At 65.4% G+C, this 41,455-nt stretch carries 41 protein-coding genes, 2 tRNA genes and 1 pseudogene; 22 read left to right on the forward strand and 22 right to left on the reverse strand.

Annotated elements, in window-relative coordinates; all coding sequences use genetic code 11:
- Window positions 1–270: 270 nt before the first annotated feature.
- Window positions 271–1,443, reverse strand: a complete 1,173-nt coding sequence (locus tag WBG82_RS07375) for an acyl-CoA dehydrogenase family protein (protein WP_424423196.1) — start codon at window positions 1,441–1,443, stop codon at window positions 271–273.
- A gap of 282 nt (window positions 1,444–1,725) precedes the next feature.
- Between WBG82_RS07375 and WBG82_RS07380 the strand changes: the two genes are divergently transcribed.
- The gene (locus WBG82_RS07380) at window positions 1,726–2,154 is read left to right on the forward strand and encodes an Hsp20 family protein (RefSeq protein WP_424423198.1); all 429 of its coding nucleotides are present in this window, start codon (window positions 1,726–1,728) and stop codon (window positions 2,152–2,154) included.
- 41 nt (window positions 2,155–2,195) lie between these two features.
- Window positions 2,196–2,495 (forward strand): DUF1150 domain-containing protein, encoded by a 300-nt coding sequence (locus WBG82_RS07385; RefSeq protein ID WP_324299611.1) that lies wholly within the window; start codon window positions 2,196–2,198, stop codon window positions 2,493–2,495.
- 58 nt (window positions 2,496–2,553) lie between these two features.
- Here WBG82_RS07385 and WBG82_RS07390 read toward each other — a convergent pair whose 3' ends face one another.
- The 9 genes from WBG82_RS07390 to WBG82_RS07430 all read right to left on the reverse strand — a co-directional run bounded on the left by WBG82_RS07390 (window position 2,554) and on the right by WBG82_RS07430 (window position 9,139).
- Window positions 2,554–2,934, reverse strand: coding sequence for a YbaN family protein (locus WBG82_RS07390; RefSeq protein ID WP_424423201.1), 381 nt, complete (start codon window positions 2,932–2,934; stop codon window positions 2,554–2,556).
- A 34-nt stretch (window positions 2,935–2,968) separates the two neighbouring features.
- A complete protein-coding gene (gene ptsN / locus WBG82_RS07395) occupies window positions 2,969–3,433 on the reverse strand; it encodes a PTS IIA-like nitrogen regulatory protein PtsN (protein ID WP_324299607.1) in 465 nt (154 codons plus the stop codon).
- Between the two features lie 69 nt (window positions 3,434–3,502).
- Window positions 3,503–4,081 (reverse strand): ribosome hibernation-promoting factor, HPF/YfiA family, encoded by a 579-nt coding sequence (gene hpf / locus WBG82_RS07400; protein WP_424423204.1) that lies wholly within the window; start codon window positions 4,079–4,081, stop codon window positions 3,503–3,505.
- A 286-nt stretch (window positions 4,082–4,367) separates the two neighbouring features.
- Window positions 4,368–5,912: an RNA polymerase factor sigma-54 gene (gene rpoN / locus WBG82_RS07405; RefSeq protein WP_424423206.1), complete on the reverse strand. Its 1,545-nt coding sequence runs from the start codon at window positions 5,910–5,912 to the stop codon at window positions 4,368–4,370.
- A 28-nt stretch (window positions 5,913–5,940) separates the two neighbouring features.
- A complete protein-coding gene (lptB, locus tag WBG82_RS07410; RefSeq protein ID WP_424423288.1) occupies window positions 5,941–6,696 on the reverse strand; it encodes an LPS export ABC transporter ATP-binding protein in 756 nt (251 codons plus the stop codon).
- Between the two features lie 117 nt (window positions 6,697–6,813).
- A complete protein-coding gene (lptA, locus tag WBG82_RS07415) occupies window positions 6,814–7,440 on the reverse strand; it encodes a lipopolysaccharide transport periplasmic protein LptA (protein WP_424423208.1) in 627 nt (208 codons plus the stop codon).
- Window positions 7,440–8,117, reverse strand: coding sequence for an LPS export ABC transporter periplasmic protein LptC (gene lptC, locus WBG82_RS07420; RefSeq protein ID WP_424423210.1), 678 nt, complete (start codon window positions 8,115–8,117; stop codon window positions 7,440–7,442). Before lptC ends, lptA begins: the two co-directional genes overlap by 1 nt.
- Window positions 8,118–8,356: 239 nt before the next feature.
- Window positions 8,357–8,968 carry a ribonuclease D gene (locus WBG82_RS07425; RefSeq protein WP_424423212.1) on the reverse strand — a complete coding sequence of 204 codons (612 nt, stop codon included), beginning with the start codon at window positions 8,966–8,968 and terminating at the stop codon, window positions 8,357–8,359.
- 84 nt (window positions 8,969–9,052) lie between these two features.
- Window positions 9,053–9,139 (reverse strand) — tRNA-Leu (locus WBG82_RS07430).
- A 155-nt stretch (window positions 9,140–9,294) separates the two neighbouring features.
- On the opposite strand from WBG82_RS07430, the gene WBG82_RS07435 reads away from it, so the two are divergent.
- The 4 genes from WBG82_RS07435 (at window position 9,295) to queG (ending at window position 12,621) form a co-directional block, all read left to right on the forward strand.
- Window positions 9,295–10,293, forward strand: a complete 999-nt coding sequence (locus tag WBG82_RS07435) for a complex I NDUFA9 subunit family protein (protein ID WP_424423214.1) — start codon at window positions 9,295–9,297, stop codon at window positions 10,291–10,293.
- Between the two features lie 41 nt (window positions 10,294–10,334).
- Window positions 10,335–10,742 (forward strand): Cu(I)-responsive transcriptional regulator, encoded by a 408-nt coding sequence (gene cueR, locus WBG82_RS07440; protein WP_424423217.1) that lies wholly within the window; start codon window positions 10,335–10,337, stop codon window positions 10,740–10,742.
- Between the two features lie 72 nt (window positions 10,743–10,814).
- Window positions 10,815–11,495, forward strand: coding sequence for a glutathione S-transferase family protein (locus tag WBG82_RS07445; RefSeq protein ID WP_424423219.1), 681 nt, complete (start codon window positions 10,815–10,817; stop codon window positions 11,493–11,495).
- Window positions 11,476–12,621 carry a tRNA epoxyqueuosine(34) reductase QueG gene (gene queG, locus WBG82_RS07450; protein WP_424423222.1) on the forward strand — a complete coding sequence of 382 codons (1,146 nt, stop codon included), beginning with the start codon at window positions 11,476–11,478 and terminating at the stop codon, window positions 12,619–12,621. Before WBG82_RS07445 ends, queG begins: the two co-directional genes overlap by 20 nt.
- Before the next feature lie 17 nt (window positions 12,622–12,638).
- Here queG and WBG82_RS07455 read toward each other — a convergent pair whose 3' ends face one another.
- Both WBG82_RS07455 and WBG82_RS07460 read right to left on the reverse strand, forming a co-directional pair.
- Window positions 12,639–13,415: a hypothetical protein gene (locus WBG82_RS07455; protein WP_424423225.1), complete on the reverse strand. Its 777-nt coding sequence runs from the start codon at window positions 13,413–13,415 to the stop codon at window positions 12,639–12,641.
- Window positions 13,416–13,462: 47 nt separating this feature from the next.
- Window positions 13,463–14,188 carry a hypothetical protein gene (locus tag WBG82_RS07460; RefSeq protein ID WP_424423227.1) on the reverse strand — a complete coding sequence of 242 codons (726 nt, stop codon included), beginning with the start codon at window positions 14,186–14,188 and terminating at the stop codon, window positions 13,463–13,465.
- A gap of 110 nt (window positions 14,189–14,298) precedes the next feature.
- On the opposite strand from WBG82_RS07460, the gene WBG82_RS07465 reads away from it, so the two are divergent.
- Window positions 14,299–15,189, forward strand: coding sequence for an SDR family oxidoreductase (locus WBG82_RS07465; RefSeq protein WP_424423229.1), 891 nt, complete (start codon window positions 14,299–14,301; stop codon window positions 15,187–15,189).
- A 37-nt stretch (window positions 15,190–15,226) separates the two neighbouring features.
- Here the strand turns inward: WBG82_RS07465 and WBG82_RS07470 are convergent, their stop codons facing one another.
- Window positions 15,227–16,009, reverse strand: coding sequence for an alpha/beta hydrolase (locus WBG82_RS07470; protein WP_424423233.1), 783 nt, complete (start codon window positions 16,007–16,009; stop codon window positions 15,227–15,229).
- Between the two features lie 62 nt (window positions 16,010–16,071).
- Here WBG82_RS07470 and WBG82_RS07475 point away from each other — a divergent pair, with 62 nt between their 5' ends.
- From WBG82_RS07475 to infC, 3 genes are all read left to right on the forward strand, one after another.
- Entirely contained in the window at window positions 16,072–17,286 is a 1,215-nt protein-coding gene (locus WBG82_RS07475; RefSeq protein WP_424423242.1) for a glycosyltransferase family 4 protein, read from the forward strand.
- Window positions 17,279–17,632, forward strand: coding sequence for a hypothetical protein (locus WBG82_RS07480; protein WP_424423245.1), 354 nt, complete (start codon window positions 17,279–17,281; stop codon window positions 17,630–17,632). Before WBG82_RS07475 ends, WBG82_RS07480 begins: the two co-directional genes overlap by 8 nt.
- Before the next feature lie 173 nt (window positions 17,633–17,805).
- On the forward strand, window positions 17,806–18,327 hold the full coding sequence (infC, locus tag WBG82_RS07485; protein WP_424423290.1) for a translation initiation factor IF-3: 522 nt from the start codon (window positions 17,806–17,808) through the stop codon (window positions 18,325–18,327).
- A gap of 69 nt (window positions 18,328–18,396) precedes the next feature.
- Here infC and WBG82_RS07490 read toward each other — a convergent pair whose 3' ends face one another.
- Window positions 18,397–19,353 (reverse strand): glycerophosphodiester phosphodiesterase family protein, encoded by a 957-nt coding sequence (locus WBG82_RS07490; RefSeq protein ID WP_424423248.1) that lies wholly within the window; start codon window positions 19,351–19,353, stop codon window positions 18,397–18,399.
- Window positions 19,354–19,619: 266 nt separating this feature from the next.
- Between WBG82_RS07490 and WBG82_RS07495 the strand changes: the two genes are divergently transcribed.
- From WBG82_RS07495 to WBG82_RS07510, 4 genes are all read left to right on the forward strand, one after another.
- On the forward strand, window positions 19,620–19,871 hold the full coding sequence (locus WBG82_RS07495) for a hypothetical protein (protein ID WP_424423250.1): 252 nt from the start codon (window positions 19,620–19,622) through the stop codon (window positions 19,869–19,871).
- Between the two features lie 117 nt (window positions 19,872–19,988).
- Window positions 19,989–21,236 carry an LLM class flavin-dependent oxidoreductase gene (locus WBG82_RS07500; protein ID WP_424423252.1) on the forward strand — a complete coding sequence of 416 codons (1,248 nt, stop codon included), beginning with the start codon at window positions 19,989–19,991 and terminating at the stop codon, window positions 21,234–21,236.
- 253 nt (window positions 21,237–21,489) lie between these two features.
- Window positions 21,490–21,657 carry a hypothetical protein gene (locus WBG82_RS07505; protein WP_424423255.1) on the forward strand — a complete coding sequence of 56 codons (168 nt, stop codon included), beginning with the start codon at window positions 21,490–21,492 and terminating at the stop codon, window positions 21,655–21,657.
- A 17-nt stretch (window positions 21,658–21,674) separates the two neighbouring features.
- Window positions 21,675–21,944, forward strand: coding sequence for a hypothetical protein (locus tag WBG82_RS07510; RefSeq protein WP_424423257.1), 270 nt, complete (start codon window positions 21,675–21,677; stop codon window positions 21,942–21,944).
- 12 nt (window positions 21,945–21,956) lie between these two features.
- Here the strand turns inward: WBG82_RS07510 and WBG82_RS07515 are convergent, their stop codons facing one another.
- Window positions 21,957–23,429, reverse strand: a complete 1,473-nt coding sequence (locus tag WBG82_RS07515) for an AMP nucleosidase (protein ID WP_424423260.1) — start codon at window positions 23,427–23,429, stop codon at window positions 21,957–21,959.
- A gap of 238 nt (window positions 23,430–23,667) precedes the next feature.
- On the opposite strand from WBG82_RS07515, the gene rpmI reads away from it, so the two are divergent.
- The 7 genes from rpmI (at window position 23,668) to lepA (ending at window position 31,625) form a co-directional block, all read left to right on the forward strand.
- Window positions 23,668–23,868, forward strand: coding sequence for a 50S ribosomal protein L35 (gene rpmI, locus WBG82_RS07520; protein WP_324299562.1), 201 nt, complete (start codon window positions 23,668–23,670; stop codon window positions 23,866–23,868).
- A 32-nt stretch (window positions 23,869–23,900) separates the two neighbouring features.
- On the forward strand, window positions 23,901–24,257 hold the full coding sequence (rplT, locus tag WBG82_RS07525) for a 50S ribosomal protein L20 (RefSeq protein WP_324299560.1): 357 nt from the start codon (window positions 23,901–23,903) through the stop codon (window positions 24,255–24,257).
- Between the two features lie 164 nt (window positions 24,258–24,421).
- Window positions 24,422–25,516, forward strand: coding sequence for a phenylalanine--tRNA ligase subunit alpha (gene pheS / locus WBG82_RS07530; protein WP_424423263.1), 1,095 nt, complete (start codon window positions 24,422–24,424; stop codon window positions 25,514–25,516).
- A complete protein-coding gene (pheT, locus tag WBG82_RS07535) occupies window positions 25,513–27,951 on the forward strand; it encodes a phenylalanine--tRNA ligase subunit beta (protein WP_424423265.1) in 2,439 nt (812 codons plus the stop codon). The genes pheS and pheT overlap by 4 nt, the downstream gene beginning before the upstream one ends.
- 41 nt (window positions 27,952–27,992) lie before the next feature.
- Window positions 27,993–28,790, forward strand: a complete 798-nt coding sequence (locus WBG82_RS07540) for an alpha/beta fold hydrolase (protein WP_424423268.1) — start codon at window positions 27,993–27,995, stop codon at window positions 28,788–28,790.
- Between the two features lie 60 nt (window positions 28,791–28,850).
- Entirely contained in the window at window positions 28,851–29,675 is an 825-nt protein-coding gene (locus WBG82_RS07545) for an enoyl-CoA hydratase-related protein (protein WP_424423270.1), read from the forward strand.
- Between the two features lie 147 nt (window positions 29,676–29,822).
- On the forward strand, window positions 29,823–31,625 hold the full coding sequence (lepA, locus tag WBG82_RS07550; protein ID WP_424423273.1) for a translation elongation factor 4: 1,803 nt from the start codon (window positions 29,823–29,825) through the stop codon (window positions 31,623–31,625).
- A 70-nt stretch (window positions 31,626–31,695) separates the two neighbouring features.
- Here the strand turns inward: lepA and WBG82_RS07555 are convergent, their stop codons facing one another.
- Window positions 31,696–31,983, reverse strand: coding sequence for a hypothetical protein (locus WBG82_RS07555; RefSeq protein WP_424423276.1), 288 nt, complete (start codon window positions 31,981–31,983; stop codon window positions 31,696–31,698).
- A gap of 180 nt (window positions 31,984–32,163) precedes the next feature.
- Here WBG82_RS07555 and WBG82_RS07560 point away from each other — a divergent pair.
- Window positions 32,164–32,253: transfer RNA gene (locus tag WBG82_RS07560), tRNA-Ser, on the forward strand.
- 263 nt (window positions 32,254–32,516) lie between these two features.
- Here WBG82_RS07560 and WBG82_RS07565 read toward each other — a convergent pair.
- The 6 genes and pseudogenes from WBG82_RS07565 to WBG82_RS07590 form a co-directional block, all read right to left on the reverse strand.
- The gene (locus WBG82_RS07565) at window positions 32,517–33,536 is read right to left on the reverse strand and encodes a DUF4236 domain-containing protein (RefSeq protein WP_027444202.1); all 1,020 of its coding nucleotides are present in this window, start codon (window positions 33,534–33,536) and stop codon (window positions 32,517–32,519) included.
- A 25-nt stretch (window positions 33,537–33,561) separates the two neighbouring features.
- A complete protein-coding gene (locus tag WBG82_RS07570; RefSeq protein WP_424423279.1) occupies window positions 33,562–35,646 on the reverse strand; it encodes a 3'-5' exonuclease in 2,085 nt (694 codons plus the stop codon).
- 2 nt (window positions 35,647–35,648) lie between these two features.
- Window positions 35,649–36,035: a hypothetical protein gene (locus WBG82_RS07575; protein ID WP_424423281.1), complete on the reverse strand. Its 387-nt coding sequence runs from the start codon at window positions 36,033–36,035 to the stop codon at window positions 35,649–35,651.
- Window positions 36,036–36,135: 100 nt separating this feature from the next.
- Window positions 36,136–39,021 (reverse strand): site-specific DNA-methyltransferase, encoded by a 2,886-nt coding sequence (locus WBG82_RS07580; RefSeq protein ID WP_424423284.1) that lies wholly within the window; start codon window positions 39,019–39,021, stop codon window positions 36,136–36,138.
- The gene (locus WBG82_RS07585) at window positions 39,021–40,943 is read right to left on the reverse strand and encodes a GmrSD restriction endonuclease domain-containing protein (protein ID WP_424423286.1); all 1,923 of its coding nucleotides are present in this window, start codon (window positions 40,941–40,943) and stop codon (window positions 39,021–39,023) included. Before WBG82_RS07585 ends, WBG82_RS07580 begins: the two co-directional genes overlap by 1 nt.
- Window positions 40,944–40,945: 2 nt before the next feature.
- Window positions 40,946–41,455: pseudogene (locus WBG82_RS07590) on the reverse strand (restriction endonuclease); the annotation flags it as partial.

Below are 41,455 nucleotides of genomic sequence, written 5' to 3' on the forward strand. Positions count from 1 at the left end.
GCCATGTCGAGATCGGGAAAATCCCGGATCACTTTCCTCAGCATCTCGCCCGGTATGAAATCGCGCACGACGAAATGCGGATAGGGGTCCGGTTCGACCTTTGCAGCCTTGAGAGCTTCGTAATCGATCATGTCTCGCACCCTTCGCCGGACATATGTGCGGCACGCGGCCGATCGCTGCGATGCTAGTGTCGAGGCTTTCAGGCGAACAATGTGTCACTTTGTCAATCGCCGCGACCGGCGGTCGCATGCGCGATTGATTATCAGTGTCTCACTGTCTCAGGGGCTCGCGCGGAGCGGCGATGGAGCGGGCGATGATGTTGCGGTGGGTTTCGTTCGTACCCGAATAAATGCTCGCCGCGCGCGTGCTGAAATATTTGTGTGCCGCATGGGCGGCCTCTCCGGCGAAGGCGGGGCTGTTGCCGTTGAGCGCGCCCGCCACGGCGGCATAGGGGCCGGCCAGATCGAGCGCGACTTCGGTGATGCGCTGGTGAAGCTCGCTGGCCATGCATTTCATGAGCGAGGATGAGACTTCGTCGTCGCCCGCAAGCCGCCCCTCCGACATCAGGCGAAGCTCGAAATTCTCGAAGGCGCGAAGCTCGATCCCGATGTTGGCAAGGCGGGCGGGGAAACCGGCATCGGCTTTGGGGCCCGCCGCCAGCAGTCGCTCAAGCGCGCGGTAAGCGCGCCGCAACAATCCGCTCGTGGTGTTGTTCGAGCGCGCGAAGCGCATGAGATGCTTTGCGACCGCCCAGCCCTCGCCCTCGGCGCCCACGCGATTGGCGACGGGCACGCGCACATCGTCGAAGAAGACCTGATTGAATTCGTGATCGCCGTCGAAGGAAAGGATGGGTTCGACCCTGAGGCCCGGCGTCGCCATGTCGATCAGAAGAAAGGTGATTCCTTCCTGTGGCCGCGCGCCCCGCGCGCTGCGCACCAGCGCGAACATGCGGTTCGCATGGTGGGCCCCGGTCGTCCAGATCTTCGCGCCGTTGACGATGTAAGCATCGCCGTCGCGCACCGCGCGTGTTCCAAGCGCCGCGAGATCGGAGCCCGCTCCCGCTTCCGAGAAGCCCTGGCACCAGAGATCGTCGCCGGTCAGGATGGGCGCGAGATAGCGTTCGCGCTGCTCGGGCGTGCCCATGGAAATGAGGAGAGGCCCGATGCTCCTGATCCCTCCGGCAAACAGGATGGGCGCGTCGTTGAGCGCGCATTCCCGCTCGAAGAGAAAGCGCTGCCTCGCCGTCCAGCCCGTGCCTCCATGCGCGAGAGGCCAGGCGGGCGCGATCCAGCCCCGCTCGTAAAGGCGCCGATGCCAGATGCGGCAGGCTTCGATGTCGGAATGCGTGCCCGTGGTGCGCCGTCCCGCCGCCCTGAGGTCCGGCGTGAGGCTTTCCGAAAGGAAGGAGCCCACTTCGTCGAGAAAGGCCTGATCGTTCTCCATTGCGCGGGCACCCGTTGCGATGCGTTGCCTTGAGCCTGAACCCCGCGCGGCCTGCGAGGAACGCGGCATGTAGCCGCGTCGGCCCGGCAGGGGGCGGACGCCGCGTTTCCGGCGCGGGCTCGCGGCCTGCCGGCGGAAAGAGGAGAATTTGTTTAAAAACAACGATTTGGCGATGGGTGTGATGCGGCTTGCATGGGGCGCTGGCAATCCCCACATTGATGCCAAGCGGTGCCGCTTAAGGGCCGCGAATGAACCGGGTCGCTTTTGCGAAGGACTTTGGGAATGACGCGCATGATGCAGTTCAACAGCCCGTTCCTGCTTGGCTTCGACGATATGGAACAGCTGCTTGAGCGCGTCGCGAAGGGATCGGACGGCTATCCTCCCTACAATGTGGAGGAGGTGATTGCGGGAAGCGGCGACACGCAGAAGCGGGCGCTTCGCATCACGCTTGCCGTCGCCGGATTTTCCCGCGACGAGCTTTCGGTCACGCTTGAGGATAATCAGCTTGTCATTCGTGGCCGCCAGCGCGACGGGAGCGAGCGTGTCTTTCTCCACCGCGGAATTGCGGCTCGCCAGTTTCAGCGGGCATTCGTTCTCGCGGATGGAATGGACGCCGTGGGTGCGAGCCTCGAGAACGGCCTTCTTTCGATAGATCTCGTAAGGCCGGAGCCCTCGAAACTGGTGAAGACGATCGAGATCAGCGGCCAGTGACGCGCGTCGCCTCGAAAGGGACCGCGTGAAAGGAGCGTAAAATGCGGAACGACAACGACGAATTCGATACCGGGACGAAGACGGGATGGGGCGCGGAGGATCTGCGCCACCTGACGCCGGAGCTTTTCGCCAATATCGGCATGCCGAACATCGTCTATGTGCGTGAGATTCTGGCCGGGGAGCTTGCCGGCGAGCTTGGCTCGGAAATCGACGTGCCGGCGGATACGCGGCTTTATGCGGTTCACGCCGCGAACGGCCAGCGCATGGCGGTGCTCGACAACCGCGCCGCCGCCTTTGCGGGCGCGCGCCAGTACGACCTCGAGCCCGTGAGCGTGCACTGATCCGGCTGCCGGACTTATCGGTGCCGGACTTGTCAGTGTCGGACTCGCGAAAGAGCCGTCAGGGCTGGCAGTCGCTGCTGCTTGGCCGGGTGAGAAGGAAAACGGCGACGCCGCCGCACACCACGCCCTGAACGGCCAGCACGGCCGTATGGAAATCCATCCAGACGCTGAAGGCGATGGACCAGGCGAGCAGCAGCAGCGCCAGGACCTTCGCCCGAAGCGGAATGACGCCGTAGCGTTCCCAGTTCACGATGATGGGGCCGAGCATGGAATGGTTGAGAAGCCAGCCATGCAGCGATGGCGAGCTGCGCGCGAAGAGATAGGCGGCCAGCAGCAGGAAGGGCGTGGTCGGCAGCAGCGGCAGGAACGCGCCCGCGATGCCCAAGCCGACCGAGACGAGCCCGCCCGCGATCAGGAGGATTCTTCCGATCGGTTTCATTGCCGTTCCGTCCCGGCGGCCGGCATTTTCACGCTCAGACGGCGCTGGTTGCCGCCGGCTCGGTGAGAATCGCGAAGAGCGCCGCCGGATCGTCGCTCGCCCTCAGCTTTTCGACCACGGCCTGATTGCGCAGGAGCCGCGAAATGCGGGCCAGCGCCTTCAGATGGTCGGCGCCGGCCGATTCGGGCGCGAGCAGCAGGAAGATGAGATCGACCGGCTGGTCGTCCACGGAATCGAAATCGACCGGCGTGTCGAGCCTCGCAAAAAGGCCATGGAGCCGCGTCAGCTGCGAAAGCTTGCCATGCGGAATGGCGATGCCCTGGCCCACGCCCGTCGAGCCGAGGCGCTCGCGCTCGAGCAGCGTCTCGAACACCGTGCGCTCGGAAACGCCGGTGAGCGCGGCGGCGCGCTGGGCAAGCTCCTGCAGTGCCTGCTTCTTGCTGGTGACTTTAAGGTGAGCGATCACCCCCTCGGGCGACACCAGATCTTCAAGCTCCATGGTCCGCGTCCTGTCCTGCTCGTCAGCCGTCCGCCGAGGCGGCGAACGGCTCTGGCCTTGTGTTTCTGGTTATTGTGCTTTGTCGCGACCGGCGTCGATCCAGCCGATATGTCCGTCGTCACGGCGATAGACGACGTTGAGCCCGTCATTCGCCCCGCTGCGGAAGACGAAGAAGGGGGCATCGATCAGATCCATCTGCATGACGGCATCGCCGACGCTGAGATGCGGGATGGAGGTCGTCTCTTCGGCGATGATGACGGGCTGGCCGTCGATCTCCGCCTCTTCCTGCTCGTTACCCGCCTCGATGATGAAGGAAGGCACGGACTGGGCGGGCAGCACCGTCCTTGCGCCATTGCTGTGGCTCTTGAGGCGGCGCTTGTAACGGCGCAGCCGCTTGTCGAGCTTCTCGATCGCCGCGTCGAAGGAGGCATAGGGATCGCCCGCGCGGCCCTGCGTCTGGACGCGCATGCCGGAATTGAGATGCACCGAGCAATCTGCACGGAACTCGTGCCCGTCCTTCGAGAAAATGACATGGCCGACGATCGACTTGTCGAAATACTTTCCGACGCTCAGCTCGAGGCGCTCCGTGACATGGGTGCGGAGCGCATCTCCGACGTCGAGATGATGGCCGCTGACCTGAACCTGCATGAGAGACCTTTCCGGGTCACATTCGCGTCAAAACGCCGGCAATCGAATGGCCGTCAGACCACCTTCGGCCCCGTTGCCCCCAGCCGGACGCTGCGTTCGCGCCTAGCGCCGCGCCGCACGCCCGTTTTGCTCATCGCTGCGTTCCCTCTGGGGGGGGGGCTTGAGCGCGTGGCAAACTAGTGGCCCGCTCCGGGGGTGTCAACATGGCTCGGCCTTTCGGCAAAAACCCGTTTTATCTCAATTATATAGGCTCGAATTACCGGCTTTGAAGGGGGACCTGTCTCCCTCAGGCATAGGCTTTCTTGTCCCGCCGCCGCTGGACGGAGGAGGGAATGTTCAACGCTTCCCGATACTTGGCGACCGTGCGCCTCGCGATGTCGATGCCCGAGCGTTTCAGGATGTCGACGATATTGTCGTCCGAGAGCACGGCGTCCGGCAGCTCGGCGTCGATCAGTTCCTTGATGCGATGGCGGACCGCTTCGGCCGAATGCGCCTCGCCGCCCTCGCTGGAGGCGATGGCCGAGGTGAAGAAATACTTCATCTCGAATATGCCGCGCGGCGTCGCGATGTATTTGTTCGAGGTGACGCGGCTCACCGTCGATTCATGCATGGAGATCGCGTCGGCGACGGTCTTCAGATTGAGCGGCCGCAGATGCTGGATGCCATGGACGAGGAAGGCGTCCTGCTGGCGCACGATCTCGGATGCGACCTTGAGAATGGTGCGCGCGCGCTGGTCGAGGCTCTTGACGAGCCAGTTCGCATTGTTGAGGCATTCGGAAAGATAGGCCTTCGCCTTCGGATCGCCGGAAAGCCTGCTCACCTCGGAATAATATTGCTGGTTCACGAGCACGCGGGGCAGCGTTTCCGAATTGAGTTCGACGCTCCATCCGCCATCGGGGCGCGCGCGCACGAAGACGTCGGGGATCACCGGCACGGTCGGTTCGCCGCCAAAGGCGAGGCCCGGCTTCGGATTGCAGCCGCGAATATCCTCGATCATGCTCGCAATGTCCTCGCGGTCGGCGCCGCAGAGTTTCATCAGGAGATCGAAATCGCGCCGCGCGAAAAGTTCCAGATGGTCGAGAAAGACCTGCATGGCCGGGTCGAGCCGGTCGCGGTCCCTGAGCTGGATCGCGAGGCACTCCTTGAGATTGCGCGCGCAGATGCCGGAAGGATCGAAGGTCTGGAGCACACCCAGCACGCGCTCGATTTCCTCCGGCGCCGCGCCGAGCCGTCCGGCGACCTCGTCGAGATCGGCGGTGATGTAGCCCGCCTCGTTCACGAGATCTATGAGATTGACGCCGATGAGCCGCTGACGCTCGTCCTTAAGCGCCATGTTGAGCTGCACCGTGAGGTGCTCGGCGAGCGTGGCTTCATGTGCGAGCGTGGCTTCGAGGCTGAACTCGCCATCGCCGCCGCCCGCGCCGCTGCCCGGTTTGAGGTTCTGCCAGTCCGAGCCCGTGGGGCCGGGCGCTTCGGCGGCCGCGTCGTTCGCCGCGTCGCTGCGGCTTTCGTCGGCATAGATGTTGTCGTAGTCGGTGTCGAGATCGCCCTCGCGCGAGGGGAGCGGCCCGTCCTCGCTGAGCGTGAGCCCCGCATCGGCGACAGGCGCCGGCTCGAATTCGCCTTCCTCCGCGCGCTGATCGGCGGTGCGCTCGGCGATCTCGGGCTCGGCCGTCGTCGCTTCGAGCAGGGGATTGCGCTCGAGCTCCTGCTCGACATATTCGGCGAGCTCGATATTCGACAATTGCAGCAGTTTGATCGCCTGCTGCAATTGTGGCGTCATGACCAGGGCCTGCCCCTGGCGGAGTTCGAGCCGCGGTGTTAGCGCCATGTCTGCTGCGGCCTCATCCCGGGCGCCATCAGAGCGAGAAACGCTCGCCGAGATAGAGCCGGCGCACGTCCTCGTTACCCACGATTTCGGAGGGATCGCCCTCCATGAGCACATGGCCGTCATGAATGATGACGGCCCGGTCGATCAGCTCCAGCGTCTCGCGCACATTGTGATCGGTGATGAGCACGCCGATGCCGCGATCCTTCAGATGCGAGACGAGATCGCGAATATCGCCGATGGCGATCGGATCGATACCCGCGAAAGGCTCGTCGAGCAGCATGAAGGAGGGCTGCGTCGCAAGCGCGCGCGCGATCTCGACGCGCCGCCGCTCGCCGCCCGACAGCGCCACCGAGGGCGTGCGCCGCAGATGCGTGATCGAAAATTCGGCAAGCAGGTCGTCGAGCGCCGCTTCCCGCCTGTCGCGGTCGCTTTCGACGACTTCGAGCACCGCGCGGATGTTCTGCTCGACGGTGAGGCCGCGAAAGATCGAGGCTTCCTGCGGCAGATAGCCGATACCGAGCCGCGCCCGGCGGTACATGGGCAGCGTGGTTATGTCGTGGCCGTCGAGCGCGATGGAGCCATAGTCCGGCGTCACGAGCCCGGTGATCATGTAGAAAACGGTTGTTTTGCCCGCGCCGTTCGGGCCGAGCAGCCCGACCGCCTCGCCGCGCCGCACATCGAAGCTTACGCCGCGCACCACCGGCCTGCGCCGGAAGCTCTTGCCGACGCGGTCGACGGCGAGGCCCGGATTGCTGGCGACGAGGCGCGGTCCCTCATGGGACATGGCCTCGGAATGCGCGCTGGCGCGGATGGACATGGAGCGGCCCTCTTTCATTCGCCATCATCAGACGGCACTTGGCATTAAAATTGTATGAAACGGGGCCGTTAACCAAGCCTTCTTTCACTTTTTCTCTTTGGCGGGAGGCTGAAAAAGCGCCTTAACACGGCCGCTTGCGCCTTCTTTCGGCGATCCGGCTTCAGCGCCGCCGACGATTCGACTCTTGCCGCTGTTAAGGTCAATAAAGAGTTTCGTGCCCCGGATGACGTTCTTGCCCTGGCGCAGCACGACCTTGTCCCCCATGACGATCTTCCGGTCGGCGACGGTGTAGCGCGCCCAGTCGCCATCGGCCGACTGGTCGTCCCTGGAGGTGATGTGGACGCTGCCGGTGGCGAGAATGTCGCGGATCTGGGTCTTTCCCGTGGCCGCGTCGGAGCCGCCCGTCTGCGTGTAGTCGGCCTTGAGCCGGTCGGCGCGCAGTTTCATCGAGCCCTGGGTCGCCACCACATTGCCGATGAAGGTCGCGACATGCTTCTGGTCCTCGACCTCGAGCGTGTCGGATTCGATTTCGATGGGCGCGTCGGGATTGGTGGCGAAGCCGCTCAGGGGATCGCGCGGGCCCTGATCCTGCGCCTCGGCCCTCGTCGCGCCCCCCGGCATGGCAAGGACGAGCGCCGCGCCGAGAAGGGCGCCCTGAAGCCATGCGCCGGCTGCTGCCCGGCTTTTTTCGCTCCGCGACCTTGCATCCATCACTTGTTCCCCTTCCCCTGCTCGGCGTAGATGCGCACTTTCACCCGTCCCTGGAAATGCAGGGTACGCGACTGATTGTCGGCCGTCATGCTGTCCGCGCGCAATGTTCCAAGCGGCCCTTGCCCTTCGACCGGCGCCGTGCTCACGACGGTGCCCTTGCGGAAGTCGATCGTGGCCGATGTGGCGTGAAGCTCGTAGCCGGAGGCCGCATAGATGTCGATCTTCCGCTCCAGATCGAGTGTCTGCGTCACCGTGTCGAGGCGGCCCCCGCTTGCCGAGAGCGTCACCCAGTCGCTGTCATCGGCAAGTTTGAGATCGGCCTGGAGATTGTCGAGCGCGACATGGTTGGGCTCGCCCGCGATCTGCGTCGCCGTGTCGGCGGTCAGCACATAGGGCCGCCCGGACTTGTCGAGGCCGGTCACGCGCGGGCTCACCATTCTGAGGTCGTTGTGGAGCGTCGAAATCTCGCGGAAGGTGATGTCGAGCCTGTCATGCGTCTCGAAGACGCCGGAATAGATGAGAACCGTCGCGAAGAGAGCCAGCGCGCCGAGCGGCAGAGCGATTTTCATCGTCGAAACGAAGCGGCTGTAGCGCGCCTCCGTCTGCGCGGACGGGCGCCCTCGTGGCGCAAATCGCGCCTCCTGATCCGCCGTTTCGTCGCCGCGCGGCTCGCTCATGCCTCACTCGTTCCGTATGCAGATGTTTTCCGGCCGCCGGATCGCGATCCGGCAAGGTCCGCGCCTGCCGGCATGTAGCGGGGATATTCGCGGTTTCCGTGGCGGGGCGCGCTCAAGTTCAGTTCGGGTCCAGTTGGGCCGCAAGACTGCGACGCTTGCCATGCAGTATGCGCGTGAAGGCGCGGGAGCGTCAACGGAACGGGCAGGGCGAGGCGAGCGCGAAGGGCCGGGGCCGCCCGTCAGTGCGCGAAAATATCTTCTTCCGGCCAGCCTGCGAGATCGAGCGCGGCGCGCACCGGCAGAAAGCCGAAGCAGGCATTGGCAAGCTCGGTGCGTCCCTCGCGCGCAAGCATGCGGTCGAGGATCGCCTTGATCTCGTGGAGGTGGAGCACGTCCGACGCCGCATAGGCGAGCTGCGCGTCCGAAAGCTGGTCGGCGCCCCAGTCCGAGCTCTGCTGCTGCTTGGAAAGGTCGATATTGAGGAGCTCCTTGCAGAGATCCTTGAGCCCGTGCCGGTCGGTATAGGTGCGCACGAGCTTCGAGGCGATCTTCGTGCAATAGATGGGCGAGGTGACGACGCCGAGATAGCGTTCGATCACGGCCACGTCGAAGCGCGCGAAATGGAAGATCTTGAGCACCTTGGGATCGGTCATCAACGCGCGCAGATTGGGCGCGTCGTAGCTCGTCCGGTCGAGCTGCACGAGATGGGCATTGCCGTCCCCGGCCGAAAGCTGCACCACGCAAAGCGGGTCGCGATGGGGATTGAGGCCCAGCGTCTCGCTGTCCACCGCAACGCTTGCGCCGAAGGAGAGGCCGTTGGGCAGGTCGCCCTTGTGCAGCGTGATGGCCATGTCGAGAAATGCTCCGATCGGCGTTCCGGCGCCCCTTGCCCCGCTCGCCCGCCGCCGCATCCGGGGATGCGGCGGGGGAGGAGATGGTGCCCAGGAGAAGACTCGAACTTCCACGCCCGTGAAGGCGCTAGCACCTGAAGCTAGTGCGTCTACCAATTCCGCCACCTGGGCCGATGCGCGCACACTTAAATTGGGGTGTTCGGCTTGTCAATGGATGCGGCGATCCGAAGCCTTTGCCGCCGGCCTGCCCATGGGCTATCTAGAGCATGGGCGGGCCGCGGAAAGCCCCTGAGGGCATCCGCAAGAGACGCGATTTTGGAGGCGATATGAGCGTAAGGCGTTTGACGTCGGAACTTGGGCCGGGCAGCGTGATCACGGTGTTCGGCGGGTCGGGCTTCATCGGCCGCCATGTCGTCGAGGCGCTGGCTCGCAGGGGCTATCGCATCCGGGTCGCCGTTCGCCGCCCGAACGAGGCCCTTTTCCTGAAAACGGCCGGCGATGTCGGCCAGGTCGAGCCCCTTCAGGCCAATATCCGCGACACGGGCTCAGTCCGCGCCGCCCTTGAGGGGGCGCATGCGGTGGTGAACCTCGTCGGCATCCTCAGCGAGGCGGGACGGCAGGGTTTCGAGGCCATTCACGCCTCGGGCGCCGGGCGCATCGCGCAGGAGGCGAAGGCCGCGGGAATCGAGATTTTCGTCCATGTCTCGGCGATCGGCGCCGACGCCGAGAGCCCGTCCGCCTATGGTCGGTCCAAGGCGCTGGGGGAGGCAGCCATCCGCCACCACATGCCCCAGGCAGCGATCCTGCGCCCCTCGGTCGTTTTCGGGCCGGAGGACAATTTCTTCAACCGCTTCGCCGCCATGGCGCGCCTCGCACCCGCCCTGCCGCTCATCGGCGGCGGCGCGACGCGCTTCCAGCCCGTTTACGTGAAGGACGTGGCCGAGGCGGTCGCCCGCGCGGTCGAGACCGGGGCGGCCGACGGCCTCGTTTGCGAGCTTGGCGGGCCTGAAATCTATACTTTCCGCCAGTTGATGGAGCTTGTGCTGCGCGAAACCGGCCGCCGCCGCCTGCTGCTGCCGCTCCCGACAGCGCTTGCGAGGATCATGGCCTCCGTCCTGCAGTTCCTGCCCGGCGCGCCCCTCACCGCCGATCAGGTGAAGCTCCTCGGCATCGACAATGTGGTGAGCGCCGGGGCGCAGAAGGAAGGCCGCACCCTCGCGCTCTTCGGCATCCAGCCGACGGCGCCGGAAGCGATCCTGCCCGCCTATCTCGTGCGCTTCCGCCGCCGCGGTCAGTTCGACCAGTTGCGCCCCGCGACCCAGTGAGGGCCCTGTCGCCCGGGAGGCTCGATCGGGAGTATCAGGCCATGAACATCGGCGAAGTCGCGTCGCGGTCGGGCGTTCCGGCCAAGACCATCCGCTACTACGAGGAAATCGAGCTGATCCGGAGCGCTCATCGGGCGGCGAACGGTTATCGTTCGTATACGGATGACGATGTTCACACGCTGCGCTTTGTCGCCCGTGCGCGCAATCTCGGCTTCACGGTCGAGGAGTGCCGCAGCCTGCTCGCGCTTTACCGCGACAAGAGCCGGGCGAGCGCCGACGTCAAGCGGATCGCCGAAGGCCACATCGCCGAGATCGAAGGCCGGATCGAGGAGCTTCGTTCCATGCAGGCGACCCTCAAGGACCTCGTCCGGCGCTGCCATGGCGACGACCGCCCCGACTGCCCCATCATAGACGGGCTCGCCGATGACGGGCCGCAAAAGCGCTGCTGAGGTACCGCCCTCCCGCCTTCCCCTCGCTCTTTTCCTTCGGATCGTCTGCCCCTTCGGTTACACTCCCCGCCCATGCGCCAGCTCTACCACCTCCTGATCTCGCCAGCCTCCCGCAAGGTCCGTCTCGTCCTTGCAGAGAAGAACCTTCCTTTTGAAATGGTCGAGGAGCGCGACTGGGAAAGGCGGCTCGAATTTCTGGCCCTCAATCCGGCGGGCGAGGTTCCGGTGCTCGTCGAGGAAGACGGCACCGTTGTCTCGGGCGGCATGCCGATCGTCGAATATCTCGAGGAGACGGCGCCCGAGGTGAAGCTGCTGCCGGGCGATGCGCAGGCGCGCGCCGAAGCGCGCCGCCTCGTCGACTGGTTCGACCGCAAATTCGCCGCCGAAGTGTCCGACGGCCTCATCTTCGAGAAGGTGACGCGGCGCTTTCTGAGCGCGTCGGAAGGCGGCGGCGCGCCGGACATGGCGGTCGTCCGCGCGGCGCTCCACAATCTGCGCTATCATCTCGATTACATTTCCTACCTCATGGAGGAGCGGCGCTGGCTCGCCGGCGAGGAAATGACGCTTGCGGACCTCACTGCGGCGGCGCATCTGTCCTGCCTCGACTATGTGGGCGACGTGCCCTGGTCGCAGTTCCAGGGCGCCAAGGACTGGTATGTCCGCATCAAGTCGCGGCCCGGCTTCAGGCAGCTTCTCGCCGACCATGTGCCCGGCGTGCCGCCACCGAAACTCTATGCGAACCTCGATTTCTGACAGCAAGGCAGGCGGCCGGGACCTGAAGGCCGCGCTCGTCGCGGAGGCCCTCGAGGCCGGTTTCGACATCATCCGTGTGGTGCGTGCCGACGCGGTGCCTGAAGCGCCGGGCCGCCTGCGCGAGTGGCTGGCGCAGGGCCGCCACGGCTCGATGGGCTGGATGGCGGAGACGGAGGAACGCCGGGCGCGCCCGACGACGCTCTGGCCGGAGGCGCGCAGCATCGTCGTGCTCGGCATGAATTACGGACCGGACGAGAACCCGCTCGATCTCCTCGAGCGCCGCGACCGCGCCGCCATCTCCGTATATGCGAGGAACCGCGACTATCACGACCTCGTCAAATCGCGGCTGAAGCGCGTGGCGCGCTGGCTCGTCGCCGCGACGGGGGCGGACGTCAAGGTCTTCGTCGATACCGCGCCCGTCATGGAAAAGCCGATCGCCGCCGCCGCCGGTCTCGGCTGGCAGGGCAAGCACACCAATCTCGTCTCGCGCGAATTCGGCTCCTGGCTCTTTCTCGGCTCGATCTTCACGACGCTCGAAATCGAGCCCGACGAAGCCCATGAGGATCATTGCGGCGCCTGCCGCCGCTGTCTCGATGCCTGTCCGACGCAGGCCTTCCCGACGCCTTACGAACTCGATGCGCGCCGCTGCATTTCCTACCTGACCATCGAGCACAAGGGTCATATCGCGCTTGAGTTCCGCAAGCCGATGGGCAACCGCATCTATGGCTGCGACGATTGCCTTGCCGTCTGCCCATGGAACAAATTCGCCCAGAAGGCGCGCGAGAGCGCCTTCCACGCGCGCGAGGAATTGCGCGCGCCGCTGCTCGCCGAACTCGTCATGCTCGATGACACCGCCTTCCGCGCCTTCTTTTCCGGCTCGCCCGTCAAGCGCGTCGGGCGCGACCGTTTCATCCGCAATGTGCTGATCGCCATCGGCAATTCGCGCGAGGCGGCGCTGGTGCCGCTCGTCCTCGCACGGCTCGATGATGCATCGCCGCTGGTGCGCGCCATGGCCGTCTGGGCGCTGGGCGAGCTCGCGCCCGGCGAGGCGCGCTGCCGCGCTACGGATGCCCTCGCGAATGAAGACGACGAGGGCGTGCGGGAGGAATGGCAGAGGCTGTCCTAGAAGAGCGCCGTCGAGCCTCAGCTTGTTTCAGTGCTTTCACCGGGATGCTTGCCGGCTTTTTGCGGCAGGAGCAGTAGGCAGATGACGATGAAGGCCGCAAGCGCCGCCGAAGCCGTGAAGCGGCTGAAGGCGAGCCCGCCATGTTCGATCGGCTTGTCGAGAAGATCGCCCACGGTGGCGCCAAGCGGCCGCGTCAGAATGAAGGCGCTCCAGAAAAGCAGTGTTCGTGAAACGTCCGTGAAGTAATAGGCCGCCGCGACCAGCGCCAGCGCGACGCCGAAAACGATCGCTCCACCTTCGTAACCAAGACCGTTGGTGTCGGCCATCCAGTCCCCAAGCGCCGTGCCGAGGGTCTGCGAGAAGAGAATGGTTATCCAATAGAACGCCTCGACGCGCGGGGATACGACGGAGGCGACGGAAACGGATCCTTCCGACCAGTGCCATACGCCGAGCGATGCCGCGAGCAACGCGAAGAGGATGGAAGATCCGCCTGCATAACCGATGCCGAGCGAGCGATCGGCGAAATCCGCCATGGTCGTGCCCGCCATGGTGGTCGCGATGATAACCATCCAATAAAGGAACGGGTGGAAAGTCTTCGCCCTGATCTGGGCGAGCACCGTGGCGAGAAGAAGGCCGATGAAGATGAGGCTGCCGACCGCATAGCCGAGATCGAGTGACATCGACACGGCGTCGCCGCCCGTTTCGCCGAGCGTGGTCGCTGCGATCTTAATAACCCAGAAAGTGAGAGTGACTTCCGGCACCTTGCTCGCACCGATGTCAGCAGCTCTGTGCATGCTCTCTTCCTTCCCATGCATTGTGCGCATGTTCCGAAAAAGTAGGGCTATTTCCCCGCCTTGCCCGGCCTTGCAAGATAGGCGGCCGCGGCCTGCGCCGAAGGATCGGAACTCCGCCCCGTTTCCCGTGCGAAGCGGATGACGTCCTGCCAGTCGGCGCGCGCGCCCGCGACATTGCCGGTTTCGGCGCGCACCCGTCCGCGCTCCAGCAGGGCTTCGAGATTATGCGGCGCGATCGAAACGGCGCGCTCGGCATCCGCCACGGCGGCCTTCGGATAGCCGAGATTGCGGAGCGCCAGCGCGCGCAGCGTCAGCGCCTCGACGGAACTCGGGCTTTCCGCGAGCGCCTCGCTCGCATCGGCGCGCACGCCCTCCCATTGGCCCGCGAGGGCGCGGACACGCGCCCGCCCGATGCGGTAGGAGGGTTCGGAGGGCGCCAGCGCGATCGCCTCGCCCAGCGCTTCCTCGGCCTTGGTGAGGTTCGCCGCCAGCGCCCAGGCATTGCCGGCCTGCGCATGGACCTCGGCCCGCGCCGCGGCGGGCGCGCCCGTCATGCCTTCGGCAAGATGGCTGAAGGCGGCCGCCGCCTCATCCGCCTCTCCGAGCGCGGAAAGCGCCAGCGCCTCGCAATGAAGCGCCGCCGCGCCGCCCCCATGCGCCGTCCAGTCGCGCGCATAGGCGAGCGCCTTGGCGGCATTGGCTTCGATCAGGGCCGTGCAGTCCTCATAGCTCGGCTCGGCCGCCTCTGCGGCCTGCGCGGGCAGAGTGCTCATCAGGATTGCGGCGAGGGCGAGGATTTGGCGGAGGCGCGACATGCAGCGTAAGGTCGTCGAGCCTTGGCGCGTTTGCAAGCGAAACAGAGCGGAACGGTGAAGGGGACGGCGTGAACGGAGACGGAAAGAGGCTCTTCTGCTTCGGCCTCGGCTATAGCGCCGCGAGCCTTGCCCATCGGCTCCGCGCGCGCGGCTTCGCCATCGCGGGCACCTGCCGAGGCGAGGAGAAGGCCGCGCGGCTCCGCGCAGACGGCGTCGAGGCATATCTCTTCGGGGAAGGCCGCCCGCTCGCCGATCCGGCGGTGGCGCTTGCCGGCACGACGCATCTCCTGCTCTCCGTGCCGCCGGGGGCGGCGGGCGATCCGGTCTTCGCCGCGCATGGCGAGGACATTGCGCGCCTCGCGCCCCGGCTCGAATGGATGGCCTATCTCTCGACCACGGGCGTCTATGGCGATCGCGGCGGCGACTGGGTGACGGAGGAAACGCCGCTCGCGCCGACGACGGAGCGCGGCCATCGCCGCCTCGAAGCGGAAGAGGCATGGCGCGCGCTTGCTGCCCGCGCGCTTCTGCCGCTCCACATCTTCCGCCTCGCAGGCATCTACGGGCCGGGACGCAACCAGCTGCGAGGGGTGCTCGACGGCACGGCGAAGCGCATCGTGAAGCCGGGGCAGGTCTTCTCGCGCATCCATGTCGATGACATCGCCGCCGTACTCGAAGCCTCGATCGCGCATCCGCATCCGGGCGCGGCTTATAATGTTTGCGACGACGAGCCCGCGCCGCCGCAGGATGTGGTGGCCCATGCGGCGCATCTGCTCGGGCGCGAGCCGCCGCCCGAAATCGAATTCGCCAGGGCGGAGCTTTCGCCCATGGCGCGGAGCTTCTACGCGGAATCGAAGCGCGTCTCCAATCGCCGCATCCGCGAGGAGCTTGGCGTCGAACTGTGCTACCCGACCTATCGCGAGGGGCTGGCGGCGCTCATGGCCGATGAGACAGGGCAATGAGAGGAGCTGACGCGGCGGGCACGTATGCCCGGCCATGTCAGCGCGTTTCGATTTCGGCGATCAGCGTTTCGGCGGTCTGGACGAGCCGCGCGATGTCGGCGGGCGTCGAGAGCCTGTGATCGCCCGATTTGGTGAGCGTGATCGCGACATCGGACGAGGCGAGCGCTTCGACGAGGCGCATGGCATGCGTCCAGGGCACGTCGGGGTCTTCCATCCCTTGCAGGATGCGCACCGGCAGACCGAGCGGGATCGGCCTGTCGAGGAGGAGGTGCCTCCTCCCCTCCTCGATGAGCTTCATCGTGATCTCGTAGGGCGCCTCGTCATAGGCCGAGGGCTGGCGATAGATGCCGTCGCGTTCGAGCGTCTGGCGGATTTCGGGCGCAAACCCCTTCCACATCAGTTCCTCGGTGAAGTCGGGCGCGGGCGCGATGAGGATGAGCGCCTTCACGCGCTCGGGCCGGGCGAGCGCCGCGAGAAGCGCGATCCAGCCGCCCATGCTCGAGCCGACGAGAACTTGCGGGCCTTCAGCCAGCGTGTCGATGGCGGCGAGCGCATCGTCGCGCCAGCGCCCGATCGTCCCCTCGCGGAAATCGCCTGACGAGGCGCCATGCGCGAAATAGTCGAAGCGCAGGAAGTGCCGGTTCGCCTTCCGCGCCCAGGCGGCGAGCGCTTCGGCCTTGGTGCCCGTCATGTCCGATTTGAAGCCGCCGAGCCAGGTGAGCCCGGTCGGGCCTGCAGGGCTTTCGGGCCGCTCGGCGAGATAGGCGATGCTTTCGCCATCGGGGCGGGCGAGCTTGCGGGGTTCCTGTCCGTCCGTCATGGTGTTGTCCGTCTGCCGTTCCACATTCGACCATGCGGCATAGATCGGCCAAGGAACTCCGCGTGTCCATTGCTTTCAGAGATCTTTCGCCTCGTCCGACGATCCTTCAGGTCATTCCCGCGCTCGATACGGGCGGCGCCGAGCGCACCACGATCGATATGGCGCATGCCATCGTCGCGGCAGGCGGCCGCGCTCTCGTCGCGAGTTCCGGCGGGCGTATGCTGAAGGAACTCGAGGCGGCGGGCGCCACGCATTTCGAGATGGACGTTCACTCCAAGAACCCGATCGTCATGGCGCTCAATGTGGAGCGGCTGACCCGGCTCGCCGAACGCGAAAAGGTCGATCTCATTCATGCGCGAAGCCGCGCGCCCGGCTGGAGCGCGCTGGCCGCGGCACGCAGGCTCCATGTTCCTTTCGTCACCACCTATCACTCCAAGGTGCATGAGGCGCCGCGCATCAAGGTCTTCTACAATTCGGTCATGGCGCGGGGCGATGCGGTGATCGCGAACTCCGCCTACACGGCGGCGCGGATCGCGCGCATTCACGCGCCGGACCCCGCCCGTATCTTCACCGTGCCGCGCGGCGTCGACACCGCCGCCTTCGATGAAGCCGCCGTCGTGCCCGAGCGCATCGCCGGTCTGCACCGGCGCTGGAAAGCGGGCGGGCAGGGGCGCGTCGTCTTTCTTCTGGCCGCGCGCGTCACCCGCTGGAAGGGGCAGGCGGTCGCCGTCGAGGCGGCGGCGAAGCTCAAGGCCGCCGGCGTGGAAAATTTCGAGCTGCTGCTGGCGGGCGACGCGCAGGGGCGCGACGCCTATGTGAACGAACTCGAAGCGAGGATCGCGCGCGAAGGGCTCGGAGAGATTGTCCGCATCGTCGGCCATTGCGACGACATGCCGGCCGCCTATGCGCTGAGCGATGTGGTGCTCGCGCCCTCGATCGAGGCCGAGCCTTTCGGCCGCGCGAGCGTCGAGGCGCAGGCCATGGGGCGCCCCGTCATCGTTTCCGACGCGGGCGGGCAGCGCGAAACCGTCAACGCGGAAACGGGCCTTGCCGTGCCGCCGGGCGATGCTACCGCGCTCGCTGCCGCCATGCGCCGCCTGATCGATCTCGGCGCGGAGGGGCGCCGTGCCATGGGCGCGCGCGGCCGTGCCCATGCGCGGGCGCATTATTCGCTGGAGGCGATGTCCCGCGCGACGCTTGCCGTCTATGCGCAGCTCATCGCCGATGCGCGCAGCCATCCCCGCGCCGGACGGCGCCAGGGGAAGAAGCGTGGCTGAGGGGCCTGTCCTCGCGCTTCTCTTCGATGCCGCCGATGGTGAAACGGCGCTTCGCGCCTTGCGGGCGCGTCATCCGGGCGCGCGTCTCGTGCTGCTCACGACGGCGCAGGCGGCGCCCCGCCTCTCGCCTCTGGCCGATGAAGTGTGGCCGGAAGGCCTGCCGCGAGGTCCCGCCCGCTTCCTCGCGCTCATGCGGCGTATTGCATGGGCGCATATCGTGCATATCTATGATCTGGACGGCCGCGCACCGACGCGCTTCATGCGCTTTTGTGTGTGGCCGAAGCCACAATGGCACGATCGCGATGCTCTGGGAGTGGGGGAGGGCCTTGGCAAAGGCCTTTCTTGACTTGCGGGGCGCGCGCTTCAAATCTATAGCATTGCACCAACGAATGTCCGCAGGTGGGTCTGATCGAGACCGTGCAGCTCTTTCGTCCGCGCTTTCCGGCGCGGGGTCGGCCCGGTGAGGCCGGAGCGCACTGCGGACCAGCTAAAGGAGAGGGTTACATAGCTCGCAGACCGATTCAGGCGCCGCCCACCCGCGAGGGCCCGCGCATCAATGAAATGATCGATGAGCCGACGGTTCTGTTCATCGACGCCGAAGGCGAAAAGCGGGGTGTCATTCCCACAGCAGAAGCGATGCGCATGGCCGAGGAGGCGGGGCTCGATCTCGTCGAAGTCTCGCCCAACGCAAAGCCGCCCGTCTGCAAGCTGCTGGACTTCGGCAAATTCAAATATCAGGCCCAAAAGAAGGCCAACGAGGCGCGCAAGAAGCAGAAGACCGTCGAGGTCAAGGAAGTCAAGATGCGCCCGAACATCGACACGCATGACTATGACGTGAAGATGAAGAGCATGCTTCGCTTCTTCGAGGAAGGCGACAAGGTGAAGGTGACCCTTCGCTTCCGCGGCCGCGAGATGGCGCATCAGGAACTCGGGATGCAGCTTCTCAACCGCGTCAAGGAGCAGGTGGACGCGGTCGCGAAGGTCGAGTCCTACCCGCGCCTCGAAGGGCGGCAGATGGTCATGGTGCTGGCGCCGAGGTAAGGCAGCCGCGCAAGGACCGAGACGGAAAAGGCCCGGCGATGAGCCGGGCCTTTTGCCGTCCGGGGGTGCTCATGCGGCGAGCACGGCCTTGAGACGGTCCGGACGGTCGGTCAGGATTGCATCGACGCCAAGCGTGGCGAGGCGGCGCATCTCGGCCGGCTCATCGACCGTCCAGCAGGAAACTTCGAGCCCGAGCGATCTGGCGAGCGGCGCGGTCGTCGCGGTCACGTCGCCGAACCAGGCGAACCAGCCATCGGCGGGGCCGGCGGCAATGGCCCCGAGCATGCGCTCGGCAAAATCCGTCCCCGCCTGATCGCGCCAGTCGAAGCCCGCCGCCCATGGCGCGCCCGAGGCCGATGCCGCGCGCAACGCGAAATCTTCCGAGCCCGGCGCGTCGCGCGCCGCGGAAGGGTCGGCCGGGTCGATCTGGAAGAAGGGGAGCGTCGTGAAAGCGTTGCGGATCTCGGGCGCGATCTTCTTCGCATGAGCAAGCGCCCGCCAGTCGAAGGAGACGAAGACAGTCTGCTCCGTCATCCCCATGCGCCTTGCGAGCGCCACGGCCGCCTCGGCGAGCGCCTCGGGCGTGGCCGAGCGGGAAAGGTCGAGAAGCGCCGTCTTGAGCTCGACATAAAGGATAAAGCCGGGCTTCGCGCTGCGGTTGGCAAGCGCATAGACGTCTTCGAGCCGGGGAATGCGCGCGCCGTCGATGGGGGTCTGATCCGGGTAGCGCGCCCCATAGCCCGAACCCGGCCGGAGCCTGCCAATGTCATAGGCCTGAAGCTCGGCGAGGGTCAGCTCCTTGATGAGAGGCGTCGGCCGAACGACCCATTTGCCGCCGGGGCCCCGCGCGATGGCGGGCTTCAGGCTCTCGTCGTGATGGACGACGGGGACGCCGTCCCGGCTCAGATGGATGTCGAGTTCGATGCCGTCGGCGCCCCCCTCGATCGCCCGCTCGAAGGCCTCGAGCGTGTTTTCCGGCCAGAGCCCCGCGCCCCCGCGATGGGCGATCTCGCGTGTCCTCGTCATTGTCCGGGTCATTGTCCGGTGGTCCCCCTCTCGCTGACGACCGACAAGCTAGCCTGCGCCTTGCCTCGCGGTCACGCCGCTTCCCGCGGAAAATGGCCGGAATGGAAGCTTTTCGAGCCCATCCACCCCTTCTGCGGGCGTTGTCCTATTTACTTTTATTAATAAATAGCAGAACCTAAGGACTAGGCCTTTGTGTGAGTCGGCCTTGAGCGGCGCGGGCAGTGCGAGGTGCTAAACGCAGCCGGGCAGGAAGAGGGTATGGACAAATGTCGTTTGCCGATTTGTGGAGATCGTGGACGGGCCGCCGCCGCGTCTCCTTCTATGACAGCCAGCATGTGATGCGCCGCGCGGTCGAGGAGAAGGGCCCCATCGATCTGACGAGCCTGAGCGACGATGAGCTGAGGCGCCTCGTCATGGAGGAATCGAACTCGGCCCGCGCCCTTGCAGCCCTACACCAGCTCGAGTGGCGCCACAGCGCCGGACTGGCGCGGGAAGGTGGCGTTCAGGCCGTGTTCTGACGGAGCGTCCTCCGCGCGGAACATGCGTTTGGTCTGATTGTGCGCGATGAAGCGCTCGAAGCGCCGCGCCGAATCCCTATACTCCTCCCAAACCGATTTTGTGTTGTGGAGGATTCGATGAAATTCGGAGTGTTCTACGAGCTGCAGCTGCCCAAACCCTGGAAGAAGGGCGACGAGGCGCGGCTCTTCCATGAAGCGCTCGATCAGGTGGTGCTCGCCGACCGGCTGGGCTACGACTACGCTTGGGAGGTCGAGCATCACTTTCTCGATGAATACTCCCATTCATCCGCACCCGAAGTATTTCTGTCCGCCGCTGCGGCGCGCACGTCGCGCATCAGGATCGGGCACGGCATCCGTCAGGTGATTCCGAATTACAATCACCCGGCGCGCACCGCCGAAGGGCTCGCCACGCTCGACATCATCTCGAACGGCCGCGTCGAATTCGGTATCGGCGAAGGCGCGACGCGGCTCGAGCTTGGCGGCTTCGACATTCCCGCCCGCGAGAAGCGCGCCATGGCGCTGGAGGCGGCCGAGCAGATCGCCAACATGATGGTGCTCGATCCCTATCCGGGCTTCGAGGGCAAATATTTTTCCATGCCCTGCCGCAACGTGCTGCCGAAGCCGGTGCAGGAGCCGCACCCGCCCATGTGGATGGCCTGCACCAATCGCGACACGATCAAGATCGCGGCCTCGCTCGGGCTCGGCGCGCTCGCCTTCTCCTTCGTCGATCCGAAGGAGGCGCAGGTCTGGTCGGACATCTATTACGGCATCATCAAGTCCGAGCAATGCGTGCCGATCGGCCACTCGGTCAACGCCAATATCGCGATGGTCTCGAATTTCTCCGTGCACAAGGATCGCGCCGAGGCGATCCGGCGCGGCCATGAGGGCTTCGAGTTCTTCGGCTATGCGCTCAACGCGCTCGTGGCTCACGACACGGTGCCGGGCCGCACCGATATGTGGGGCGACTACATCAAGGCGCGCGGCAACCGCACCGAGGAAGTGATCGAGGCGGCGGCGCGCGCCGATCAGATCGCGACCGGCATCGGTACGCCGGACGACATGCGCGCCCATCTCAAGGCCTTCCAGTCCGCGGGCGTCGATCAGGTGATCTTCATGCAGCAGGCGGGCCGCAACAGGCATGAGCATATCTGCGAGTCGCTCGAACTCTTCGCCGCAGAGGTGATGCCGGAATTCAAGGTCGAGGCGGCGGCGCGGGAAGAAAGGAAGGCGCGCGAGCTTCAGCCCTTCATCGAAGCGGCGCTCGCCCGCAAGAACTGGATGAAGCCGCTCGCCGACCACGAGATTCCGGTGGTGAAGGCGTCCGTCGCCAGGGCGCAGGTCAACCAGACAAGCGCGGCCGATTGATGCGGATGCGGGCGGAGCCGCGAACCGCTCCGCCCGTGCTCTCTGTTTCCGCCCGCCTTGATTCCGCCCGCCTTGATTCCGCCATGCCGGCGCAAAGTTTTCGCCATAACGCGCGCCCATCCTTGAGCATCGCCGCCTTCGCGGCGGATTCCGGCATCGCTCGATGAAGGGTACGGGCGAAGCGCATCCGGGATGAACGATGTGTGCGGGTGCCGGCCGGAGCCGGGCGCCTGCCGACAGCGGAGTTCAGACCATGCGTCGCAAGCGTAAGATTGCTGCCGCGGTACTTCTCTCGATCTTCGGCCTCTCCGTGCTTGGCGGCTGTATCATAGTGCCTCGCCATGACGGCTATGGCAGCCGCTACCATCACTACCGGGATCGCGACGGCGACCATGGCCGCGACTATGGCGACTGGCGTTGATGAGAGAGGTTCGGATCATGCGTGGATATGTGAAGCTCGCAGGCGCAGCGGTGATCGCCGCCGGCCTTGCCGGCTGCGTCGCCTATCCGGTCGGGCCCGACACTTATGCCTACGGGCCGGCCTACGGCTATTACGACGGGCCCTACTACTATTACGGCCCGCCCGCCTATATCACGGGATCGTTCTTCTACTATGACGGGCCGCGCTGGTATCGCTCGCCGCGCTATCACGCCCGCCCGCATGGCAATCGCTGGCATGGCCATAACTGGAGCGGGCGCCACCGCTAGCGCGGGGCGCGGTCATCTGAAGGCGGGCTCGTCGAAGCTTCTGAGCTTGCGCGAATGAAGTTCCTCGACGCCGCGCTCGCGGATGAGGCGCAGAGCCTCGAGCCCGATCGAGAGATGCTGGCTCACGCGCTGGCGATAAAAGGCGTTGGCCATGCCTCTGAGTTTGATCTCGCCATGCATAGGCTTGTCGGAGACGCAGAGCAGCGTGCCATAAGGCACGCGGAAGCGGAAACCGTTGGCGGCGATGGTCGCGCTCTCCATGTCGATGGCGATGGCGCGCGACTGGTTGAAGCGCGTGTAGAGATCGTCGTAGCGAAGCTCCCAGTTGCGATCGTCGGTCGAGACGACGGTGCCCGTCCGCATCCGCGTCTTGAGATCGCGGCGGGTGAGGCCGGTGATGCGCGCGACCGCCTCCTGAAGCGCGACCTGCACTTCCGCGATGGGCGGCACCGGCACGAAGGGCGGCAGATCCTGATCGAGCACCTTGTCGTCGCGCACATAGGCATGGGCGAGCACATAGTCGCCGAGCTGCTGTGAGCGGCGCAGCCCGCCGCAATGGCCGATCATCAGCCAGCAATGCGGCCTGAGCACGGCGAGATGATCCGTGATCGTCTTCGCGTTGGAGGGGCCGACGCCGATATTGACGAGGGTCACGCCGAGCCGGTCGCCGCGCACGAGATGATAGGCCGGCATCTGCGGCAGCGATCCCTCGGAGCGGCTCTCGCCGCCATGCGTCTCGCCCCGTTCCTGCACGAGATCGCCGGGCTCGACGAAGCGCAGATAGCCCTCCGGCCCGCCGCCCTCCGCGACGAGGCTGTGGCCGAGCGAGATGAACTCGTCGACATAGCGCTGATAATTGGTGAAGAGCACGAAGCGCTGGAAATGCTCCGGCCTAGTCCCGGTGTAGTGGTGGATCCGCTGGAGCGCGAGATCGACCCGCTCGGCTGAAAAGAGCGCGAGCGGCTGCACCGCGCCGGGCGCCGGCCGCCATGTGCCGTTGGCGACGGCATCATCCATGACCGAAAGATCGGGAAGCGCGAAGACGGCGCCCAATGCGCGCACGTCTTCCGGGCCGATATCGGTCGTCGCTTCCTCGACGACGAAGGGGAGCGGGATGGGCCGCTGGCTCACGCCGACCTCGACCGGCACCCGGTGAAAGGCCACGAGCCGCGCGATCTGGGCCCGGTAGTACTCGCCGAAGAGATCGGGCCGGGTCAGCGTCGTGCCATAGGTGCCGGAATAGGCGAGCGTGCCCCAGGAGGGGCGGCTGTCATAGACGAGGTGCTCGGGGCCGATGGTGAGGCCGAGATAGGGATAGCAGGGGGCGATGGCGCGGCCCGAGCGTTCGCCACTGGCGAAGGCGGCAAAGCGCTCCCGCAACATGCCCGCCGAGCGGGCGTAAATCTCGCCGATACGGGCGAGCGCCGCATCCGCATCGCTGAAGGAGGTGAGGTCCGAAGCGGGGTGGGAAGGTGTCGCGTTCATGGGACCAAGGCTAGGCGAGGCGCCGATGCGGGTCACGAGGAATCCGGCCGCTCCCGCCGCCCTCCCGGAGGGTGGCTACCCTTGACCTTCCTGCCTTTTGGCTTATAAGTCCGCACCTTCGGGACGGCCCGGCTATGAAGGGCATGCCGTGGCGCGTCCGAAATGCCAAAGTCGGCTCCGTTTTCCTTGAGATTTCAAGGTCTTCAGCGAACGGGGCCCCAAAATGCAGGAGTGCAAAATGCCCAAGTTGAAGACCAAGAGCGGGACGAAAAAGCGCTTCAAGCTCACCGCGTCCGGCAAGATCAAGCGCGGCCAGACCGCCAAGCGGCACGGCATGATCAAGCGGACCAACAAGCAGATCCGGAACAAGCGCGGCACCACCGTCATGGCGGATGTCGATGCGGCGCGCGTGCTGAAAAACTTCATGCCTTACGCGTGAACCGGAACCGTACCTGACAAGGAGCTAAGCACATGTCGCGCGTCAAAAGGGGTGTTGCAGCGCACGCCCGCCACCGCAAGATCATCAAGAAGGCGAAGGGCTATTACGGCCGTCGCAAGAATACCTTCCGCACGGCGAATCAGGCGGTTGAGAAAGCCGCCCAATACGCCTATCGCGACCGGCGCACCAAGAAGCGCAATTTCCGCGCGCTCTGGATCCAGCGCATCAACGCCGGCGCCCGCGAACTGGGCCTGACCTATGGCCGATTTATCGACGGCCTCGGCAAGGCTGGCGTCGAGATCGACCGTAAGGTTCTCTCCGACCTCGCCATCCATCAGCCCGAGGCCTTCAAGGCCCTGGTTGAGAAGGCCAAGGCGGCGCTCGCTTAACAGCAACCGCTTTGACCTGGCCGTTCAGGGCCGGTACACCCGTCGGGACCCCGCGCGCCGCGCGGGCCCTCCCGGGGTGAGGGCGGACCGTCGATCACTCACTTCTGTTCCCCCGCTCCCCGATTTGCCCGGCGCATGGCGGAACATTGAGGCTTGAGAAGGTCATGACGGACATTCAATCGGAAGTCGAAAAGCTCGAGGCGGATTTCCTCGCCGCCATCGCGGATGCGCTCGAGGAGCGAGTGCTCGAGGATGTGCGCGTCGCCGCCCTCGGCAAGAAGGGCCGCGTCTCCGAGCTCATGAAGAGCCTCGGCGGCATGAGCCCCGAGGAGCGCAAGACGATGGGGCCGCTGCTCAATGGCCTCAAGGACCGGCTGACCGATGCGATCTCGGCCCGCAAGTCGGCGCTTGGCGAGGCGAAGCTCGAGGCGCGGCTCGCCGAGGAGAAGATCGACGTCACGCTGCCCCTGCGCGAAAGTGCGCTGGAGGCCGGCCGCATCCACCCGCTGACGCAGGTCTGGGACGAGGTCGTCGCGATCTTCGCCGACATGGGTTTCGCCGTCGAGCAGGGCCCCGACATCGAGAGCGATCACTACAACTTCACCGCGCTGAATTTCCCCGAAGGTCACCCCGCGCGGGAGATGCACGACACCTTTTATTTCGAGGCGCGGGCCGACGGCTCTCGCCCCTTGCTCCGTACACATACGAGCCCCGTGCAGGTCCGCACCATGGAGCGAGGCAAGCCGCCCTTCCGCTTCGTCTGCCCGGGCCGCACCTATCGCTGCGACAGCGACCAGACGCATACGCCGCAATTCCACCAGATCGAGGGCGTCGTCGTCGACGAGACGACGCATCTCGGCCATCTGAAATGGACGCTGGAAGAATTCCTGCGCACCTTCTTCGAGGTGGAGGGCGTCGAGCTTCGCATGCGCCCGTCCTTCTTCCCCTTCACGGAACCTTCGATGGAAGTCGATGTGCGCTGCGCCCGTCTCGGCAACGAGATCCGCATCGGCGAGGGCAATGACTGGCTCGAGATTCTGGGCTGCGGCATGGTGCATCCGAATGTGCTGAAGGCCGCCGGCGTCGATCCCGAGCGCTATCAGGGCTTCGCCTTCGGCATGGGCCTCGATCGCCTCGCCATGCTGAAATACGGGATTCCCGATCTGCGCGCCTTCTTCGAGAGCGATCTCAGATGGCTGCGTCACTACGGTTTCTCGGCGCTCGACGTGCCGACGCTCGCGGGAGGGCTCTCGTCGTGAAGTTCACTCTGTCCTGGCTGAAGCAGCCGCTCGAAACGCAGGCGTCGCTCGACGAGATCGCGGATCGCCTGACCATGCTCGGCCTCGAGGTTGAGGGCATCGCCGATCCGGCGCGCAAGCTCGCCGACTTCTCCGTCGCGAAAATCCTCGAAGCCGTGCAGCATCCCGATGCCGACAAGCTCAGGGTCTGCAAGGTCGACGCCGTGGTCGAGGGCAAGCGGCAGGTGCTTCAGGTCGTCTGCGGCGCGCCCAATGCGCGCGCGGGCCTCACCGGCATCTTCGCGCGCTCGGGCGCGACCATCCCGGTCAACGGCATGGTGCTGAAGCCGACGAAGATTCGCGGCGTCGAGTCGAACGGCATGATGTGCTCGGAGCGCGAGCTCGAGCTCTCGAACGAGCATGAAGGCATCATCGAACTTCCCGGTAGCTGGGAAGTGGGGACGCCCGCGGCCGAAGCGCTCGGCCAGAACGATCCCGTGATCGAGATCGCCATCACGCCGAACCGGCCGGACTGCCTCGGCGTCCATGGCGTCGCGCGCGATCTCGCCGCCGCCGGCGTTGGAGTCTTGCGCGAAGGCACGCTCGACCCGGTGCCGGGCGCCTTCGATTGCCCGATCGGCGTTCGTCTCGAATTCGCTCCCGGTACGGAGAATACGTGTCCCGTTTTCGCCGGGCGGCTCATCCGCGGCGTGCGGAACGGCCCGAGCCCCGCATGGCTCCAGAATTATCTGAAGGCGGTAGGCCTGCGTCCGATCAACGCGCTTGTCGACATCACCAATTTCCTGTCGCTCGACCGCGCGCGGCCCCTGCATGTCTATGACGCGGCGAAGCTCCAGGGCGGCATCCATGTGCGCCTCGGCCGCGCGGGCGAGAAGCTCAAGGCGCTCGACGGCAAGACCTACGACATCTCGCCGGACTATTGCGTCATCGCCGACGATGCGCGGGTGCTCGGCCTTGGCGGCGTCATGGGCGGCGAGGAATCAGGCTCGACCGAGGCGACGACCGATGTCTTCATCGAAAGCGCCTGGTTCGACCCCTACCGCACGGCCAAGACCGGCCGCGCCACCGGCATCGTTTCGGATGCGCGCTACCGCTTCGAGCGCGGGGTCGATCCGGCCTTCGTGCTGCCGGGGCTCGAACTTGCGACACGCATGGTCATGGAGCTGTGCGGCGGCACGCCGTCGAACATCGTCGTGGCGGGCAAGCCGCCGGTGACGAACAGGACGATCGCGTTCGATCCGACGCGCATCGAAAGGCTCACCGGCCTTACGCTCGCGCGGGCCGACGCGGCGTCAATCCTGACGAAGCTCGGCTTCGGCGTCGCTGAGGCGCCGGGCGGCCATCTCGATGTCACGGTGCCGAGCTGGCGGCCGGATGTTGACGGGCAGGCCGATCTCGTCGAGGAGGTCGTGCGCGTACACGGATTGTCGGAGGTGAAATCCGTGGCGCTGCCGCGCGCCCATGCGGTGGCGGAGCCCGTGATCTCCACCCGGCAGCGCCGCGAGCGGCTCGCCCGCCGTGCGCTCGCCGCGCGCGGCCTCGTCGAGACGGTCAACTGGTCCTTCATCTCGGAAGCGCAAGCGACCCTTTTCGGCGGCGGCAACGCGTCGCCGGGACTGAAGCTCGCCAATCCGATTTCCTCCGACATGAGCCATATGCGGCCGAGCCTGCTTGCGGGCCTCATCGCGGCGGCCGGGCGCAATGCCGACCGGGGCTTTGCGGATATCGCGCTCTTCGAGGTCGGCCAGCAATTCGCCGACGACACGCCGGAAGGCCAGACGATGGCGGCGACGGGCATCCGACGCGGCACGGCGCGGCCTCATGGCGCGGGCCGGCACTGGCAGGGCAAGGCGGGCCCGGTCGAGGCGATGGATGCGAAGGCCGACGCGTTCTCGCTCGCCGCTGTTCTCGGCGCGCCGGTCGCAAGCCTTCAGGTGAACACGGATGCGCCCGCCTGGTACCATCCCGGACGCTCCGGCGTCATCCGGCTCGGACCGAAAACGGTGATCGGCTATTTCGGCGAACTCCATCCGCGCGTGCTCGCCGAGCTCGATGTCGCCGGGCCGCTGGTCGGGTTTGAGGTCTTCCCCGACGCGATCCCCGAGCCCAAGCGCAAGGCGACGCGGGCGAAGCCCCCGCTCGATCTCTCGGCCTTCCAGCCGGTGAGGCGTGACTTCGCCTTCACCGTCGAGGCGGGCGTCGCCGCGGGTGATCTCATCCGCGCCGCGCGCAATGCCGACAAGAAGCTCGTCACAGAGGTCTCGCTCTTCGACGTCTTCGAGGGCGGCTCGCTCGGCGAGGGCAGGAAATCGCTGGCGATCGAAGTGACCTTGCAGCCTGTGGAGAAAACGCTGACCGACGAGGAGATCGAGGCCGTCTCGAAGCGGATCATCGCCGCAGTCGAAAAGGCGACGGGCGGCGTACTGCGCGGATGACGGATCAGACCTGTCCCTCGAAGGACGGGGGAGGGGATGATATGGACTTCGAAAGCTATGAGGCCGGGCGCCGGGACGGCGAGGGGCGCGAGATCGTGCTCCGTGGACGGAGCATAGGTCCGGCGGACGGCCCCGCCATCGTCATGCTCGCCTCGCTCGGACGGCCGGGCAGCGATTTCGACATCATCGCGCGGCCGCTCGCCGACAAGGGCTTCCGGGTGATCCTGCCCGAGCCGCGCGGGATCGGCGGCAGCTCGGGGCCCATGGAGGGGCTCACGCTCCACGACCTCGCGGCCGATGTCGCCTGCGTGATCGAGGCGGTGGCGCGCCCGCCCGTAGTGCTGGTCGGCCATGCCTTCGGCAATCGCCTCGCCCGTACGACCGCCGCCGACCATCGCGCCCTCGTCTCGCGGCTCGTGCTGCTCGCCTGTGGCGGCCTCATCGAAATGCCGGAAGAGGCGCGCCAGGCGCTTATCGGCTGTTTCGACGAAACGCTTTCGCCGGAAGCCCATCTCGACTGTGTCAGGCGGGGCTTCTTCGCCGAGGGCAACGACCCCGCGGTGTGGCGCGACGGCTGGTCGAAGCCGGTGATGCTGATGCAGTCCTCCGCCGTGCGCCGCACGCCGGTCGAGGATTGGTGGGAGGCGGGCGGCCAGCCGCTTCTCGTCGTGCAGGCGACGGAGGACGCGATCGCCCTTCCGGCGAACGCGCATGATCTCAAGGCACGGCTCGGCGAGCGGGTGACGCTGGTTGAGCTTACCCATGCGGGCCACGCCATGCTGCCCGAGCAGCCCGGCCGCATCCTCGAGGCGATGACGGCCTATCTCGGCTGTAAATAAAAATATCCCCAATTATCGTCGGGCCCGGCGGCCCTATATTGGTGCCAGGAGGAAGGGCCCATGGAACTCAAGACCATCATCTACAAGGTCGCCGATTTCATCGCGACGATCACGCTTTCGAGGCCGAAGCGCCGCAACGCCTGGACCGGGCGCATGCACACCGAATATCGCTGGGTGCTGGAGCAGGCCGACAAGGACCCTGCCGTGCGCGTGATCGTGGTGACGGGCGCCCCGGAGGGCGGGGCCTTCTGCGCGGGCGCCGATCTCGGCGCGCTGGAGGGCCATTCCGAGAAGGGCCGCTACGACCCCGGCATCAGCGAGGACATTGCCCGGCCGGGCTATGGCGTGGCGCCGGAGTTCGATGCGACCTTCGCCTATCATTTCGGGCTGACGAAGCCCGTCATCGCGGCGATCAACGGCCCGGCTGCGGGCGTCGGCCTCGTGCTCGCCGCCTATGCCGACCTGCGCTTCGCGGTGCCGGGGGCGAAATTCACCGCCGCTCACGGGCGCTTCAACTTTCCGGCCGAATACGGGCTCTCCTGGCTGCTGCCGCGCATCGTGGGGCTCACCCATGCAAACGACATCCTGCTGTCGAGCCGGGTCTTCACCTCCGAGGAGGCGCTCGCCATGGGCTTCCTCAACAGGCTGCTGCCGCCCGCCGAACTGATGCCCCATGTGCTCGATTATGCCGCGCGCATGGCCGAGGGCGTCTCGCCGGGCTCGCTCCGGGTCACCAAGAACCAGATTTACAGGGACCTGCACCGGGATGCGGCGAGCGCCGTCAACGAGGCGGAACGGCTCCTCTCGGAAATGGCGACCCATCCCGACTACAAGGAAGGGGTCAGGGCCTGGATGGAAAAGCGCAAGGCCCAATGGCAGGGCTGATGGGGCAGGGCTGATGGGGCAGGGCTGATGGGGCAAGGCTGAGGGCGGGGCCGGATTCGGGGCCCCGACCCCCGCGAAATCGGCCGGCCGCATTGGCTTCAAGGCCCCGCCGGTGCTATATGGGCGCGCCTGAACCCAGAAAGCCAAATGACAGATCACGCCCATATCCGCAATTTTTCCATCATCGCCCATATCGACCACGGCAAATCGACCCTGGCCGACCGGCTGATCCAGCTTTGCGGCGGCCTCGATGCCCGCGAAATGAAGGCGCAGGTGCTCGACTCGATGGAGATCGAGCGCGAGCGCGGCATCACCATCAAGGCCCAGACCGTCCGCCTGGAATACAAGGCGAAGGATGGCGAGCTTTATGAGCTGAACCTCATCGACACGCCGGGGCACGTGGACTTCGCCTATGAGGTGAACCGCTCGCTTGCCGCCTGCGAAGGCTCGCTCCTGGTCGTCGATGCGAGCCAGGGCGTCGAGGCCCAGACGCTCGCAAACGTCTATCAGGCGCTCGAGGTCAATCACGAGATCGTGCCAGTCCTGAACAAGATCGACCTGCCGGCGGCGGACCCCGCGCGCACCCGCCAGCAGATCGAGGACGTGATCGGCCTCGATGCGTCGGACGCGGTGGAGATCTCGGCGAAAAGCGGCATCGGCATTCCCGACGTGCTGGAGGCGATCGTGACGCGCCTGCCCGCGCCCAAGGGCGACATCAAGGCGCCGCTCAAGGCCATGCTGGTCGATAGCTGGTATGACAGCTATCTCGGCGTCGTCGTGCTGGCGCGCATCATCGATGGCGAGATGAAGAAGGGCCAGCGCGTGCTGATGATGGGCACGGGCGGCTCCTACACGATCGATCAGGTGGGCATTTTCCGCCCGAAGCGCGAGACGGTGGCGGCACTCGGGCCCGGCGAGATCGGCTTCTTCACCGCCTCGATCAAGGAAGTGGCCGACACGCGCGTCGGCGACACCATCACCGAGGAGCGCCGCCCCTGCGCCGCGCCCCTGCCGGGCTTCAAGCCGGCGCAGCCCGTGGTCTTCTGCGGCCTCTTCCCGGTCGATGCCTCGGAATTCGAGGATCTGCGCGAGGCGATGGGCAAGCTGCGCCTCAACGATGCGAGCTTCGAGTTTGAGATGGAGACCTCGGCCGCGCTCGGCTTCGGCTTCCGTTGCGGCTTTCTCGGGCTTCTTCATCTAGAGATCATCCGTGAACGGATCGAGCGCGAATTCAACATCGATCTCATCACCACGGCGCCCTCGGTCGTCTATCACCTGCACATGACCGACGGTACGGTGCAGGACATGCACAATCCGGCCGACATGCCTGACGTGATGAAGATCGACCACATCGAGGAACCGTGGATTCGCGCGACGATCCTCGTTCCCGACGAATATCTCGGCTCAGTGCTCAAGCTCTGCGAGGACCGGCGCGGCACGCAGATCGACCTCACCTATGCGGGCAGCCGCGCCATGCTCGTCTATCGCCTTCCGCTCAACGAGGTGGTGCTCGACTTCTACGACCGCCTCAAATCGGTGAGCCGCGGCTATGCGAGCTTCGACTATCACATCGAGGGCTACGAGCCCGGCGATCTCGTGAAGATGTCGATCCTCGTCAATGACGAGCCGGTCGATGCGCTCTCGACCATCGTGCATCGCTCGCGCGCCGAGCAGCGCGGCCGCGCCATGTGCGAGAAGCTCAAGGAACTGATCCCGAAGCACCTCTTCAAGATTCCGATTCAGGCCGCCATCGGCGGGCGCATCGTCGCGCGCGAAACGATCGCCGCCATGCGCAAGGACGTGACCGCCAAATGCTATGGCGGCGACATCTCGCGCAAGCGCAAGCTCCTCGACAAGCAGAAAGAGGGCAAGAAGAAGATGCGGCAGTTCGGCCGCGTCGACATCCCTCAGGATGCCTTCATCGCGGCGCTCAAGATGGACGAGAACTGAGCCCGGAAAACGGGAAGGCCGCCCTGCCCGGCGGGCGGGGCGGCCTCAAGTCTTCAGGCGTCCGGGCGCCTCAGCCCCGGCTGAGCCGGACGAGACCCGCGATCACGATGCCGATGACGCCGAGCACGGCCCAGGACGGATAGGCAAGGCCCGTGGTGAGCGGGCCGGAAACCACCGGAACATTCGCCGTAACCCAGCCGGTCACGGTGTCGAAGGAGGACTGGTTGAGCAGTCCCCAAAGCTCGCTGAGCGAGCGGACCTGCACTTTTCCGGCCTCGAGCGAGCGCAAGGCATCCGAGCCGAGCGCCATCAGGGCGACCGTGATGAGCAGCAATCCAATCAGCCGAAACAAAACCATGACAAGGACCCCCCAGCCCCAGCGATTGATGGACGAACCGGCGAAAGCCTAGCCGCAACGAGTGTCCCAAACAAGCACACTCATGTGACATCGGCGGCGCAATTCGGCCATTTGGGCCGGTTGATTAAGGGCCAGCCTCTTGTATAGTGCGCCGCGCCCGGCCCTCCGGCCGGCGCTTCCGGAGGGATGGCCGAGTGGCTGAAGGCGCACGCTTGGAAAGCGTGTTTACGGGAGACCGTAACGTGGGTTCGAATCCCACTCCCTCCGCCATTTCTAACCTGTCGAACGTTCTCCGCGCTCGAATGCGGGGCTGAAACGCCAAGGAACCGCGCGGTTCGGGCGCAGACCTGTGGACTGTGACGTCGGCACACTCAGCTCCGAACGTTCTCTCTCCGCCCTTTTTCTCTCGACCTCTGGACTGAACCGACGCCAGTACGGAATTCTATGTCATTGAAATAAAACGTAAAAATGTCTGCGTCTCGTCGCGGCGATTGATATCCTCGTCGGCAAGCGATCGGCGCCGAAATCGGACATCAAAGCTCGAGCCGTTCGGCGACATCCTCGAACCCCGGATCCTCGGCATAAATGCGCTCGAACTCGCGTCGGGCCTGTGCTTGGCGGCGCTGGCCATCGTAGAGCAACGCACGCTCATATCGGACCTGCCGCAGCAGCTCGTCCGGGCGGTCCTTGCGCCGCCGGAGCGCCAACGTGAGAACGTCGATCGCCGCATCGGGCAAGCCCAAGCTGACCAGCGCGCGGGCCCGATAGAGCAGCAACGCCGTATGGACCGGAGTCTCGTTTTCGACAGACGCGCTCAGCTCTGCGATGCGTCGCAAGTGCTCGGGGTTCGGATGATCGAGCGCAAGTTCAGCGAAGGAGAGCAGGACGACGGGATCCGACTTGTCCAGATCGAGCAGCTGATCCAGACGGATCAATGCGTCGCCCGAACGTCCCTGCAACTGGTAGACCTCGACCAGGGCCAGAAGTGTCCCCCGTTCGCGAGGCCGCACATGCGCCGATATTTCGGGAGTGATCGGCAGGCTGATGGTCGCGTTGACTCCGTACTTGCTGAACAACGAATCGAGTTCGTGTCTCCGTTCCAAGGCATCGAGCAGGCAACGCTCCGCCTGTTCGAAGTTCTCACTCTTCAGGTGAAGCATCCCGGCAAGCCATGCGGCGTCGGCCAGAGAAGCCGAACGGTCGAGCAGGACAAGCGCCTCGCTGTCATCGCCCTCATTCAGCGCCTTTAGCCCATCGACGAAGGCCCGCTCCGCCGCGGGTGTGATCAGGCGCTGGAAAAATCCGAGCGTCAGACGATCTCTCGCGCGCACCATTGGTGCGGATGCACCGCGCTCTTGCCCGCGTCCGGCCCCTGGATCGCGCATCGTGTAGAAGAGGCCGGTGCCAGGAATGCCTGCCGTCGCGCGGTTTCCGCGGGGGCTTATCGTGTACTTGGCCCCGCGCGGCCCGAAGGATAGCGAAGCCGCCGATTTCGAGAGGTTCAGCGTGACCCCGGGCGCAAGTCGGATGCGGCGCCAAAAACGGAATGCCATACGCTTGCCTCCCGCGCCCTCTCGCCTATCGCGCCAGATCGTCGAGGAACTCGGAGGCCGGATCGACGCCGGTGATCAGCAGCCGGTCGCGGGCGCGGGTGCAGGCGACATAAAGCAGATGGCGTTCGGTGTTGTAGACCTCCTCCAGATCGGACTCATCGGCGACGGTCTCGATCCGCTCCTGCAACGGCAGCACCTCGTCGTCGCATGCCATCACGGCGACGGCACGGAATTCGAGGCCCTTGGCCAGATGCATGGTGCTGATCGCGACCTTGCCTGCTTCCGCCTCTACCTTGTCGCTCAGCTCGACACCCGATGCGCCAGCGGTCTTGATCGCGGCCCGCGCGCGTTTCAGTTGCTCGCCGGTTCGAACGAACAGGCCGACCTCATGCGGCTGGCAACCCTCTTTCAGGCGATCGGCGAGCCAGTGCCCGACGGCTTCGCTCTCTTCCGTGGCCGTATCGAAGGTGCAGATCTCGGGTGCCGGCCCGTTGAACACGGAGATGGTGCCGCGGCGGCTCTCGGTGTTACCGTCAACGTCGGAGATGTTCGGCGGCAGCAGCCGATCCGCCTGGGCGCGGATCTGGTGGGAGGTGCGATAGTTGATCCGCAATGTGTGGGAGCGTCCACGTAAGTCGATGCCGAGCGATTTCCACGAGAAGGGTTGCTGGAAGATGCGCTGTCCGAGATCGCCGGCGAAGAACAGCCCGTCCGGCCTGTGCGAAACCAGTGCGGCCAGGAAGCGGGCCTCGGCCACGCTGATATCCTGCGCCTCGTCGACGACCGCGAAATCGAACGGCCGCTTCTCCGTCGCGCCATAATGCGCCGCGAGACGGCCGAACACGCCGGACCATGTCACCGCCTTGCGCTCGGCGAGACCGGCGCGCAACTGCTCGAAGATCGACCAGAGTGCTTCCCGCTGCTTGCCGCCAATCCGCGTCTTGCGGCCAAGGCGCGAGACATCGCGGTACCCCTCCCAGCTTCCGATCTGCCAGGCATCGACGACCTCCGACCAGTCCCCGGCGAGGAAGGGCAAGGAGAACTTCTGGCCATCGTCCTGTCCCGCCGCCTTGGTGAGCAGAGTGTGAACGAGGGACGGCGAGGCGATGTTCGGCTGCCCGAAAAGACTGGAATAGAGATCATAGGCGACGCCCGTGATGGACTGCACGGTGATCCGCGCCAAAACGGCCGGTTCGTTTCCGGCCAGATGCTGCAGCTTCACCTTCAGCGCATTGGCGAGCGCCTTGGAGAAGGTCGTCAGCAGAATGCGCGCCTGTGGTTCGTTGCGCGCCAGATGCACTGCGCGATGCAGAGCCACCACCGTCTTGCCCGTGCCCGCGGACCCCGAAATCCTGGCCGGCCCCGAATAGCTGCGCTCCACATATTGCAACTGGTCGGGATGGAGGAAGACCGCCCATTTCTCCCAAGGATAGTCGAGCGCGCGCTGCAGTTCCTCGATGTTGGTCAGGACCCGGAAACGCCGCTGCGCATCGGGATGGGCGAACGGATCGGCCTCCACGGGTGCCGTCACGGGCGGCTCCGGCTTCTCGCCCACCGCCAGCTTCAGGAGCGCCTCCTGCGCCTCCTGCGGCAGATGGGAGATGATGTCGAACAGGGTGTCCTCGGTCGCCCGGCGAACGTCCTCCACCCACTCCTCGGGTACCCCGAAACCCATCAGCTCGAATTTGCGCAGATTGTCGAAGAGTTTCGGCCTCGCAGCCGGCGCGGGGGCAACCGGCTCCGCGACCTCCTTCGGCTTGAAGATCTCCACCTCTTCGACGCGCTCGCGCACCTCGACGAGCTGCATGGCGCCTGTTGTCGGATGCCGCTCGATCTTGCGCCGTTCGGCCCATTTGTAGGCGTCGTCGTGGTGATCGACATAGACGAGCAGCAGGCTCGACTGCGTGCGGTGGACGATCAGCCGGATGTCGGCGTTCACTCGCACCGACCAGAAATTCGGGTCCTTGGCGCGGTCCAGCTTGTGGAAGGAAAGGCCCGGCGCGGAGGCATCGAGTTGCAGGTCGAAGGCGGTCGTCTTCACTGCCTTCTGTTCCTGCGCGGTCAGCCTGGACAGGCTGTCGGTGAACGTGTCCGCAATCCGGAATTCCATGCTTAATCCACCCCATACTCCGCCAGCCGCCGTTCAGCCGCGGCTACGACCTCGGGCTCGAACTCCTGCCGATATTTCAGGATCAGCGATTCTGCCGACATGTCGGCCATTCCGAACTCCATCAGCTTCAGAAATCCCTCTGACGGTTTCGGCTTGAGTGCGAGATCGGCAAGGGTCTTGCGGACACCGGCGCGGGCGAGCTTCTGCCTGGTGCGTGACAATCGAGTGGTTCTGCCGTTCTGCTCGCTCAGCGCTTCTTCTAGCGCGCACATGACAGCGGCGAAATCGGCTGCGAGCGGGTCGTCAATGTCGCGGCCTTCGATGCGACATAACTGACGGAAGGCGGCCTGATAGACATCGTCCCGCCCCAGCCGGCGGGCATTCGCCATCCAGTTCCGCAGCTTTTGCTGATCCCATTCCTCCGAGAGATCCGGCGCCTTTGCTCCCATCGTGCTCATCCCCCCACCGCCCTGTTGAGCTTCAAGGCGCTCACCCCACTGAGAACACCTTCATGACCTCGTCGCCGAGGTGATTGATGACCTTCACCGCGATCCGCCCCGACGCCGGCTTCGGGAAGGGGCGCGACGTGTCGCTGTGCAGGCTTTCCCAGGCCTCCTGATCGATTTCGGCCTTCAGCGTCATCTTCAATGCCTTGTAGGGATCGTTCGCGCCGAGGAAATAGGCGTGGCGGACGAAGAAGCTTTCCTCGTTGTAGTCGGTGTCGAGCATCCAAAGCGCGATACCGTCGGTGCCTTCGGAGACGACTTCGCCAGTCTGCGGCTTGAAGACGTCGACGCCGAACACCTTCACCCGGATCATGCCGTCGCCCGCATCCTCGATCTTGATGTCGGGCTCGCCGAAGATGACGAAGAGGTTACCGGCGCTGGTCGATTTCAGGTCCCCGCCCATGTGCAGGTCGGGGTTCATGCGGGCCTTGAGCACCGGTACGCGGCCGAGCTTGTCGAACTCAGCCGAATGAGCGTCATAGTTGAAGGCGCAGGCGATCAGAACATCAAATCCGGCATCGCCCGCCTCGCGGGCCGCAGCTACCAGATCGGGGCGGCTGACGGTACCGAATTCGGGACCGATGAAGATGCCGGCGCGCTTCTGGCGATCGCCCTCCATGAAGGCGCCCTCGGCGCAGATGAAGCGGCCGGGCCAGCCGGTCAGGCTGGTGAAGGTGATCCGATCTTCCTTGTGCGCCTGCTGGACGCCGGCGGTCTTCAGGTTCTCCAGGATCATGTGCGCGAAGTCGGTCACGCTCTCGTCGCGATCCGCCGCCTTGCGCTTGCCCTCGGCGGCCTCCAGCACATCGATCAGCTCGTCGTTCCAGTCCACCGCCAGCGTCCGGTGGGGCGAGAGGCTTTCAACCGTAAAGGGCCCGGCAACGCGGACCCTGGAATTGTCCACGTAGGGCTTGTCGTAGAGATATTCGAACTCGGCCTTGGCGGCGATGGATGCATCGATCTCCTTCTGCCGCGCGATCCGCGCCTCCCAGAAGCGGGCGAGCGCGGCCTTGGCGGGTTCGGGCCAGCCCTTGGGGGCCTCGCGCGGAATCTCCCACTCCATGAAGCCGCCAGCGGGGGCGGGCTCGCCGGAGGGCAGCGTGACCTCGCCCTCCTTGCGAAAGTCGATCGTCTTGCCGGCGCGGCCGCCGGTCTCGACCTGGAAGGGCTCCGGGTGTCCTTTCAGGGCGGCGTTGAGGGCAGCCCGCGCGTCCTCGACGGCGGGCTGCATCCGCTCCCAGATCACGTCGATCTCGGCATTATTGGCGATGGATTTGAGAGTGATGTGCGGCACGCGCTCGTAGACGAAACCCATGCGGATATCGCCGCGGGTGGGTGTCGTCTTCGGGGCCGTGCGCGTGACCTCGCCTTCCTTCTGCTGGCCTTCGGGGCTGTCGGCCAGCAGGTAATAGGGATAGCGCGCGCCCATCAGGCGCGAGCGGGCAAGTGCGATGGCGACGCGGCTGGTGTCGATGGTGATCCAGCGCCGCCCCCACTGCTCGGCGACATAGGCCGTGGTGCCCGAGCCGCAGGTCGGATCGAGCACCAGATCGCCGGGATCGGTGGCCATCAGGATGCAGCGTTCGATAATCTTTGTATTGGTCTGGACGACGTAGGTTTTCTGATCGGTGAAACTGCCCGTTCCAGTGTCTCTCCAAAGATTGTTGAGCGCCACAACGGGATAGTCGTCTACCATCCGGACATATCTGAGAACGTTTCCGGATGTGCTGTAAAGCCTCGCGGCTCGGCCGAGGCGCGAGAGACCGGTTCCTACTGTTTTGAAAGTTCCCTTTCGAGGCTTGAAAGTGAGACCAAACTCGCGAAATTCCTTTAGATCACCTTCGCCGAGTGGGCGTTGGCTCATGATATTGTCAGGAAAAAAGACCCTATCAGTCGGTGACGTGGGATCGGCACGCTTCATCTGGCCTGCTTCATCCCTGACATATGCGTAGTATTCGAACCCGCCACGATCATCCTTGAATTGTAGGAGCTGACGGTACTTGGCCGACGTTTTGTTTCGTGCATACCAAATGACGTAATCACCGGCCGCCGACAGCATACTCGTTCCAAGGCTAGTCGTAGATTGGAACATTATAAGGGAAACGAAATTCTCGTCCCCAAACACCTCATCCAACAGCGCACGCACGCGATGGACGTTCTCGTCGCCGATCTGCACAAAGATGCTGCCGCTCTCGTGCAACAGATCGCGCGCCACGGTCAGCCGGTCGCGTAAGTAGGTCAGGTAGGAATGGATGCCGTCGCGCCAGGTGTCGCGGAAGGCGCGGACCTGTTCGGGCTCGCGCGTCACATGGTCCTTCGCGCCGTCCTTCACGTCGCGTGAGGTGGTGGACCACTGGAAGTTGGAATTGAACTTGATGCCGTAGGGCGGATCGAAATAGATGCACTGCACCTGCCCGCGCAGGCCCTCGCGCTCGGCCAGCGACGCCATGACCGCGAGTGAGTCCCCCGAGATCATCCGGTTCGACCAGTGCTGGTCGTGGGCGTAAAACTCCGTCTTGGCTTCCAGGTCCAGGCCGTTGAAATCCGCAAAGAGGTCGGCCACCGGCGGTGCGGACTCTTCAGCGCGCGCCCTCGACACGCGCTTCAGGTCGTCGATGACGACCTTGGGGTGCACCTTCTCCTGGATATAGAGCGGCGGAGCGGAGACGATGAGGTCAGACCAGTCCTGCTCGTCCTTGCCGCGCCAGACGAGCTGCGGATCGAGGTCGCGGTTGCGCCGCTCATAGGCGAGCTGGATCGGCGTCTTGTCGGCCTCGCGCATGAGGCTCTCGAACTCGGCCGTCGGGATGTTCTTGCGGGTCGCCGAGTCGTGCTTCAGCGCCTCGACCTCGATCGGTTTCTTCGCCATTACGCGGCCTCCTCTGCTTGCGCGTCGGGCAGATCGAAGCCCTCGTCATCCTGGGGGATATCCTCGCCTTCCTCGGGCGCCACGCCGGCCTTGATGACCGGGTGGCCGGTCGCCTTGGCGATCATGGCGAGGAGCCGCGCCTCGCGATCCGCCATGAACCCTTCGAAATCGTCGGCACGCAGAAGCGCCGGGTCCATCGCGTGACTTGCGAGGTATTCGTCCAGCGCGGCGGGCGCGATGGGCGGCGTATCCTTGCCGCCCATCTCCAGCCGGGAGAGATACTCCGAAGGCGCGACCCCGCCGAGGATGCGGTTGGTCTTGTAGCTGAGCGGGGTCTTGTTGACGACGGTGTCAAAGACCTTCGGCTCGATCTTCTGCTTCTTGCACCAGTCCTGCGGGAAAATGTGGTGGATATCGACATACTCGTCGAAGAACACCGTCTGGCCGTAGGGCTGGCCCGAACGGAAATCGATCGCCCCCTCGGCCATCAGCAGGGCGTGGATGCCCTTGTAGGCGGCGGAGAGGCGGGTGCGCAGCGTGCGCAGCCGTTCGGGGCGGAAACGCCCTTCGGTGATGGTGCTGGGCTCGGGCCCGCCATCGAGCCAGGCGGGGACTTCGAGCACGTCCTTGGCGAAGCGGGATTCGATGGCGGACCCGTATAGCTCGCCGAAGATGCCGCACCAGAACCAGCGCGCCAGCCGGTCGCGAACCGCGGCATGGTCGAATTTCGGGCCGATGATCGCGAGGATCGCGGCGAACGGGACGAGCTGGCCCTGATAGGGCAAGTCGATGACGCGGTAGATGTGGTTCTGGCGGAGGAAGCGGGCAGCCGCCTTGAACCCGTCCTCGACCGCGCCACGGTGCTTCAGATAGGCCTCCAGCGGCAGGTCTAGCAGCGACTGGCGCGTCGCCCGGACGGCGGAGAGCTCGGACTCCTTGCGGCCCGCGGCGATTTCGGCCGCGCGCTTCTCGACGCCGTGCAGGAGCGCAATCGCCTGCAGGACATCCGTCGCGGCGACCTTCTCCAGAACACCGAACTTCTGCTCGGCCGCGCGGCCGTAGAGCTGCAGGCGCGTCTGCAGCCCGGCCTGGCCATCGGCGCCGAGCCAGTCGTCGCGGAGGCGATGCCCGCGGGCGGCGTACATAGCGGTGACGAGCTCAAAGGCATCGAGCGGCTTGCCGCCGGTGTTCACCTTTTCGAAGACGAGGCAGACCGCCTCGTGCGAGGTGTCGGGGCCCAGCGCGATGACCGGCAGCTGGTAAGCCTTGAAGTTCTGGAGGACTTCATCCTTGAACGGCTTGAAGAGCCTGCGCGTCTCGGGATCCTTCTCCAGCCAGTATTCGTTGAACCCGTCCTGCCATTCGTCCCAGTCGAACACCTGGTTCAGCGGGAACATGAGATTCTGGTATTCGAGCTCGGGCGTGGAGAGGTCGAGTTCGATCTTCCGGTCGAAATCCGATTTGATCCGCCGATCTTCCGGCACGGAGACGATGGCGTTCTCGCGATCCTCGGCCGGGTTCATGGCCTTGCGGATGTCGATGTAGAACCAGCGCCTCACGAGCTTGAGGCGCGGAGTAACCGTCTGCACCACCTCGCGCCGCAGGCAAGTCTGGTAGAGCGACGTCATGCGCTGCTGGCCATCGAGGAGGAGCTGGTCCGGCGCGCCAGCGGCTGCGATCGGATCGGCGCCCTGGATCGGGCGCCGCGCGAAGGTATCGGCGGCTCCCGGCTTCACTTCCAGCGTCATCAAGGCGCCGACCGGAAAAGCTTGCGAGATCGACGCGATCAGACCCTTGATCCGCTCCTCATCCCAAACCCAGCTGCGCTGAAAGTCGGGAAGCTGGATCTTCCCGCTTCCGCAATGCCGGAGCAGTTCTTCAAGGCTGACCGGATTGGTCTTGAATGCTGCCTGCTTCCCCAAGGTCACACCTCGTGATCGACGACGGCTGCGGCAGCGTGTTCACACTGCGCAGCGATCAGTTTGTTGAACTCCGCCTCGATCTCGTAGACGGCGGTGAACTCGGCGAAGGCCCAGCGTCCGTAGCGTTCGAGGTTGTTGACGCCCGGCACCCAATAGGCGCGCATGGTGTTCGCCTTCTCCTTGGCGTCCTCGCCGCGGAAGCCCTTGATCTCGACGATGAGGTTCAGCGGGTCTAGATGGCCATCGTCCACCTGGACGATGAAATCCGGGATGTATTTTCGGGGCGTCGAGCCCATCAGGTAGGGCACGTCGAGGCCAAGATTCTGGTTCTTGACGTAGGCGCGAACCTTGGGGTGCGCCTCTGCCACGCGGCAGAACTCCGCCTCCCAATCGCTGTCGCAGACGACCCAGTTCACGTGGCACTTGCGCGGGTCGGTCTGCCAGCGCGTTTCCTTCGACGTCGTGAAGTTGACGAAGGCCGTCGAGCCGGTGGGGTTGTAGGCGTCGAGGAT

It is taken from the genome of Parvibaculum sp., from assembly GCF_049671045.1.
Taxonomy (GTDB): domain Bacteria; phylum Pseudomonadota; class Alphaproteobacteria; order Parvibaculales; family Parvibaculaceae; genus Parvibaculum.

Bases quoted from the DNA above. Each gene is read 5' to 3' on its own strand.
- WBG82_RS07565 (WP_027444202.1), bottom strand. From the start codon at position 33,536: ATGGCATTCCGTTTTTGGCGCCGCATCCGACTTGCGCCCGGGGTCACG.
- WBG82_RS07570 (WP_424423279.1), bottom strand. From the start codon at position 35,646: ATGGAATTCCGGATTGCGGACACGTTCACCGACAGCCTGTCCAGGCTG.
- queG (WP_424423222.1), top strand. From the start codon at position 11,476: ATGCGAACCTCGATTTCTGACAGCAAGGCAGGCGGCCGGGACCTGAAG.
- lepA (WP_424423273.1), top strand. From the start codon at position 29,823: ATGACAGATCACGCCCATATCCGCAATTTTTCCATCATCGCCCATATC.
- cueR (WP_424423217.1), top strand. From the start codon at position 10,335: ATGAACATCGGCGAAGTCGCGTCGCGGTCGGGCGTTCCGGCCAAGACC.
- WBG82_RS07495 (WP_424423250.1), top strand. From the start codon at position 19,620: ATGTCGTTTGCCGATTTGTGGAGATCGTGGACGGGCCGCCGCCGCGTC.
- lptA (WP_424423208.1), bottom strand. From the start codon at position 7,440: ATGGATGCAAGGTCGCGGAGCGAAAAAAGCCGGGCAGCAGCCGGCGCA.
- WBG82_RS07385 (WP_324299611.1), top strand. From the start codon at position 2,196: ATGCGGAACGACAACGACGAATTCGATACCGGGACGAAGACGGGATGG.
- WBG82_RS07580 (WP_424423284.1), bottom strand. From the start codon at position 39,021: ATGGCGAAGAAACCGATCGAGGTCGAGGCGCTGAAGCACGACTCGGCG.
- WBG82_RS07375 (WP_424423196.1), bottom strand. From the start codon at position 1,443: ATGGAGAACGATCAGGCCTTTCTCGACGAAGTGGGCTCCTTCCTTTCG.
- WBG82_RS07545 (WP_424423270.1), top strand. From the start codon at position 28,851: ATGGAACTCAAGACCATCATCTACAAGGTCGCCGATTTCATCGCGACG.
- WBG82_RS07515 (WP_424423260.1), bottom strand. From the start codon at position 23,429: ATGAACGCGACACCTTCCCACCCCGCTTCGGACCTCACCTCCTTCAGC.
- rpoN (WP_424423206.1), bottom strand. From the start codon at position 5,912: ATGGCGCTAACACCGCGGCTCGAACTCCGCCAGGGGCAGGCCCTGGTC.
- WBG82_RS07540 (WP_424423268.1), top strand. From the start codon at position 27,993: ATGGACTTCGAAAGCTATGAGGCCGGGCGCCGGGACGGCGAGGGGCGC.
- WBG82_RS07380 (WP_424423198.1), top strand. From the start codon at position 1,726: ATGACGCGCATGATGCAGTTCAACAGCCCGTTCCTGCTTGGCTTCGAC.
- WBG82_RS07470 (WP_424423233.1), bottom strand. From the start codon at position 16,009: ATGACGGACGGACAGGAACCCCGCAAGCTCGCCCGCCCCGATGGCGAA.
- WBG82_RS07510 (WP_424423257.1), top strand. From the start codon at position 21,675: ATGCGTGGATATGTGAAGCTCGCAGGCGCAGCGGTGATCGCCGCCGGC.
- lptB (WP_424423288.1), bottom strand. From the start codon at position 6,696: ATGTCCCATGAGGGACCGCGCCTCGTCGCCAGCAATCCGGGCCTCGCC.
- pheS (WP_424423263.1), top strand. From the start codon at position 24,422: ATGACGGACATTCAATCGGAAGTCGAAAAGCTCGAGGCGGATTTCCTC.
- hpf (WP_424423204.1), bottom strand. From the start codon at position 4,081: ATGCAGGTTCAGGTCAGCGGCCATCATCTCGACGTCGGAGATGCGCTC.
- rpmI (WP_324299562.1), top strand. From the start codon at position 23,668: ATGCCCAAGTTGAAGACCAAGAGCGGGACGAAAAAGCGCTTCAAGCTC.
- WBG82_RS07460 (WP_424423227.1), bottom strand. From the start codon at position 14,188: ATGAGCACTCTGCCCGCGCAGGCCGCAGAGGCGGCCGAGCCGAGCTAT.
- lptC (WP_424423210.1), bottom strand. From the start codon at position 8,117: ATGAGCGAGCCGCGCGGCGACGAAACGGCGGATCAGGAGGCGCGATTT.
- WBG82_RS07425 (WP_424423212.1), bottom strand. From the start codon at position 8,968: ATGGCCATCACGCTGCACAAGGGCGACCTGCCCAACGGCCTCTCCTTC.
- WBG82_RS07500 (WP_424423252.1), top strand. From the start codon at position 19,989: ATGAAATTCGGAGTGTTCTACGAGCTGCAGCTGCCCAAACCCTGGAAG.
- WBG82_RS07435 (WP_424423214.1), top strand. From the start codon at position 9,295: ATGAGCGTAAGGCGTTTGACGTCGGAACTTGGGCCGGGCAGCGTGATC.
- WBG82_RS07390 (WP_424423201.1), bottom strand. From the start codon at position 2,934: ATGAAACCGATCGGAAGAATCCTCCTGATCGCGGGCGGGCTCGTCTCG.
- rplT (WP_324299560.1), top strand. From the start codon at position 23,901: ATGTCGCGCGTCAAAAGGGGTGTTGCAGCGCACGCCCGCCACCGCAAG.
- WBG82_RS07445 (WP_424423219.1), top strand. From the start codon at position 10,815: ATGCGCCAGCTCTACCACCTCCTGATCTCGCCAGCCTCCCGCAAGGTC.
- ptsN (WP_324299607.1), bottom strand. From the start codon at position 3,433: ATGGAGCTTGAAGATCTGGTGTCGCCCGAGGGGGTGATCGCTCACCTT.
- WBG82_RS07490 (WP_424423248.1), bottom strand. From the start codon at position 19,353: ATGACGAGGACACGCGAGATCGCCCATCGCGGGGGCGCGGGGCTCTGG.
- WBG82_RS07455 (WP_424423225.1), bottom strand. From the start codon at position 13,415: ATGCACAGAGCTGCTGACATCGGTGCGAGCAAGGTGCCGGAAGTCACT.
- WBG82_RS07575 (WP_424423281.1), bottom strand. From the start codon at position 36,035: ATGGCGAATGCCCGCCGGCTGGGGCGGGACGATGTCTATCAGGCCGCC.
- WBG82_RS07505 (WP_424423255.1), top strand. From the start codon at position 21,490: ATGCGTCGCAAGCGTAAGATTGCTGCCGCGGTACTTCTCTCGATCTTC.
- WBG82_RS07555 (WP_424423276.1), bottom strand. From the start codon at position 31,983: ATGGTTTTGTTTCGGCTGATTGGATTGCTGCTCATCACGGTCGCCCTG.